Source organism: Geodermatophilus sp. SYSU D00710 (assembly GCF_054050195.1).
Genome location: NZ_JBJGYX010000005.1, coordinates 55,280 through 109,941, shown reverse-complemented (window position 1 = coordinate 109,941; position 54,662 = coordinate 55,280). Strand labels below are relative to the sequence as shown.

Here is a 54,662-nt window from a genome sequence, read left to right as displayed (position 1 = left end):
CCGCCACGGCGATGGTCGCGTTGCGGGCGCCATTGAGCAGGCTGAACAGCCGGTCGAGGAAGTCGCCCTCGTCGCGGACCTGGTCCACGCCGTTCTGCCCGTTGGGGAACTCCGCGGCGATGACCGCGTAGCGCTCGGGGTTGACCAGCTCCACCCGGAAGCTCTCCGGCAGCGCGTCCGGCGGCGTGTTCTCGACCAGCTCGGGCTGCTGGGAGAACTGCTGCCGGAAGCGCTCGTAGGCCTCCTCCTTGGACTCGTAGAGGAAGGTGGCCACCTCCGGCGAGTCGGCGAGCTGGGTCTCGATGGCGCTGCGCTGCTCGTCGGTGACGCCGTCGGCCAGGAAGATGGAGACCTGCACCTTGTCGTAGTAGATCTCCTTCATGTCGGAGATCATCCCGGCGATGAGCAGGCCGGTCCCCATGAGACCGAGCGAGATGGCCGTGGTCAGGATCATCGCGACCGTCATGGTCAGGTTGCGACGCAGCCCGGTGGCCACCTCGGAGAGGACGAAGTTGACGCGCATGGGTTCCCTGTCGTGAGGTGCAGGTCGTGGCGGGGGACGACCGTCAGCGGCCGACGCCGTAGACGCCGCGCGACTGGTCGCGGGTGATCTGGCCCCCGTTGAGCTCGATGACGCGGCGGCGCATGGAGTCGACGATGTGGTAGTCGTGCGTCGCCATGATCACGGTGGTGCCGGTGCGGTTGATCCGCTCCAGCAGCAGCATGATCCCCTCGCTGGTCTCCGGGTCCAGGTTGCCGGTGGGCTCGTCGGCGAGCAGCACCAGCGGCCGGTTGACGAACGCGCGGGCGATCGCGACCCGCTGCTGCTCACCACCGGAGAGCTCGTGCGGCAGCCGGTTGGCCTTCCCGTCGAGCCCGACCATCTCCAGCACCTCGGGGACGACCCGCTTGATCGTGCGGTGCGGCTTGTTGATGACCTCGAGGGCGAAGGCCACGTTCTCCGCGACGGTGCGGTTGCGGAGCAGGCGGAAGTCCTGGAAGACGCAGCCCATGGTGCGGCGGAGCTTGGGCACCTGCCACTTGCTCATGCCGTTGAGGGTCTTGCCGTTGACCGTGATCGTCCCGCGGGTGGGGTCGTCCTCCTTGAGCAGCAGCCGGAGGAACGTCGACTTGCCGGAGCCCGAGGAGCCGATGAGGAAGACGAACTCCCCCTTGTCGATCTCCGTCGTCACGTCATCGAGGGCCGGCCGGGGGCTGGCCGGGTAGAGCTTGGTGACGTGTTGCAATTCGATCACGAGGGGCCACGGTACCTGTCCGGAGCCGCACCCTGGTCGGTTCGCACCGAGACGCTCCGGGAGCGATTCCGCGACCTCCCCCGCTACCCAGCGGGATCGCCCCGCCAACCGCGCCGCGGTGTGACGGAGGCGATGCTCAGCTGGTCGGCACGCTCTCCTGCTGACGGCGCCAGCGGATGCCCGCCTCGATGAACGCGTCGATGTCGCCGTCGAGGACCGCCGTGGTGTTCCCGGTCTCCTGCTCGGTCCGCAGGTCCTTGACCATCTGGTACGGGTGCAGCACGTAGGAGCGCATCTGGTTGCCCCAGCTCGAGCCCTCGCCCTTGAGCGCGTCCATCGCGGCGCGCTGCTCCTCCTGCCGCTTGGCCAGCAGCCGCGCCTGCAGCACGCGCATCGCCGCGGCCCGGTTCTGGATCTGGCTCTTCTCGTTCTGGCAGGAGACGACGATGCCGGTGGGCAGGTGGGTGATCCGCACGGCGGAGTCGGTGGTGTTCACGCTCTGCCCGCCCGGCCCGCTCGACCGGAACACGTCGATGCGGATCTCGTTCTCCGGGATCTCGACGTGGTCGGTCTGCTCGACGACGGGCAGCACCTCGACGCCGGCGAACGACGTCTGCCGGCGGCCCTGGTTGTCGAAGGGCGAGATGCGCACCAGCCGGTGGGTGCCCTGCTCGACCGAGAGGGTGCCGTAGGCGTAGGGCTGCTTGACGGCGAAGGTCGCCGACTTGATGCCGGCCTCCTCCGCGTAGCTGGTGTCGTAGACCTCGACGGCGTACTTGTGCCGCTCGGCCCAGCGCAGGTACATCCGCATGAGCATCTCGGCGAAGTCGGCGGCGTCGACCCCGCCGGCCTCCGAGCGGATGGTCACCAGCGCCTCGCGGGAGTCGTACTCGCCGTTGAGCAGCGTGCGGACCTCGAGCTCGTCGATCGCCTTCCGCAGCGTCTCGAGCTCCCGCTCGGCCTCGGCGGTGGTGGCCTCGTCGTTCTCCTCCGCGGCCATCTCGTGCAGCAGGCCGACGTCGTCGAGCCGGCTGCGCAGCTCCTCCACCCGGCGCAGGTCGCCCTGCAGGTAGGACAGCCGCGAGGTCAGCGCCTGGGCGGCCTCGACGTCGTTCCAGAGGTCGGGCGCGGCCGCCTGCTGCTCGAGGTCGGCGACCTCCTGGCGGAGTCGGTCGACGTCGAGGACGGACTCGATGCTCCGGAGGGTCGTGTCGAGCTCGTCGAGGACGACGGCGAAGTCTGCGGCCACGTCGATCCAGGGTAGTGCGCCCGGGGGCGGCCGCTGCCGGGCGGCAGGGTCAGCCGATCGCCTCGGTCATCCACCCGGGGACGGCGTCGGGCGGGCGGGGGAAGTCGCGCAACTCGGCGACCAGCGCCTCCCGGGGCAGCGGCGGGCCGGCGGGCACGGCCTCGGCGTTGAACAGCGGCAGCAGCCGTCCGGTGGACCGGTCGAGGACCATCTCGGTCTGCAGCCAGGTGCCGCGCTCGGGTGTCCACATGACCCGCTTGAGCTCCTCGACCCGCGCCCGGACGGCGTCGGTCACCGGCACCGGCACCGGCGGCCCGTCGCCGGGCTCCGCGGAGAGCTGGTCGCGACGGACGTCGCCGACCACCGTGGCGCGGTAGCGCAGCCGCGTCGCGTCCGCCGGCGCGGCGGCCAGCAGGGCGGCGCCGAGGTCGCGGAGGACGGCGGTGGTGTCGCGGGCGGCCGGTGTCACGGCCGCCATCCTCGCAGCGGGCCGCCGGGTGGCCGGGGGCGGCGCCGGGTATCCCCCCGGCATGAGCGAGCCCCGGCGCCGGCGGACCCGCGAGGAGTACGCGCGCGGCCTGCCCGACCACCACGACCCGACGGCGGGCATCGGCGGCGCGGCGCCGGCGCAGTCGGCGCTCACCCTGCGGCTGGTCCTGGCCGCGTTCGGGCTGGTCACCTGCGTCGTGTTCGGGGTCCTGTGGCTGCGCACCGACCTGCCGTCCTGGCCCGCGGTGCTGCTGTTCGTCCTCGCCGCGGTGGCGCTGGTCGACCTGGTCGTGGTGGCCCGGCGGAAGGCGCGCGGCGAGCCCGGTTGACCGGCTCCGCGGAAGGTGCCGCCCGTCACGGCGGTTGCAGCCGCACGTCACCGCCGTCCGGGAGGAGCCCACCCATGCGCGCCGTCGTCTACACCGAGTACGGGGAGCCCGAGGTCGTGGGCGTCGGGGAGGTCGACGAGCCGCACGCCGGGCCGGGCCGGGTCCGCATCGCCGTCCGGGCGGCGAGCGTCAACCCGATCGACTGGAAGCAGGTCACCGGGCTGATGGCCCGCGGCGGCGCGCCGGCGGGGCCGACCGTGCCGGGCTTCGACGCGGCCGGGGTCGTCGACGAGGTCGGCGAGGGCGTGACCGGCGTCGCCGTCGGCGACGCGGTGTTCGGGCTGGGCCGCGCCACGGCCGCCGAGCTCGCCGTCCTCACCGCGTGGGCGCCGGCGCCGCCGGGCGTCGACCTCGCGGCCGCGGCCGGGCTCGGCGTCGCCGGGGAGACCGCCGTCCGCGTCCTCGACCTGCTGGGGCTGCCCGAGGGCTCCACCGTCGTCGTCGACGGCGCCAGCGGCGGGGTCGGCATCGCCACCGTGCAGGTCGCCCTCAGCCGGGGGCTGCGCGTCGTCGGCACCTCGTCGCAGGTCAACACCGAGTTCGTCCGCTCCCTCGGCGCCCTGGCCACCACCTACGGCGAGGGCCTGCCGGAGCGGGTGCGCGAGCTCGTGCCGGACGGGGTCGACGGCGCCGTCGACACCGCGGGGCGGGGGTCGGTACGGGACCTGGTCACCCTCACCGGCGACCCCGGGCGGGTGGTCACCACCGCCGACTTCGGCGCCGGCGACCTCGGCGTGCAGGTGACCACGAGCAGCGAGGGCGCCGCGCCCCGGCTGGCCGAGATCGCGCGGCTGGCGGCGGAGGGCCGGCTGCGGCTGCCGGTCGCGGGCACCTACCCCTTCGCGCGGACCGCCGACGCGCTGCGGCGCAGCCGCGAGGGGCACGTGCGCGGCAAGCTGCTGCTGACCCCCTAGGGTTCGCGGGTCTCGGCGAGCACCCAGCGCAGGTAGCCGGGATCGCCGTCGGCGACCGGCAGGGCGAGCACGCACGGGACGTCGTAGGGGTGCAGCTCGCGGGTGCGCGCGACCAGCGCCGGCACCAGGGAGCGGCGGGTGTGCAGCGTGACCCGGGCCTCGGGCTCGTCGTGCACCGCCCCCTCCCAGCGGTACACCGAGCGGATCGCCGCGAGCTGCTGCCCGCAGGCGGCCAGCCGCTCCTCGACCAGCGTCCGCGTGTAGCCGGCCAGCCAGTCGGCGTCCGGCCCGGTGACGACGACCTCGACCACCTCGGTGTCCACGCCCCCATCCTGCGGTGCGTGCGCCGGTGCCCGCGGGGTAGGGGCCGCCCATGAGCGACGACCTGACGATCGACGTCGACGGCGACCAGTACGTGCTGCGCCAGGGCCCCGAGGGCCTGCAGGTGGGCCGCCGCGTGGGCGGCGAGGTGACCTGGCTCGACGACGTCGACCCCGCACTGCTGCCCGAGGACGCCCGCGCCGCCCTGGCCGAGGGCGACACCGCCAACCCGGCGCTGCAGACCGCGATCGGCGGCATCGTGCAGGCCGAGGTCGAGCGCGGCGGCTGACCCCGGGGTCCGGACCCCGGGCGTCGGGATGAGGTCGTGGGGCCCTGCGTCGCGGGACCTCCGGCCCGGCTCACCGGGCGCGCGGACCGCCCAGGATCGGATCGGGAGTCCCGGGGTGGACCGTCAGGTGCCCTCCGGCAGGGACTTCCGACCCGTTCCGGCGCCCCGTGACCGCCCTAGCGTGATCACCGGACGCCGATCACCCGGCGCCCGAGGCGCCCACCCAGGGAGTCGCCATGACCACGCCCGTCGACCGCCCGCCCGCCGCGGACGAGGAGACCCAGCGGCCCTCCGACGAACCGGCCACCCCGCTCACCCCCGAGAAGCGCGGCATCGAGGAGCGCAGCTGGGTGCTGTTCGCCGTCGTGGTGGCGTTCATCCTGCTCGCCTTCACCGGGATGATCGTGCTCACCGCGCTCGGCGGCGGCACGGACTACGCGCCCTGGAGCGAGTGACGCACCGGCCGGGTCAGCCGGCCACCAGCTCCAGGGCCGCCTCCGGCCACCACTGACCCGCCGGCGGGCCGCCGCCGCAGGTGCCGTCGGAGTCGCCGGGCTGCTTGATCCACAGCAGCGCGTCCAAGCGGTCGACGTCGGTCGAGGTCGTCGGCGGCTCACCGAGCGTCCGCCCCGGCGGGTTGCACCAGCGGCCCTCGTCGCTGTCGGCGGTCTCCGGCGGACCGGAACCGTTGCGGCTGGTGTCGACGACGAAGTGCGCCGGCGGCGCTCCCTCGGGGGCGCCCTCCTCGAGCGCCTGCGAGAGCTCCGTCCCGTACTCCGTGCTGGCCGCGGTCGTCTCGTAGTTGGCGACGTTGAGCGAGAACCCGTCGGCCGAGTCGATCCCGCTGCTGCGCAGGGCGTCGGCGAGCACCGGCAGGTCCTGGATCCAGCTGGCGTTGCCGGCGTCGAGGTAGATCCGGGCGCCGGGCTGCCGGTCGAGGATCTCCACCGCCTGGGAGAGCACCTCGTAGCGGGCCGCGGCGTCGAGCCCCGGGCAGCCCACCACGGCCTGCGGGACGGCGTCGGGCTCCAGCACGACGACGGCGGGACGGTCGCCGAGCGCCGCGGCGAAGCTGCCGATCCAGGCGAGATAGGCGTCGGTGTCGGGGGCGCCGCCGCTGGAGTAGGAGCCGCAGTCGCGTCCCGGCACGTTGTAGGCCACCAGGACCGGCAGCTGCCCGGCCGCGTCGGCGGCCAGCGAGATCTCCTCGACCGCCGGATAGGGGTTGTCGTTCGTGGCGATCCAGGTGGCGGTCGGCTGCTCGGCCAGCTCGGCGAGCGCCTCGGCGTCCTCGGTCCGCCCCTCGGCCCGCGCCTGCTCCACCGCGACGGGTCCGTGGCCCTCGGGGTTGAGCCACAGCTCCTCGCCCGCCAGGGCGCTCCGGCCCTGGCTGTCCTGCTCGGGAGCGGCGGGCTCGGGGTCGGCCGTGCCGCCGCCGCAGGCGACCGCGGTGCCGGCCACGACGGCCAGCACCGCGGCGCGCAGCGACCGCCGGCGCAGGGGTGCTGCGGTCATCCCACGTGCACCCAGCGCGCCGGGGAGGGGACGCCCTCGTCGTCGACCACGACCAACATGTACCAGCCCGAGGGGGTCAGCCCCTCCTCCTCGGGGACGGTCAGCTCGACCGTCCCGCTGCCGCAGCAGCCGTCCGGGCAGGAGCCGCCGCCGTCGGCGGCCTGGTGACCGGCGCCGCCGTGGGCGGCGTGCGCACCGGAGGCGTCCTCGGGGCAGGACCCCGGCCCGACCTCGAGCGCGACGGACCGCTGCTCGGGGTCGGTCTGGTGGGTCACGGCGCTGGGCCGCATCAGCCGGGCCTCGGCGACGCCGCCCTCGGTCTCGACCCGGAAGCTGCTCCCCCGGCCGATCTCCTGCGGGGCCTCGGTGATGGCCGGCCGGTCCCCGGCGAACAGGTAGGGCGGGGAGTAGATCTCGATACGGGTGTCGAACCGGCCGGGGATGGTGTTCTCCTCGTCGGAGAACAGCGGGTCCGAGCCCATGGTCATGACCCGCCCGTCGGGCAGCAGCAGCGCGGTCGCGTGGTAGTTGCGACCCACCTCGTTGGGCGCCGCCTCGTGCAGGTGGCCGCTGTGCGGGTCGTACCGCGTGGTCAGGAACAGGTCGCTCTGCGAGTTGCCGCGGTAGCCGACCGAACCCCCGGTGAGCAGCGTGGTGTCGTCGGGCAGCGTCACCGCGTTGACGTAGCGGGCCGGGCTCGGGTAGTCGACGCCGGCGGGCTCGTAGCGCGGCTCGGGCTCGCTGAGGTCGACGACGTCGAAGCGGGCCGTGGACTCCTCGCTGTCGCCGACGCCGCCACCACCGACGATGCCGACCCGCTGGTCCTGCACCGGCGCGAGCATGAACGAGGTGCTGGTCTCGTTGAACTCCGGGTCGCGCAGGCCCTCGACGTCCTGCCAGCTGTTGTCCCGCAGGTCCCAGATGCCCGGCTGGCGGCCCTCCTCGGCCGGCCCGTAGCCGGTGTTGGAGCCGCTGTAGAACACCCGGTGGCCGTCGGCGAGGCGGAACAGCGCGGGGTAGGTCGGGAAGTAGCGCTCCAGGTCGGGGCGGTTCTCCCAGGTGCGGGTGGCCGGGTCGTAGACCTCGTTGTCGCCGTCGACGACCTGGCCGTACTCGTCGAGGCCGGAGACGGCGAGCACGCCGCCGTCCTCGAGGCCCACGAGCGTCGGGTACCAGCGCGACTCGGTCAGCCGCCCGGTCTCGACGTAGCGCTCACTGGCGACGTCGTACTCGTAGGAGGCGTCGAGGCCGGTGTAGTTCTGCTTGTCCAGGGTGATCGTGTCGCCCTGGCCGTAGAGCGTGGAGCGCTCCTCCGGGCTGAACTCCTCCACCTGGAACTGCTGGCCGCCCCGGACGACGGCCTGGTCGCCCTCCTCCTCGGCCTCGATCCACACCTCCATCTCGCCGGCCATGGAGCTGCCGTCGGGCATGAGGTGCGCGGGCGGCACCGTGACCTCCTCGGCGGTCACGTACGCGTTGCCCAGCGCGGTGAAACGGGTGCCGGCGGGCAGCGTCACCGGGCCGTCGAGGCGCTCGTTCTTGACGGTGAGGACGCCGGCGGCGTGCGTGACGTCGTCGGCGAGGACCTCGTAGTCGCGGGTGCCGCCGGCGACGAGCAGGTTGCCGTTGGGCAGGTAGGCGTGCCCGGAGCAGAACAGGTCCTCCGGCGTCGGGATCTCCTTGGCCTCTCCGCTGACCGGGTCCCAGAGGATGGTCCGGAAGGTGCCGGCCTCGAAGTCGCGGGCGTTGTTGCCCGACCCCGCGATGAGCAGCACGTCGCCGGTGTGGAGGAGGGCGGCGTGCACGGCCTGGCCGCGGTACTCCTCGGGCAGCTCGATGGTCTCCCACGCGCCGTACCGGGCCTGGTAGTCGGGTCGGCTGCGCTGGTAGTCGGTGTAGACCTCCTCGGCGACGGCCGTCACGACCGGACCGTTGGCGGCCACCAGTCCGGCCACGGCGGCGGCGACCAGGGCGGCGTTGCGCAGCCGCCGCGCGGGGCGCGGTCTGCGTCGGGTCATCGGGTGCTCTCCTGGGTCTGGGGGACGTCGACGAGCCGGTTGCCGACGAACCGGACGGCCGGCGCGGCGAGGGCCGGCGCCGGGACGACGTCGGGTGCGGACAGGGCCGGGGCCGACGTGCGCAGGCGTGCGCGCGCCCGCCCGGCGCTCCAGAGGGCGACCGGCAGCAGGGCCATGGCGAGGCTCAGCAGCGCCCAGACGCGGATGGCCGGATGGGTGTGGCCGAGCAGCTGCGAGGCCGCGAGCGCGACCACCAGCACGGCGGCCCAGCCCAGGTGCCGGCCGAAGACGCCGAGCCGGTCACCGCTGACCGCGCCCTTGCGGGTGACGTGGAACCCGGTGCTGCGGTTGCGCACCGCGGCGAGGAAGGCGCTGACGTAGATCGGCGCCGACATCACCGAGATGGCCATCCCGCTGATCCCCGAGGACCCCTCCTCCTCGTGCGGGCTGACGTTGTGCTTGCGGTTCCAGAAGTAGACGGCGACCTGCAGCACCGCGGCGTTGACGTAGAGCATCAGCCACAGCTGGGCGGGCACCATCAGGCCCGCGACGCCGGTGAGCAGGTAGGCGACCAGGTTGGTGATGCCGAGCACCCAGCTGATCGCAGCGGCCGGGTAGTACGACATCAGCAGCGCGTAGTGCGTCAGCCGGCGCAACGGCATCCGCGGGACCAGCCGCCAGAACCGGCGGAGGACGACCTCGTCGGTCCCGCGGGCCCAGCGGCCCTGCTGGGTGAAGTAGTCACGCCAGGTGCTCGGGCCCTCGCCGACCGCCAGGACGTCGGGGGTGTACACCGACTTCCACCGCGCCCCGCTCCGTGGGTTGCGGGCGGCGTGCCAGACGAGGCTGGTCGCGGCGTCCTCGGTGATGGAGTCCTGCAGCCCGCCGACGGCCCGCAGCGCCGAGATCCGCACCGCGTTGTTGGTGCCGACGAACATCGCGCTGGTCGACCGGTTCGCCGCCCGCTGCAGGACGCTGTGGAACAGGTACTGCTGGGACTCGGCGGCCCGGGTGACGAGGTTGTCGTAGTTGCCGTATACCTGCGGCCCCACGACGAAGGCGACGTCGGGGTCGTGGAAGTAGCCCATGAGCCGCTCGGCCATGTTCGGCATCGGCACGTGGTCGGTGTCCACCGACACCCAGAAGTCGTACTCGTCGCCGTGGGCCTCGAGCCAGGCGTTGTAGTTGCCGTGCTTGGTGCGTGCCTTGTGCCGGCCCGAGCTCTGGTTCCACCGCGGCACCCCGGCCCGGCTGAAGTGCCGGACGCCGAGCTCGGCGCACATGGCCCGCACGGCCGGGTCGTCGCCCTCGTCGAGCAGCCAGACGTCGAACGTGCCCTCGTACCGGACGGCGACGGCGGCCTCGAGGGTCCGCCGCACCATCTCGATGGGCTCCGAGCCCGGCACGATCGTGGTGATGAACGCCAGGCGCTGACCGGTCAGCGGGGTCATCGGGACCGGGTCGCGGGCGTTGAGCGTGGCCACGGCCAGGGTGCAGACGTTGAGCAGCCGCAGGCCCTCGATGACGGCGATGCTGCCGATGAGCGCCATGGCCAGGTACGCCTGCCAGCCGCCGGTGAACACCGGGTGGTTGGCCGGCCGCAGCAGGAAGGCGAGGAACAGGACCTCGAAGAGCAGGGCCGTCGACACCAGCAGCCAGGCCCGCACGCGCGCCCCGCCCCGGGTGACCGGGCGGAAGCGGACGCGGTGGTCCGCGGCCGGCTCCTGCAGCGGTCCGGCGAGCTCGCTGAAGTCGTCGTAGGGGTAGTCCGTCCGGGTGTCGAGGTCAGCCACGCCGGGACGTGACCGGGAGGCTGCCTCCTTCCCGGAGGGCGACCGACGACGACGGCACGCGGCACGACGGAGGAGCTGTGACAGGCAAGAGCGAACCCATTCGTCGGTGGAGCGGTCCGGGCGCGCGCACACGGCGCAGCGCCCGGCGGACAGGCAGGACCAGAGGACCCGCGGTACGGGGCCGGCCGGGGGCTGCCGTCCGTGGCAGGCTCCGGCGCCCGGTGCCGCACCCGCGCGCCGCTGCGCGGGGTCGGGGGGAGCCGATCGGTCCTCTCGCTGGCACCCGGTCGGGCGCCTGACGCACCGTAAGCGCGCTAGATCGTCAGATGCCGCACCGATCGGGGGAACCTGCGCGTGGACCCGCTCTGCGCGGGGTGTCGCGCACGAGTCAGCCGGTTGTCATCACCCTTCGTGACGGTTGTGGAGATCACGAGAGTGGCTCTCGTCACTCCCCGAACACGAAAGGGGGATGTCCGGGCTCCGGGCGGCGCGGGTCGCGACCCCGGCATCGGCCGGCCGGACCCGCCGTCGCGGCCCGTGGGGACGGCTCGGACGACCCTCGTGGCGGGTCACTGCTGGACGGCGAACCGGTCCTCGAGGAGGCGGTTGACACTGCGCTCCGCCTCGTCGACGGCGCGGCTGTTCTCCGCGCTCGGGCACCGGTCCCACGAGCTGCGGGCGACGCCGAGCGCGATGTAGGCGACCGAGATGTCGAGGTCGAGCTGGTCGATGCTGGTGATGGTCGGGCTCATGACGACCTCCTGGCCAACGGTGCCTGTGAGCTGCACGTTAGGACGCAGGTATGACGGTTCTGATACGCCGGGTTCATCGGCAGATGCCGATCCGTTCCGTCCGGCACTCCCTCCCCCTAGCGTCGGCACCGACCAGTCCGAGGACGGCGGAAGGGGACCCCATGACCGGCTCGACCACCCTCACCCGCGAGCGGGCCGACCTGATCGAGTCGCTGCGGCGGCACCGGGCGTTCCTGCGGTTCACCGTCCGCGACCTCACCGACGAGCAGGCGACGCGGCGGCCGACCGTCAGCGCGCTCAACCTGGCCGGGCTGATCAAGCACGTGGCGGCCACGGAGGCCGGCTGGGTGCGGTTCGCCGAGGGCGGCGCCGAGGCGATGCACCGCAACTGGGGTCCCGACGCCGCGACCCGGCACTGGCACCTCGCGCCCGGCGAGACGCTGGCCGGCGTGCTGGCCGACTACGAGGAGGTCGCCCGGCACACCGACGAGCTCGTCGCCACGCTCGACCTGGACGCCGAGCACGCGCTGCCGGAGGCCCCCTGGTTCGAGCCGGGGGCAAGCTGGTCGGTCCGGCGGGTGTTCCTCCACGTCATCGCGGAGACCGCCCAACACGCCGGCCACGCCGACATCCTGCGGGAGTCGATCGACGGCCAGAAGACGATGGGCTGACCCCGACGTGGCGGAGGTCCGGGCACATCTTGAGGGCAGCGCCGGCGCGAGGTTCTGTGCTTCGTCCTCGGCCGTCGTCCGTCCGAGTCTCTGAGCCCTTGGGCCCGCCGGCTCACCGCCCGGTGACAGGCGACCTCGGGCGGACCGCCTTCGGGGGTGGAACCGGCGGGCGCGGGCCCTTCGGCGGCGGCACCGGCGGACGCGACCCGGCCGGCGGGTCCGGCGGTCGCTCGACCGGCACGGACGGCCCCATCGGGACGGCGACCGGCGGCCGGAGGCTCAGCCGGAGCGGGACGCTCAGCTTGCGCTCGACCAGCGGCTGCTCCCAACCGTCCAGGGTGAAGGAGATGGTCAGCGCGGCGACGTCGCAGTCCACCGCCGTCATGGCGCCGTCCTCGACGGCCACACTCGTCTCGCCGAGCTCGACCGAGACGGACAGGGCGAACGTCACCCGCCCCACGGACTGGTCGTCCACCAGCACCTCGACGTACGGGTGCTGCTCGGTGGAGATCGAGTAGGGGCCAGCCAGGTCCACCACCACCTCGTTCCCCGGCTTCCCCGCGGTGTCCTCGGCCGCCTTGACCAGCGCCCGGGACCTGCCCAGGCCGGACAGCACCAGCCCCCCGACGTCCTTGTCCAGGAACTCCACCGCCAAGGCCAGGATCCGGGAGTTGAGCAGCCGGTAGGCCGCCTTCGGCAGCCGGCGATGGCGGCTCAACTGCCGGGCGACCAGCCCCTCGGGAGGCAGCTGGGCGGCGAGGGTGACCGCAATCTCGGTGTCGCTGTGCTCATCGAAGAGCAGTTCCCGGATCGTCGTCGGCCGGGTGATCTCGACGGTCGGCATGCTTGGCCTCCTCGGGTGTCGTCCACTCCGGCCGCTCGGCGCGGAGGCGGACGCTGTGGGCGCGCACCCTCTGCTCGGGTGCGGGACCGGACACCAGGGCCTCCCCGGACGTCGACCTCGTGGCGACGTGCTCGGTCACCCACCGCTTCCCGCGCCTGTCCCGCAGACCCTTGCCCGCCGTCGTGGCCAGGGCCACGGCCGCGAGGATGCCGAGGACCGGCAGGACGAACGTCGAGGAATCTCGTTCCTCCGGGTCCTCCGGTTGCGGGGCCGGCGGAACCGGGCCCGGTTCCGGCTGGCTCGTTGGGGTGGGAGGCGCGGGTGGCACGGGAGCGGGTACCGGCTCGTCCGACGTCGGCGTGGTGGTCCGTGGTGTCGTAGTGGGTGGCGTGGATGATGTGGTTCTAGGTGGCGTGATGGGCGGTGTCGTCGGTGACCCGGTCGTCGCGGGCAGCACGGTGAAGGTCGCCTCGCCGCCGCAGTCCGTGCGGACGATGTGGGAGCCGGGCTCCGTGCCGGCGCGCACGGCGAAGCTGACGGGCTCCATCCGGCCGTCCTCGTCGGTGCTCGTCCGGGCGACCACCTCGCCGGCGAACGACACGGCCACGTCGTCCAGCGCGGAGTCCGCCGGGCAGGTGCCGGACGCCGCCACGTCGACCGGAGCCCTCGCCTCCGTCGGCCGGACGTTCAGCGTCGCCGGCCGCCCCGGCTCCTCCACCGTGAGCGTCGCGCTGCCGCAGAGCCCGATGATCCCGGCCGCCACCGTCGTGACGGTGTAGGTGCCCGGCTCGGTCTCCTCGGGCACGGTGAACGAGACGGGTCCGAAGTCCCCCGTCGACAGGGTCACCGAGGTGCTGGCGACCACCTCGTCCTCGATCGACAGATCGACCGCCGACCCCTCGTCGGCGAGGACGCCGCTGACCTCGGCGTCGACGGGGCAGGTGCCGCGAGCCGTCACCGCGGCGCGTGGCGTCACCTCCGCCGGCGTGAGCTGCAGGTCCGGTTCCGGCACGATTTCCGGTGAGGCGTCGGCTACGGCGAGTGGCTGACTGGCGACGAGGACAGCCCCCAGCAAGACCGTCACCGTCAGTGGTATACGTCGCATCTCTCCGTCCCCCGAACCGAGTCTGTAACGGCTCGACGACAGTTGGGAACGGACCTTGGTCACCCGCACGTTGCGCGCCGTAGCCGGTCCCGGGTGTCATCTCGCCCACCGTGCGGACCCGGACGGAACGCGGTGGGCCCGACCCTTAACGTCCGGGATCGACCCGTCTCGCCTGCCTGTAGCTGCCACGAGGTCTCCCCTTCGACGATCACCCGCGCGGTCGGGGAGGTCTGCCCCCTACTGGCCGAGCGCGGCTGCACCGTCGGGGACGGCATCCGGCTGCGCACCCCGGCCGACGTCATCGCTCACCTGGGCGCCAGCAGGCAGCTCGGCCTGCTCGATGCCACCGAGGTCCGGGGGCGCCGCCGGGCCGCCGGTCGGGCCGGTTGGCGCCGGTTCGTCTCGGGCGAGTCCCGCGCCAACTCGTCAAGGCGCTGGTAATCACCGACGCCGAGGGACGGCTGCTGTTCTGCGGACAGACCCGCCCGGGTTCCACCCATGACCCGACCCAGGTCCGTCAGGTCGGGCTGGTCGAGCTGTTGGCCTCATCCCGGGCGTCACCCTGTCGAGGCTGTGGCGGGTGATGAAGGAGCTCGTGCCGGCGGCCGCGGCCATCCCCGCCGCCGCCCGCTGAGTTGCACGCACGCCTGGGGCAACGACATCCCGCGAGTCCGCCGCTATCTGGGCCGCCGCCGGATCACTGCGGGGATCGCCGCCTCGGCCGGGACTCCAGCGCCCGTCTCGGCCGTCACCGTTGGGTCGTCGAACGCTCCCTCGGCTGGCTGCTGTCCTACGAACGCCTCGCCCTGCACTACGACCGCAGCGCCGTGACCATCACCGCGCTGGCCCGCCTGGCCGTCAACCTGACCGGTTCCTGACAGCTAGGGACGAACTAGTGCAAGGTCTTCTAGTCCTCGAGGTCGGACGGCTGTGCGCCCCTTAGAGGAGTCCCAAGAAGAGCAGCAGAGCGGTGCCGACTACGCCTGCACTCACTGCGATCCCGGCCGTGCCCAGGTGCGCTCCATCAAGGGGTCCGACCGGCAGCAGCAGCGACGCACACATGACCAACGCGGCCACTGCCCAGGACTCGACGACTGGTGTGTGCATCCAGGCGGATTCGAGGAACAGCACGAGCGCAACGCCGGCGAGCGTCAGCGGCGCAGCTAGATGCAGGCGCGTCTCGCTTCGAGCGGTGTCGGCTTCCGCTGCGGTACCGACGGCATCCTCGTCCCTAGCGGCCTGTCCTCCTCTAGTGTCCTCCGCACTGTTGTCGCGATCGACGGCCCCCTTGGTGGCATCGACGACCGGAAGCGCAGCCCACGGATACCCCACGGCACCTGCAGCGATGCCCACCACGATGCCGGGACCCCACGATCGTTGCCTCGGCGCCTCCCCGGCGGGCGTGCCCGCCATCACCCGTGCACACATGGCGGTGATGACGAGGACCAGCAGGCCGAGGGGGTACAGCGCCGTCGCCGTCGCAGCGCTGCCGTGGTGCAGGTCCGCGAGGAGAAAGGTCAGAAGGGTCGCACTGATCGCCCACACAGGCGCGTCGGCTCGGCTGACCACCGGCAGGGCCTCGAGCCGTCGGGTCACAGGCTCCAGCCACTGGTCCGCGTTCTCCGACGCGCCCCGGTTCGCCGCCCGGGCCAGGCCGAGACCCAGCCCCGCCAAGGCGAGCAGGCCGACCGCCGCCGCAGGCGCAGGGCGCTGAAGGTCGGCGAAGGTCCAGGCCGCAGGCAGCGGCTTCGACAGGTCCAACGCCGTTCGATAAACCTGCGCGTCGATGGTCAGCTCCAGCCGTCGGTCCCGAAGGTCCGGATCCAACCGGTATGCCGTGGCCAGCGCGTGTTGAGAGGCGAGCAGGCGGGCGGGTCCCGACGACGCCTCCAGGACGCCGAGGTTGAACCAGCCGAGGGCGTAGTCCGGGCGGGCGCCGACGGCCTGCCGGAAAGCACTGCGCGCCTCGGTCGGACGATCCAGGCGGGCCACCTGCACACCCAGGTCGTTCGCCGCGGGGTAGAGACCCGGGTCATTGTCCAGTGCCAGCTCGTTGAGCCGTAACGCCTCGGGGATGTCCCCCCTGCGGTCGGCGATGAAGCCGGCGGTCATCAGGGTGACGGGGCTCTGCGGATCCAGTTGCAGCGCCTGCTCCACCAGTTGGGACGCCCGTGCGGTGTTGCCCAACCCGAGGTGGGCGAGCGCCGCGTTGTTGTACAGCACTTCGGGAGCGGGGACGCTCAGCCACCGCTCCAGCCACGAGAGCGCCGTCTCGTAGTCCTCCACCGCCGCACGGAGCCGCTCCGTTTGGCGCTCCCCATCGGCCAACAGAGCGCTCGCGTGATACGACACGAGGGCGAAGCCCGCAGTTGCGCCGACACCCTCCTCGCTGGCCTGGTAGGCGTAGCCCGCGACGCCCACGTCGATCAGCCGCCGCAGCGTCGCCTCGGCCTCCGAAGATCGCCCCCCGGCGACCAGCGACGCCGCGCGGTCGAGCTGAGCCCAAGCCACCGCCAGGTCGTCGTCGTAGCGCAGCAGTCGGGTCTGCCGCGCGGCCACGGCGAACTGGGCCGCGGCTTCGTCATAGCGGTGTTGAAGGAACTCGATCTCGCCGAGCCGGAACGCGGGGAGCTCACTGCCGTCCCCGCGAGCTTCCGCCCATCGGACGACGAACCGCCGTGCCGCGGGCAGATCACCCGCCCAGCGCAGCAGGTTCTGCCAGTCGTCGGCCGCGGCGTCGCCATCGACGTCCTGCAGGACCTCATCACCTGCGGTGAGAAGGTCGGCCACCGCGCGCAATCGGGTGGGGTCGACGTCCGATGGATCACAGCCGAAGCCGTCGGGTCGGGCGCTGGTGTTGCTCGTGGACCAGTCCGCCAGCGCAGTGGCCGCGTGCCCCGCCAGCACGGCGTTGCGCCGCCAAGCCCATGAAGCGCATGCGGCGTGAGTGCCGGTGAGGCCCGCAACGTCCCGGTACTGCGGGATGAACGACAGGTCCTGCGCAGAACCACCGGCTCCGCCCTCCGGCCACAGCTGAGAACGCAACGGCTGCAGCCGGTTGGTCCCCAACGACAGGGCCGGGGTCACGTCCTCTAGGGTGTTCTCCCACGAGCGCTGCGGGTCTGGGATCAGCGCAGGACCCCGGGGGTAGGCCGCGGCGCCCAGGTCCGCCAGCCGACGGGCGGTGCGCTCGGCGTCGGCGAAACGACCAGCCTTCTCCTGGGCCGCGATCAGCGCCTCCAGCACCGGCCCGGGAGTGGGATCCGAGCCGGCGAGCGGGGTGAACAGCTCGATCGCCCGCTCCGGCTCACCCAGACCGATCAGTGCACGCCCCAGGCCAGCGGCGGCGTCCCGGTGCCCGCCGTGGTCGACCGCTCGGTTGTAGGCAGCCACCGCCTGCCGGAAATAGCGCCGGGCGGTGAACGGGGGGCCGCCGTCAAGGGACATCGCCGCAGCCAAGTACGCGTCGCCGAGCCCGGTAAGCGCCGCGACATCCGTGGGATGGCGGTCGACGAGCCGTTGCATCGTGGCCACGGCATCGGCCGTGGGCATCTCTGGGTCCTCTGGATACGGCCCTTCTGAGACGAGCCGCAGCTGCGCCTGACCGACCAGCCACCCGGAGGTCACATCACCCGGGCAAGCCTCCTCCGCCCGGCGCTGCTCTGTCGCCAGCGCGGTCGCCAACGCGGAGGAGTCACCCGGGGTCGCGTTCGCAACGATGGAAGCCTCGCCAACCACGAGCAGCAACAGGTTGAGTTGCGCTGCACAGCTCCCGTGTGTGCGTGCCCGGTGAAGCACGGCGAAGGCCGCCGGACCGGCGTTGTCCTCGGCATCCACCTGTTCGTCGTACAGCGTGGCCTGGGCGGCGAGCACGGCCAGTGCCGCCCCCAGGGCGGTCCAGGCGGAGGCACCTTCCCGCTCCGGAGGGTCACCGAGGAGGGGCTCCAGAGCGGGATACCGGTACGGGTAGTCGGGGTAGCCCCCGGACTTCTCGGCGAGTTGGCTGGAAAGCAACTCCCCTGACTTGAGGACTGCGAGCAGGGCCTGGGCGCGGTCAGGGCCCAGCGCCCGGTCCGCGTAGGGCCGCACATCCTCCACCGTCCGGATCTCCGCGTCGGCAGGCAGCCCAACCGGCACGTCGTGGCGGCTCGACCGTGCTGCCGGCGCGCCCGCGCCAGCAGTGACCTCCACCGACAGCCCAGCCGGGCGATCCGGCCGATCGCCCCCCAGGATGCTGAGCGGCGCGAGCCCCAGCACCAGCAGCATGCCGACGACGGCGGCGGTGAGCAAGGCGACCGACTGAGAGGCCCGGTTACCGACGGTCCGCACAGCGGATGAGAGCGTCCCGGACTCATCCGGCGGCGACCGGTCTTCGACGAGCTCTGGCTTCCCGGGCTGATCGGCGGGCTCACCAGCCGGCGGGCTGGGGGCGCCAGTACCCGACATCGGGTCACTGGGTGGCAAGGAACCCTCTCTCACGCAAGCCTCCTGACCACGCGGCGAGATGGCCGAGTCAGACGGCCGAGGACATCAAGCCACCCAGGCGCGCCATGACGCGGCGCCCGATCGGGTCGGTGTCGGGGCCGAGATCCCGGGTACGGCCGCTGACGTCTCGAGGAGCGTCGGCCAGGGCGGCCTCCAGTCAGATCGCGCGGAAAGTGCGTTCAGTCCGGTCAGTGTGGGTGCTGGGCGTCACGGCGTCGTCACGGTCGCGTCAATCGGAATCGCCGCGAACGCGGCGTTCTAGCCCCCATTCCGGCCAACCGCGCCCGCTCGGCTAGCGCGAACGTTGCAGCCCGCCCACCCGATCTCGCGGGTGAGGTCCTCGCGTGGCGCCCAGGCGTAGCGCGGCGAATGCGCGGAGGGGCGCACCCGCTGGGTGATGCCCCGGTGGGTGGTGGAAGTGGGCCCCACGGTGTTGGTCAGCGGTGAGTGACTCTGGCGCGACCAGAGCTGACTCTGCCACCTCCTCGACGGGCTTGGGTCGGATGGGCATGGCCATAGAGCTTCAAGAGAGGTAGCGGCGGTCGAAGACCCGCTCATTCATCGGGGGCCTCGATCAGAACCGCGCTGGCCAGCCGCAGCAGCGCTTTGGGGTCGGGAGAGTCCCCCGCGAGCGGGAGGTGCCCCCAACGGCCCGAAGAGACCGAGACATTCATCGACAACTTCCTCAACCGCCTAATGCGACGCTCATGAGCGTGTCCGCCTTAGGCCGGCAGCGTCATCAGCTGGTGCCACAATTAATCACGAGCTAGTCCGGCCGCGTCGGGCCGCGACTCAAGGCCAGACCAGCATCAGCGCCAGCGGCGCACTTGAGGTCCGCGGCCCAACGGATCACCCCATCAGTACCGGGGCTGACCTCCTATGGAGCCAGCATGCATGACCCTGACCAACGGCACCGGCCGGTCCCCGAGCAGGACGAAAGCTTGCCCAGTCAGTTTGTCGCGGCCAGCAGCGTGGCGCTCGACCTGCTGTGGTTGCGGGTTCCGCCGCCTACCGCCTCTTCCGATTGGCGGCCTGCTGTCACTCACCGCCCCGACTTTCGCATGGGTGGCCGAGGGGGCGGAGATCCCCACCGTGCCGACCCGCGCACCTCAAGGCGGCGGCCGGATCCCGCCCGGCAGAGATCCGTACGTGGGGGGTGGAACCGATCCTGATCATGGTTGTTCGCGCACCGGATCCACGGCGGCTCCGGGGTGCCGGACGCGAGTGTTGGCATCGTGGTGATCAAGATGTCATCGATAGTTCATACGCACTCGCGCTGGACAATGTCGTCCCACACGGACATGCCGACCTGTTGCTGACGATCTCAGGCATTGAGGAGGAATCAGCGCTCATCGAACGCATAGAGCCCGTCATCTTCAAGTCCGAGGAGACTGTCCCACTCTGGTCCTTGGATGGGCCTAGGCCAGGATGCGGTGGCTTCAATGAGCGGATAGCAACTTTGTCGTTGATGGGCGACGACAGTTTCCTTACCGACAAGGGAGGACGAACGGAGCTCACGGCCGCGCCCAATCAGTTCGGGAGCTACTTCACGGTATCGGCCAGTGACCAGACGGGGATCTCGATCATCGTTGGAGTCTGTGATTCTCAGTATTACGACTTGGGACTCGACATCACCTTCACCTTACGAGTGGCCGAGTATCACCATCTAGTCGGCTCGGCGGAGGATCCATACAAGATTGTCGGTGGAGGTGCCTCTGAATACTTCTTCACGATACAGTCCCCTGGGCCAGAGCAAGTGACTCAAGTCGAGAAGCCAGAGGAACCGCCGATCACACTAGGCATGTGCTGACGGCCACCCAAACATCATGAGCATGTAGAGATCTAGGCGTCGAGCCGATGCGCCGCAACTGGCCTTGAGCTGAGCGCCCGGCTCTTTCATGAGACCGGATGGAAGGAGGGTGCACTGACTGAGCGGCGCGGGGTCAGCTCCCGGGGGTGGCTGACATTCGGACCCCCCTCCTCCCGAAGCGGGTGCGGGTCGGCAAACTGACGACCGACGAGAGTCTCCCCTCACCCTCGGTCGGACGCTGACGAGCAGCTAGTGAGTTTGACCCTCCCACGATGCGACTTGGCGGGTTAGGCGGCCTCGAGGACGACTGTTGTTTCAATGCTGAGGACCGTTGGTCCATAGGTGTCGATGCCGTCATGGGCGTGCCGCACGAATGTGAAGGTGGCTGGGCCGGGGGCGAAGGGGGTGTCGGTGTCGCTCGTCAACGTGATGGTTGCAGTCTCTTTCTTGCCTGTGCACTGGATATCCGCAGTGGGTCCGCCGTATCTCGTAGCCGAGCCTTGGAGGAGCTGTGTGTCTTGCTCATCGGCCGACACGGCCACCGTGTACGGCTCCTCGAGGAAGCAGCGGTAGCGGATGGTGATATAGGCAGTCCCGGAACTGTCCACGACTGCATCGGTGACGCGGCCAGACCCCGCCGGAGCGGCAGCCACGGCAGGCATGAACCCGAGCAGGGTGAGGCCAACCAGTAGCGCCAGGATGCTCAGGTGTCGGGAGCGCACCAACGCTTGCCGGCTCGTGGCGCCGGCGGATGGCTGCATCGCAGTCATGTCCCGTCTCCTTCGTTGCTTCAGCCTCGAGATGGCTAGTCCGGCTTCAGACGCCATCAACGCTCCTCGTCTGTCGTGACGTGGAACAGGGACACTGGGCCCGAATCACCCCTATCCCGCGCCTCCGCTTCGGCTGAACCAGTATCCAACGACGGTGCCCGCGATGCCGGTGATTGGAGCAACATACGAGCCAAAATCTTGCGGGGTTACCCCGGAAAGTATTGCAATGACGGGCATCAGAACGACGGCGAAAACAAGGAGGTAGAGGGCAACGCTGCGTGCATTCCAGGCTGTTCTCTCAGCCTGACGTACTGCCATGTTGCCACCCTCGTTATAGGCGGCAGCAAGAGCGGAGTTGAGGGCTTCCCCAAACTCCACGCTCAACTGCTTCCTCCTTTCTATAGCATCGGCCCTTTCCTGAAGGAATTTCGCATCCTCCTCGGCCTCGCGTCGTTCACGCTCCTGCTTCTCCTCTAGAGTCTCCTTTTCGAGGGGTGGGGGATGGTAAGGCCCGCCTCCTTGTTCCGTCGCCCAGCGGAGTTCCGCCGCCTCGGCGCCGATGGCTATCAATGATTCCAATTCGAACTTAGAGAATGTTGGCGGGTCAGGAAGATCACCCCGGCGGTGCTTGATCCGACCGCTGTTCGCAGGCACGGCGGCCGGGGGGTGAGCAGTAGTCGTAGTCATGCAGATACTGTCCGACCAGATGCTTAGACCCGGTAGGGGTTCGGCTCTCGTCCGCATTGAACGCAGGCGGAGCCGGGACACCCCTGCCGTCGTTGAGGGTCTCAGCGCCAACGTCGCGAATCGTGCCCAGTGGCGTCTTCGCGCTACTGCGCCAGCGACCGGTCGACCGCCGCGTGCAGGCGCTGGTCCCACGGCGTTCCAACCCCGGATGGCGCATCTCTGATCTCGGTCGTCAGTCCGCACTGAGTCCGCAGGAGACTCGTCAGCGGCCAACAACAGCCAACAACGGCAAGTAGGTGTAGGCGCAGGTCAGTCGCGTAGTCGAGGGCCTAGCCGCAGGTCGGTGGCTCACGCTCAGATGATGTCGGGGATGACCACGTGCAGCCGGGAGCCGTCGGGCAGCATCGCGTCGACGAAGGGCTGGCTCATGTCGATCCGCCGTCCCGAGGTGCGCAGCATCCGCTCCACCAGGTCGGCCAGCTCCCCGGCGCCCAGGATGGTGGTGGTCAGCTCGCTGCGGCCACGGCGGGCCACGAACACCCGGCCCGGCTCGTTGACCCACACCTCCTCGACCTCGGGGTCGTCCAGCCAGCGCTGCAGCGGCCCGAACCCGGCCACCCGATCGAGCACGTCGCGCACCACCGCGTCGGGGTCACCGACCGGCGGCAGCGCCGAGGTCAGCGACCGCTCGGAGTAGTCGGCGACCACGTCGCGCACCAGCACCCGCACCGGCCCGGGGCCGGTGAACGGGTCCAGCCCGCGCCGGCGGATCAGCTCGCGGACCTCGCCGTCGACCACGTCGAGCGCACTCGTCGCGGGTCGGCACCACGCCCCGGTCTTCGCTGCTCGGCCTTGTTCAGACCGAGGAGAAACGACGAAGGAGATGCGGCGCTTGGAGCGCTAGAATGCATGCATGGCGACGATCCAGGTCCGGGATGTCCCTGAGGACGTCCACCGCACCTACCGGCGGCGTGCTGCGGAAGCCGGCATGAGCCTGCAGGAGTACCTGCTCGGCGAGTTGGTCGAGGGGGCGCGCGCCCAGACTCCGGCCGAGATCGTGGCGGAGGTCGAGCGACACCTGGAGCGGAGTGCCGGTGCAGGCTTCAGCACGTCGTCCTCGGCCGATCTGGTCCGCGCCGACCGCGACGACCGGTGAGGGTGCTCGACGCCTCTGTCGTCATCGATGCCATGGCCGTCACCGGACCCGCCGGTGATCGCGCCCGCTGGCTCGTCGCCGAGGAGTCGTGGCTGCACCTGCCTTCCGTGGCGGGCGCGGAGATCACCTCAGCGCTGCGCAGCATGGTCCTCCGCGGCCGGCTGAGCGCCGGTGACGCCCGCATCGCCGCAGTGCGCGCGTCACGGCTGCGCGCGCGGCGGTATCCGTTCGAGCCCTTCCTCGAGCGGGTGTGGGACCTGCGCGAGAACGTCACCGTCTACGACGCCTGGTACGTCGCGCTGGCCGAGGCCCTGGACGCACCTCTTGTGACCGCGGACGAGCGACTACGCCGCGCCGACGGTCCGCGCTGCCAGGTCCTCAGCCCCGAGGAGGCCCTCGCCGGCGCGTGAGCGTGCCGGTCTAGCGGTCGACGTAGCGGTCGGTCTCGACGACGAACTGGCCGGTGGCGGTGTTGGCGTCGACGAACTCCGGCAGCAGCGGGATCCGGACGGTCACCGTGGCGCACACCGAGAACTCCTCCCCCGGCGCCAGCGTCGGCTGGTACCCGCCGGCCGCCCCGCACGCGGCCCCGGCCGGCACGTAGGCCAGCCGCACGTCGGTCGCCTCCACCGACTGGTCGGCCACCGCCAGCTGCGCGGCGCGCTCGGCCCGCGCCAGCCCGGAGACGGCGTCCGGCGCGGTGGCCAGCGCGCGGCCGGCCTCCCGCGCGGCCGCGGTCGCGGCGAACACCCCGCGCTGCACCGCGGAGAACCCGGCCACCACGTAGACCAGTGGCACGAACACCACCAGCGCCACGAACACGAACTCGACCAGCGCCGAGCCCCGCTCCCCGGCGACCTGCCCGAGCCGGGCGCGCAACCACCTCACGGCGCCTCCTCCACCGCCCGGCCGGTGACCTCCAGCGGCAGCACGTCGCCCAGCCCGGCCAGCAGCGTCGGCACCGCGCCGGTGCAGCGCACCGTCACCAACACCAGCCCGGTCGGGTCGACCTCCTCGGCCGCGGTGCACACCAGCCCCTCGGCGGTGCCGGTCGACGTCGCCTGCGCCACCGTCGCCAGCGCCCGGCCGGTCGCCGCCGACGTCGGCACGTCCGCGTTGGCCGCGTACCGGGCACCCTCCTGCGCGCTGGCGGTCACCACGTTGCGCACGTGCACGTAGACGGCCACCTGCAGCACGGCCAGCAGCAGCACCACGACCAGCACCGACACGAGCACGAAGTCGACGACGGCACTGCCGCGCTCGCTGGTGAGGCGATGGAACGGCCTCACTGCAGGGGCCCGCCGCGAGCCTGCGAGCGGTGGGGAGCAGTGAGGTCCTTCATCCACCGGCCGTGACGGAGGCCAGCGCGTTCTGCACCGCCGACACGATCGCCTCGCGGAACGGCACCAGGATCGCCAGCACCAGCGCCGCGGTCATCACGGTGATCATCACCCAGCCGGGCACGTCGCCCCGCTCGGGATCGTCCTCACGAAGCCGCGCGGCCAGTGCCGCCGTGAGCGTGAGAAGCCAGGCCAGGGCCCGCATCCGTCGTCCTCCTCGGTCGTGCCGGCGCTCAGCGCGCCAGCGAGACGATGCTGATCAGCCCCGGGAACAGGGCGAACAGGACGGTGACCGGCAGCACCAAGAAGACGACCGGCACCATCATGGCGATCTCCTTGCGGCCGCCGGCCTCCAGCAGCCGGCGCTTGCCGGCCTCCCGGACATCGGCGGCCTGGGCGCGCAGCACCTCGGCCAGCGGGGTGCCGCGTTCGATGGCGACGAGCAGGCCGTCGACGAAGCGGGCCAGCGCGTCGACCGACGTCCGGTCGGCCACCTCCTGCAGCGCCTGCACCAGCGGGACGCCGGCGCGGGCCCGGCCGAGGGCACCGCCGAGCTCGCGGGCCAGCTCGCCGCCGGACAGCCGCGAGACCCGGGCGATGGCCGCGGTCGGGCTCTCCCCCGCGGTGACTGCCAGCGCCAGCAGCTCGGCGACCACCGGGAACTCCGCGAGCAGCAGCTCCTCGCGGCGGCGTACCTGCTGGGTCAGCCACCAGTCCCGCCCCAGGACGCCGCCGAGCAGCCCGCCCAGGCACAGCAGCGCGACCGACAGCACGTTGACGCTGCCGGCCAGCAGCGACGAGACGCCGGCCAGCAGCGCCGCGCCGAGCAACCCGAGCCCGCCCCAGACCACCTGCTCGACGCGCAGGTCCTCCACGGTCTGCTCCGCACCCAGGGCGTCGAGCCGGCGCCGGACCGCGGACCGGCCGCCGAGCACCCGGTCGACCAGCCGCGCCCCGTCGGCGACCAGCGGGCCGAACACCCGGCGGACGGCGACCAGCAGACCCGGCTCGGTCGCCGTCCCGAGCAGCCGCGACGGTGGTGGGGTGTCGTGGACGTACGGCGCCAGCCGGTCGACCAGCCGCACCGACCGGAACGGCGGCGCGAAGCCGACCACCAGCAGCAGGCCCGAGGCGGCCGCCAACCCGAGCAGCATGCCCGTCGAGGACGCGCTCATCGGAGCACCCGCACGTCCTGCGGTAGCCGCCCGATCCGCATCATCAGCCGGTAGGCCACCAGGCAGACCACGCCGCCGCCGAGCAGCAGCGCCGTGCCCAGCGGCGAGTCGTAGGCCGCCAGCGTCGTCGACTGGGTGGCCAGCAGCAGCAGGACCGCCCAGGGCGCGCCGACGGCCAGCCGGGCGGCCTGCACGACCCAGCCCTGCCGGGTCTCCAGCTCGGCGCGGGCGCGGGCGTCCTCGCGCAGGAAGGTCGCCAGGGTCCGCAGCACCCGGCCGAGGTCGGAGCCGCCCACCTCGCGCGCCACGCGCAGCGTCTCGACGATACGGTCGCCGACCGGGTCGGCGAGGTCGGCCTTGAGCCGGTCGAGGCTCTCGCCGAACCGGCCGCTGGACCGGTGGTCCACGGCGAAGCGGGCGAACGGCGGGCGCAGCACCTCGGGCCCGCGGACCGCCAGGGCCGACAGCGCCTCGGGCAGCGACAGCCCGGCCCGCACGGCCGACGCCAGGTTGTCCACGACCTCCGGCCACACCTCCCGCAGGTCGGCGCGGCGGCGGGCGGCCAGCCGGCGCACCTGCACGTGCGGCAGCACGAACCCGAACACGCCGAAGGCGAGGCTCACGCTGACCGTGCCCGTGGTGAGGAGGACGACGACGGTGGCCAGCAGCCCGAGCCCGGCCTGCAGCGCCACGAGCTGGGCGGGGTTGATGCCGGTCAGGCCGGCCTCGGCGAGCAGCCGGGCCCGGCGGCCGGGCGGGCGGGGGCCGGAGCGACGCTGCGGCGCCCGCGGCCCGCTGCGCCAGACCAGCAGCAGGCCGACACCCAGCAGCAGCCCCAGGAGGGCTCCGGTCACCGGCCCGCCTCCAGCAGCGCGGGCAGGTCGAACCCGGCCGCGGCGAAGCGCTCGGCGTGCGGCGGGAACCCCTCGGCCCGGACCAGCCGGCCCCCGCGGGTGGTGAAGACGTCGGCCAGCTCCACCACGCCACCTTCGGCGCGGCCGGGCACCGCCACGATCTCGCGGACCCGTCGCTGCCCCGAGGCCTCGGTCGCCACGTGCACGACCAGGTCGACGCTCGCGGCCACGGTCGGGACGACGAAGGCGTGGCCGATGTTGTCGCCGGCCAGCAGCGGGAGCGTGCACATCTTGACCACGGCCTCGCGGGCGCTGTTGGCGTGCAGCGTGCACATGCCGGGCAGACCGCTGTTGAGCGCGATGAGCAGATCGAGGCACTCCTCCTGCCGCACCTCGCCGACGACGATCCGCGAGGGCCGCATCCGCAGCGCCTCCTTGACCAGCCGGCGCAGCGGGATCTCGCCGGCTCCCTCGAGGTTGGGCTGGCGGGTCTGCATCGCGACGACGTCGGGGAGCGGAACGCGGAGCTCGAAGACCTCCTCGCAGGTGATCACCCGCTCCCGTGCCGGGATCGCCGCGCAGAGGGTGTTGAGCAGCGTGGTCTTGCCGGCCTGCGTGCCGCCGGAGACCAGCACGTTGAGCCCGGCGGCGACCGCGGCCTCCAGGAACCGGGCGGCCTGCACGGTCAGCGTCCCGGTGGCCACCAGCTCGTCGAGCGAGTGCGCCTGCAGCACGAACTTGCGGATGTTGACCGCCATGTGCCGGCGGGTGATGTCGGGGATGACCACGTGCAGCCGGGAGCCGTCGGGCAGCATCGCGTCGACGAAGGGCTGGCTCATGTCGATCCGCCGTCCCGAGGTGCGCAGCATCCGCTCCACCAGGTCGGCCAGCTCCCCGGCGCCCAGGATGGTGGTGGTCAGCTCGCTGCGGCCACGGCGGGCCACGAACACCCGGCCCGGCTCGTTGACCCACACCTCCTCGACCTCGGGGTCGTCCAGCCAGCGCTGCAGCGGCCCGAACCCGGCCACCCGATCGAGCACGTCGCGCACCACCGCGTCGGGGTCACCGACCGGCGGCAGCGCCGAGGTCAGCGACCGCTCGGAGTAGTCGGCGACCACGTCGCGCACCAGCACCCGCACCGGCCCGGGGTCGGTGAACGGGTCCAGCCCGCGCCGGCGGATCAGCTCGCGGACCTCGCCGTCGACCACGTCGAGCGCACTCGTCGGCACTGGACCCCCGTCACACCCCGTTTCAGAACGGGAGCGACCGTAGGTCGACTCCGGGCGTGGACGGGAGCCCGGTCAACCGATCTGTGGACAGCCCGCACCGGCGCCATCCGGTCGGGTGACCCGCCCCCGGGTGGCCCGAGTGTGTGCGCCGACGCCGCACGCGGAGCCAGGGAACCCGGCGCCGGCGCACACGCTCGGCCCGAGGCTCAGGCGCGCCGGACGGTCAGCTGCGGCCGGTGCGCCAGGCTCTGCGCCACCACGCAGTACCGCTCGGTCAGTTCCGCCAGCCGGGCCAGCGCGGCGTCGTCGGCGTCGGTGTCCAGCTCGGCGTCCACGGTGATCGGCCCGAGCCCGACCGGCACCGACCTGTCGACGCCCAGTGTGCCGCGCGGGTCGAGGTCGGCCGAGGCGGTCAGCCGGCCCGAGCGGACCTCGAGCCCCATCGCGGTGGCCACGCTGCGCATCGTCACCCCGGCGCAGGCCAGCAGCGCCTGCAGCAGCATGTCACCGGAGCAGGCGTCGCTGCCGTCACCGCCGGTGGAGGGGTGCAGCCCGGCGCGGGCGGGCCCGGCCCAGGTCTGCACGGTCGCGGTGATGCCGGGGGCGGAGAAGTCGGCCTCGGCGGACATCCGCGCGCAGGCCGATCCCGGGTCGTCGCGGTAGCGCTGCTTGAGCGGTGCCTGCAGTTCCCGCAGCTGGACGGCGTCCATCCGGATCCCCCTCGTGGTGTCGAGCCCCCATGCTCACGACCCGGCGACCGGCGCGCCAACGGAGTCCGCACTGAGGGGATGGACGTCCCCCGGCGCCGGGGTCATCATCGCGACGTGCCCACGAGGTCGGCCAAGGAGCGCGCCGGCACCGGGTCCGACCAGGTCACGGTGACGACGGACTCCGTGCGGCCCGCGGAGGCGTTCTCCTTCTGGCAGGACCTGATCTGCGACACCTTCGTCCAGCTCTCCGCGTCCCCCACCACCGAGCTCCCCTTCCGCGGCCGGATCGCGCACGGCGTGGTCGGCGACGTCGAGCTCACCACGGTCCGGGCCAGCGGCCAGCACGTGCAGCGCACCCGCCGGCTGATCGCCCGCAGCAACGAGGAGTACGTGCTGGCCAGCATCCAGCTGGCCGGGCGGGGGATCGTCTCGCAGGACGACCGCGAGGCCCGGCTGGTGCCCGGGGCGATGGCCTTCTACGACAGCACCCGGCCCTACACGCTGCACTTCGACGGCGCCTTCGAGCAGCTCGTCGTCCAGGTGCCGCGGCGGGTGCTGCCCGCCGGCCCCCTGGCCGGGGCGACCGCGGTGACGCTGGGCGCCGACAGCAGCGCCCGGCTGGTGGCCGACTTCCTCCGCGGCCTGGCCCGGCAGCAGGCGACCGACCCGGCCGGGACGGCGGCGCTGGCCCCGCACGCGCTCGGGCTGCTCACCTCGGCCCTGGGACTGGCCGCCGGGACCGGGCCGCCCCCGGGCGCGGCCGCCCTGGACCGCGAGCGGGTGCTGGCCCACCTCGCCGCCCACCACACCGACCCCCGGCTCTGCGCCGACGGGGTGGCCGCGGCCTGCCACCTCTCCCGGCGCAGCCTGTTCCGGCTCTTCGAGTGCGAGCCGGAGGGGCTCGGCGACGTGCTGCGCCGGCTGCGGGTCACCGCCGCCCAGCGCCTGCTCCACACCGCGCCGGCACTGCCCCTGGCCACCGTCGCCGCCCGGTCCGGCTTCGGCGGGGAGGCCTCCTTCCACCGCGCCTTCCGCGCCGTCACCGGGACCACCCCGGCGGCCTACCGGCGGGCGGTCACCGGCCGGCCCTGAGGCGCGGCCGGACCTGGCACGCACCGACAGGGACCTGGCACGGACCGCGAGTCCGCCTGCGCGCGGTCGGCTCACCGTGGTCGCACGCCCGCAGCCGGCGGGCCCGTCGCAGGAGGACCGCATGAGCGTCCCCGACAGCTCCGCTCCCGTCCGCCCGGTGCGCGCGGCCGCCGTCCAGGCCGAGCCGCGGTGGCTCGACCTCGACGCCGGGGTGGACCAGGTCGTCGACCTGATCGGCGAGGCGGCCGGCAACGGCGCCGACCTGGTGGCCTTCGGGGAGACGTTCGTCCCCGGCTACCCGTGGTGGATCTGGCTGGACTCGCCGGCGTGGGGCATGCAGTTCGTCGCCCGCTACGCCGCGAACTCGATGACCCGCGACGGCGAGCACATGCGCCGGATCGCTGCCGCGGCCGGACGGCACGGCGTGCACGTCGTCCTGGGCTTCGCCGAGCGGGCCGGCGGCAGCCTCTACATGTCGCAGGCCTTCATCGACGACGCCGGCACCGTGGTCTCGGTGCGCCGCAAGCTCAAGCCGACCCACGTCGAGCGGAGCGTCTTCGGCGAGGGCGACGGCAGCGACATCCAGGTGCACGAGACCGCGCTCGGCCGGCTCGGGGCGCTCAACTGCTGGGAGCACTTCCAGCCGCTGACGAAGTACGCGATGTACAGCATGGGCGAGCAGATCCACGTCGCCTCCTGGCCCAGCTTCTCGATCTACCGCGGGGCGGCCACGGCGCTGGGCCCGGAGGTGAACACCGCGGCCAGCCGGGTGTACGCGGTGGAGGGGCAGACCTTCGTCCTCGCGCCGTGCTCGGTCATCGGGCAGGCCGCCCACGACCTGTTCGCCGACACCGAGGCCAAGCGGCAGCTGCTGCTGCAGGGCGGCGGGTTCACCCGGATCTACGGCCCCGAGGGCACCGAGCTCGCCGAGCCGCTGCCCGAGGACGCCGAGGGCATCCTCTACGCCGACCTCGACCCCGCGCTCATCGCGATCGCCAAGTCCGCCGCCGACCCGGTCGGGCACTACTCGCGCCCCGACGTCTTCCGACTGTTGTTCAACGGCGCGCCCAACCGGGTGGTGGTGACCCCGGAGCAGGCCCCGGGGCGCCCGCCCGTGGAGCTGCCCGAGCCCAGCGACCTGGTGCCCGCCGACGCCTCGGCCCTCGAGCAGGTGGGCCGGCCGTGAGCCTCGAGCCGCCGGTCCCGTCGCACCGCGGCGTCTGGCACCCCCGGGATCCCGACCCGGCGGTGGCCGCCGCGGACGCCGAGGTCGCGGCGCTGCTCCGCCGCCTGGCGGGGGCCATCGACGGCACGGGCCGGCTCACCGCCGTGGTGTTCACCTCCCGGGCCGAGCCGGGACGTCGGGTCGCGGGGACCCGGCTCCTCGTCCGGGGGCCAGGGAGAGCCGGCCGGCGCGTCGTCCGGTGAGGAACCGCCCGGCCGCGGCGTGCCCCCACCGCTGCGGCCGGGCCCGACACGCCGGGGCACCGGGAACAGATCCGGCGCGGCGCGTGCTCCAGCCCACAGTCCCCGACGCCGCCCGTGAGGAGACCGCCCGAGCATGCCGACGACCCTCCTGCACCGGGACCCCGACACCTCCTCCTCCCACCGCCCGGTGCGCCGGCGCTCCCGGGCTCCCCGCCGGCTGGTCGCGCTCGGCGTCGCCGCCGGGGTCGCCGTCCCGGTCGGGCTGGTCGTGGCCGACCGGGTCGCGGACTGGACGGCGCCGTTCGAGCAGGAGGTCGCCGACCGCAGCACTCCCCCGCTGTTGCTGGCGCTGGAGGACCTCGCCGAGTACCGCGCCGCCACCGGGACCTTCCAGGTCGTGATCGACCAGGAGCGCGACACCGCCTGGGTGCCCTCGGTGATCAGCGGCGAGCGCGTGCAGTTCCTGGCCACCGGCAGCGTCGACGCCTCGGTCGACTTCTCCGGCATCGGCGAGGGGGACGTCGAGCTCTCCGCCGACGGCGAGTCGGCCACCATCACCCTCCCCGCCCCGGAGCTGGGCCAGGCGCGGGTGGACCCCGAGCAGAGCCGGGTGCTCGACCGCGACCGCGGCCTGGTCGAGCGGCTCGGCGACGCGCTCGCCGACGACCCGACCGACGAGAGCGCGCTGTTCGCGCTCGCCGAGGACCGGCTGGAGTCGGCCGCCGCCGAGAGCGACCTGGGCGAGCGCGCCGAGGCCAACACCCGCGACATGCTCACCACGCTGGCGGGCTCCCTCGGCGTGGACAGCGTCACGGTCACCTTCGAGCCCGCGCCCGGCGCCACCGGCTGACCCGCGGCGGCCCCGCCGGGCTGCCCCACCACCGGCGTTCCCAGGGACGTCGCATGCATCCACCCTGCTCAGCGCCCTCCCCGAGTGTGACGCAGAGCACAGTCGATCACACAGAACGCGCTCCCTCGGCCTCCGGTCCCGGTGCTAGCTTCCGCCGGCTTCCGAGACCGAGGAGAACCGCGTGAGGCGACGTACACCCCTCGCGGCCGTGCTGTGCACCGCCGCGTCCTCGCTGGTGCTGGCGGCCGGCCCGGCCGCCGCCGCACCCAGCGCCGGCCCCGGGGAGCTCTGCCAGGACGGCAACTGGTTCGTCATCCAGTACGAGGCGACCTACGACGGCGCCACCGGCGCGGCTGACGGCGCCTACGAGCGCGCCGTCCCCACCACCGGCGGCTGCGCCAGCAGTTGGGCGCACGGCGACGGCCGGCTGTCGCCCGCGGCGATCGCGGCCCAGTGCCGGACCGGGATCGAGGCCCGCTTCGGGCCCTACCCGATCACGGTCCGCTTCGCCCAGACGTACGTGCTCCAGAACCGCGCCGACTGCATCGAGGTCATGAGCGGTGTGGCGCACGGCGAGATCGACCCGGGACGCGCGCCGCTGTTCCCGGGTGGCACCCGATGATCCCCGTCCTGAGGAGGACCTCCCCGATGAAGACCCTCGCCCGCACCGGCCTCGTGGCGGCCGCCGCCCTCGCCGCCGTCGTCACCGGCGCCACCTCCGCGTCGGCGGCCCCGTCCAGCGGCTCGGGTACCGCCCCCGTCGCCAACCCGGCACAGGCCTGCGCGACCATCCAGAACACCGTGGCCGAGTACGGCGGCACCCTCGACGACTTCCGCTACAGCTCGTGCGTCAAGACCCTGGCCGGGCGGGTGCCCACCGTCGAAGGCGCCGGGGACCCGTACGGGCAGTGCGAGGTCTACGAGCAGGAGGGGTTGATCTCCTACCCCTACACGTTCTACGCCGAAGGCGGGCCCTTCCCGTCGCTGCGGGCCAACAGCCGGGAGCAGTGCGCCCGCGCGCTGTACGCGTACCACACGATCGCCTCGGCCTTCCCCGAGCAGCCCTGACCCGGGCGACGACCCACCCGAGCCCCGCCGGTGCCCGCACCGGCGGGGCTCGGTGCGTCCCGGTCAGCCTCGGCGGCTCAGCTGCCGGCGCGTGCGCGGCCGGGGCACGGCCGCCGACGGCGACGGACGGCCCGCGGCCCGCTCGAGCAGCAGCGCCTCGGCGTCGGTGCGCTCCAGCGGCCGGGCGAAGAGGAAACCCTGGGCGGTGTCGCAGGACCCCTCGGCCAGCAGCCGCGCCTGGTGCTCGTGCTCCACGCCCTCGGCCAGCACCTCCAACCCCAGCGTGCGGCCCAGCTCGATGGTGCCGCGCACGATCGCCGGCAGCGGCTCGCCCTCGGCGATCCCGTGGACGAACGAGCGGTCGATCTTGAGCACGTCCACGGTGAACTGCTGGAGGTGCGCCAGCGACGAGTAGCCGGTGCCGAAGTCGTCGAGCGCCAGCCGGACACCCAGCGCCCGCAGCGCCGCCAGGGACGCGGCCGCCCGCTCCGGGTCGTCCACCAGCGCGGTCTCGGTCACCTCGAGCACCAGCGCGGAGGCCGGCAGGCCGCTGTCGGCCAGCGCGGCCGCGACGGCACCCACCAGGTCCGGCGAGGTCAGCTGGGTGGCCGACACGTTGACCGCCATCGTCAGGTCACCGGCGCCGCGGTGGGCCTGCCGCCACGCGGCCCCGGTGGCGCAGACCTCGCGCAGCACCCACGCGCCGATCGGGCCCATGAGGCCCGCGGCCTCGGCCACCGGCACGAACCGGTCGGGCCCCACCGGGCCCAGGCGCGGGGAGTCCCAGCGCAGCAGTCCCTCGAAGCCGGTCACCCGCCGGTCGGCCAGGGCGACCACGGGCTGGTAGACCAGCCGGAACTCCCCACCGGCCAGCGCGCCGCCCAGCTCCCGCTCCAGCTCGCGGGCCGCCTGCACCGCGGCGCGCATGCCGGGCTCGAACACCCGCACGCAGTTGCCGCCGTCGAGCTCGGCGGTGTACATCGCGAGGTCGGCGTCGCCGATCAGCGACCCGGCGCCCACCTCGCCCCGGCCGACGGCGACGCCCACGCTCACCGACAGCGTCACCGGCCCGGCGTCGAGCTGCACCGGCCGGCGCAGCACCTCGACCACGCGCGCGGACGTGGCCAGCGCCTCGTCGTCCCCTCCGCCGGCCTGCTCGACCAGCACGGCGAACTCGTCACCGCCCCGCCGGGCCACGGTGTCGTCGGCCCGCACCGCCGCGCGCAGCCGGGCGGCCACCTCGCGCAGCAGCGCGTCCCCGGCGGCGTGGCCGAGGGTGTCGTTGACCGTCTTGAAGCCGTCGATGTCCAGGCAGACGACCGCGGCCGAGCCGCCGCCGCGCACCGTGCGCAGCAGCGCCTGCTGGACGCGGTCGGCGAACAGCTCCCGGTTGGCCAGGCCGGTCAGGCCGTCGTGCAGGGCGGAGTGCGCCAGGGCCTCCTCGGCGCGGCGGCGGCCGGTCACGTCGGTGACGTGCACGACGACGCCGCCGACGTCGGGGTCGTCACCCAGGTCGACCAGCCGGACGCCGAGCCAGCGGTCCTCGCCGCGCCAGCGGGCGGGCACCTCGGCGTCGACCACCGTGCCGGCCGCCTCGAGCGCCCGGTCGAAGACCCGCTGGGCCTGCTCGAGGTCGAGGCCGGCCAGCCGCACCGCCTCCCCCGCGCTGTGCCCGCGCAGCGGGGCCGTCCCGAGCACCGCCGCCATCGGCGCGGGGTCGCTGAGCAGCCGGCCGTCGCGGGAGACCACCAGCACCGCGTCGGAGGAGTGGGCGGCGAGCTTGGCCGCGTGGCGCTCCCGCGAGCGCAGCAGCGCCCGGGCCGCCGCCTCGCGGCGCACCAGCAGCGCGGCGCGGAGGAACACCAGCGCGGTGAGCACCACCATGCCGGCGAGGATCGCCACCGGGTCGCCCGCGCCGCCGCCCGCGTGGACGGCGAGGTCGGTCGTGGGCGGCACCAGCAGCGCGCCGAGGCACACGGCCAGCCGCGCCAGACCCGACCGCCGGGACGGCGCGGGCGCGGTCCCGGACGCCGCCAGGGAGCCCGGCAGCCAGGTGGCGACCGCCAGCAGCACGCTGCCGAGCACCCAGCCGGCGTCGAGCAGGGAGCCGAAGCTGTCGGCGTCGGCGTGCAGCAGGTAGGCGACGTCGGAGAACAGCCAGCACGCGCAGGCGGCCGCCACCACCAGCGACGTCCGCTCCCCCTGCCGCCGGGTGGCCAGCAGGCGCACGACCAGTCCGATCAGCGCCGCGTCGAGCGCGGGGTAGCAGGCGAGCGCGATGCGGGTGGGCAGGTCCAGCGACGCGTCCCCGACCGTCGCGGCGATCGACACCTCCCACACCACCAGGAGGACGGCGACGAAGACGACCAGCGCGTCGATCCAGCCGGCCACCTGCTCGTCGCGGTCGTCGGTGTGGCTGCGGGCGAGCAGGGCCAACCCGATCGCCAGCGCGACGTAACCGGCGAGGTAGACGGCGTCGGCCGGGCCGGCCCCCGTGCCCGACCCGGTGGAGGAGGCCTGCACCTGCCACAGCACGTCGCCGACGGCGGAGAGGGTCGCGCCGGCGGCGATGCACGATGCGGCCGGGCGACGGCTCCCCCGCGCGGCCCCGCCCCAGGCGGCGACGACGGTGAGCCCGACGACGCCGAAGTAGAGCGCGGTGCCCGCGGTGCTGCCCGACCAGGCGGCCAGTGCCCACAGCACCAGCGCGACCGGGACGACGGCCGCGCCGAGGACCGCCCGGCGCAGGACCGCAGGGGGGACGGCGACGCTGCCGACGCGGACGCTGGTCGATGACACGGTCTGCGCATCGGCGTGGAACGGAACGGTCTGGAACCCTTCCGGTCGCCGGTCCCCCGCGGGGGTGACCCCGGGTCAGCTCCCCGGGCGCAGCACCGCCACCACCACGTGCGGCCCCGGCTCGCGCAGCGCCGTCCCGAGCTGGTCGGCGAGGTCCTCGGCGGTCTCGGCGCGGGTCGCCGGCACGCCCATGCCGGTGGCCAGCGCGACGAAGTCCAGGGCCGGTCCGCCGAGGTCGAGCAGCTGCCCGGCCCGCTCGCCGCCGCCGGTGGCGCCCACCCGGGACAACTCGCCCTGCAGGATCGCGTAGGAGGCGTTGTCGTAGAGGACGACGGTGACGTCGAGCTGCTCGCGGGCCATCGTCCACAGCGCCTGGACGGTGTACATGGCGCTGCCGTCGGCCTGCAGGGCGACCACGGGCCGGTCGGGGCAGGCCACCGCCGCGCCGACCGCCATCGGCAGCCCGTCGCCGATCGCGCCGCCGGTGAGCGCCAGCCAGTCGTGCCGCGGCGCGCCGGAGGTCAGCTCGGCCAGCCCGATCCCGGAGGTGATGGCCTCGTCGACCACGACCGCCCGCTCGGGCAGCAGGGCGCCGACCACCGCCGACACCGTCCGTGGCGCGAGGCGCCCGGTCGGGAGCTCCGGGCGGGATGCCTCCAGCAGCTCCGGCTCGGCACCGGCGGCGACCTCCCCGGCCAGCTCCTGCAGCGCCGCGACGCCGTCCTCACCCGGTGCGGAGAGGACGTGCACCGTGCAGTCCTCGGGCACCGGCGTGCCCGGCGTGCCCGGGTAGCCGAAGAAGTGCACCGGCGAGGTGGCCCCGGCCAGCACCAGGTGCCGCGTGCCGGCGAGCGCCTTGATCGCCACCTCCGGCGGGTAGGGCAGCTTGTCCACGGCGGGCAGCCCCGCGCCGCGCACCGTGCGCGCGGGGAAGGTCTCGGACAGGAGCCGCGCGCCGGTGCCCGCGGCCACCCGGGCCGCGGCCAGCAGGCCGGCCTCGGACGCCACGACGTCGTCGCCGACGAAGAGCACGGTGGACTCCCCCGACCGCAGCACCGACGCCGCCGCGGACACCGCGGCGGCGGGCACCCGCGGGCGGGGGCGCGCCGCCGGGGGGTCGGCCACGGCCGCGCCGTCGGACCACGACACGTCGGCCGGGAGCACCAGCGTGGCGATCTCGCCGCGGGCGGCCGCGGCGACGGCGTCCACGGCGTCGGCGGCGACGTCCTCGGGGGCCAGCGAGCGGCGCACCCAGCGCGACACGGTGCCGGCCAGCGCGTCGATGTCGGACTCCAGCGGCGCGTCCAGGCGCTTGTGCGAGCGGGCGTGGTCGCCGACGACGTTCACCATCGGCGTCCGGCCGCGGCGGGCGTTGTGCAGGTTGGCCAGCCCGTTGCCCAGGCCCGGGCCGAGGTGCAGCAGCGTGGCGGCGGGCCGGCCGGTCATGCGGGCCCAGCCGTCGGCGGCGCCGGTGGCCACGCCCTCGAAGAGGGTGAGCACGCCGCGCATCTCCGGGACGTCGTCGAGCGCAGCGACGAAGTGCATCTCCGACGTGCCGGGGTTGGCGAAGCAGACGTCGACGCCGGCGTCGACGAGGGTGCGGATGAGAGCCTGGGCGCCGTTCACCGGGAGACGTGCACCTCGGTCACCTCGTAGTGGGTCATCGTGGCGCCACCGGTGGCGAAGGAGGCGATGTCCTTGGCCCCGGCCTTGCCCTCCTCGGAGGCGAACGCCGCGCCCATCGCCTCCTCGGAGTCGAAGTCGAGCTCCGCGACGAGGTAGGGCGCGGGGTGCGAGGGGTCCAGGGAGTGCGGCCGGCCGGTGGTGAAGCGCACCAGGCCCGGCATCTGCACGGTCAGCGGGACGTGCGTGTCCCGGTAGTGGGCGTCGAACGCCGCCGGGTCCTCGGGCTGCCCGTAGCTGACGACGAGCCTGTGCACCATCTGCGCCACTCCTGGGGGTCGGGCCGGGCGCCGCGCCCGGTCGGCCCCACCCTGTCAGGCGCGGCCCCGTCCCCGCGACCTCAGAAGGTGATCACCAGCCGCCCGCGTACGCCGCCGACGGCGAGCACCCGGTGGGCCTCGGGCGCCTCCTCGGGCGTGAACGTGCGGGCCACCCGCAGGGTCAGGGCGCCGGACTCCACCTGCTCGCGCAGCCGGTCGAGGGCCGTCGCGTTCTCCGCGTAGTGGCGCACCCGCGTGGGGAAGGCCTCGACCCGGCCCGAGCCGTCGCCGCGGTAGCCGCGCACCGTGGCCAGCCGGCCGCCGTCGCGGATCGCCGGCAGCACGTGGGCGTCCTGCACCGAGCCGTCGGCCAGCCCGTCGACGCCGTCGGGGAACTCGGCGCGGATCCGGTCGGCCACGTCGTCGCCGCGCCGGACGACGACGTCGGCGCCGAGGTCGCGCACCAGCTGCTCGTCGGCCTCGGAGGCGTCGGCGACGACGGTCAGCCCGTCTGCCTTCGCCAGTTGTACGACGTAGCCGCCGTAGGCACCGGCCGCGCCGGTCACCGCGATCACCGACCCCGGCGGCAGGGCCAGGTGGTCGAGCGAGAGCCGGGCGGTGAGGGCGTTCATCGGCAGCGTCGAGGCGGCGACGGCGTCGGCGCCCGCCGGCACCCGGGCCACCGAGGCCGCCGGCAGCACGAGGTCCTCGCGGTAGCCGCCGTGCGCGCCGGTGGGCACGACGATGCCCATGACCGCGTCGCCCACCGCGACCCGGTCGACGTCCTCGCCGACCTCGACCACCTCACCGGCGGCGTCCATGCCCGGGACCCACGGCGGGGTCTTCACCGGGTCGCGCCCGGCGTAGGCACCCTCGCGCAGGTGGGTGTCGGTCGGGCTGACCGCCGCGGCCCGCACTCGCACCCGCACCTGGCCGGGCCCGAGGGGCTCCTCCGGGACGTCGACGACGGAGAGGGCCTCGGGCCCGCCGAACTCGGTCACTCCCACGGCTCGCACGCCCCGACCTTAGGGGCCTGCCGCGTCGTGACGTCACGGGACTTGCGGGTGACGTCACGGTGGTGTCATGATGACGCCATGGACCTCACGCCGTACGTCGAGCAGCTCCGCCGGGAGCTGGCGCTGGCCGCCGCGCCGGGCGGTGAGGAGGCGCAGGCCCTCGCCGAGCAGCTCACCGCCCCGCTGGAGTCCTCGGTGCGGCTGGCCCTGCTCAGCGCACTGTCCGCGGCGGCGGAGGAGATCACCGGCCAGCTCGCCCCCGGCTCGGTCGACGTGCGGCTGCGGGGCAGCGACATCGGCTTCGTCGTCACCCCTCCCCCGGCCGAGGAGCACCCGCCCGCGCCGACTCCCGAGGGGGTCGTCCCCGACGCCGACGACGGCAGCACCATCCGCATCACCCTGCGGCTGCCCGAGACGCTCAAGGTCCGCGTCGAGGAGGCCGCCGCCCGCCTCGGCTCGTCGGTGAACACCTGGCTGGTCCGGGTCGTGGCCGACGCCGTCGCCCGGGCCGACCGTCCCCCGGCCGCCGAGCCGCGCCGTTCGCGCTGGTCGGCGGGCCAGTCCTACACCGGCTGGGTCCGCTAGCCCGCACACCGCACACCGCACACGCACGCCCGCACCCCCGGCCGACCGGCCGGGGGCCGATCCGGCACGCCCGGGAGGCGCCGCCATGCCCACCTTCGACACCCCCGACCCGATCACCGCCCGCATCGACGTCGCCGCCGGCAGCGTCCGCGTCCGGGCCACCGACGAGCCCGTCACGGTGGTCGACGTCCGGCCGCACGACGACCGCAGCAGCGCCGACGTCCAGGCCGCCGAGCAGGCCACCGTCACCTGCGCCGACGGGCACCTGCTGGTCCGCACCACCGGCCGGCCGCGGCTGCTGTTCCTCGGCTCCGGCGGCGAGGTCGACGTCGACGTGGCGCTGCCCGAGGGCTCGTCGGTCGAGGTGCGGACGACGGCCGGCGGGATCTCCTGCTCCGGCCGGCTGGGCCGCGCCGCCCTCGAGAGCCGCCACGGCGACCTCCGGCTCGACTCGGCCGCCGGGCTGCGGGCCCGCACCAGCAGCGGCGGCATCACCGTCGGCGCCGTCTCCGGTGACGCGGTCGCGCAGACCGACTACGGCGACGTGCGGATCGGCCGCACCGACGGCGACACCCGGCTGCGGACCAACTGCGGTGACGTCACCGTCGACCACACCGCCGGCTCGCTGCTCGGGAGCACCAGCTACGGGAAGGTGCGCGTGGGCGAGGCGGTGCGGGGGTCGCTGGTGCTCGAGACCGCCTACGGCGAGGTCGAGGCGGGCATCGCCGCGGGCACCGCGGCCTGGCTGGACCTGCAGTCGGCCTCGGGCAGCATCCGCAACGAGCTCACCGCCGCCGACGGCCCCGAGGACGCCACCGGCACCGTGCAGCTCAAGGCGCGCACCGCCTACGGCGACATCCTCGTCCGCCGGGCCTGAGGAGGACCGGGATGACCGCCGCCACCGCCGCCATAGCCGTCACCGGCCTGCGCAAGGCCTTCGGCCCGACGACCGTCCTCGACGGGCTGGACCTGACCGTGCCCGAGGGCACCGTCTACGCCCTGCTCGGCCCCAACGGGGCCGGCAAGACCACCACCGTCGACGTCCTCTCGACGCTCCTCCCGGCCGACGAGGGCGAGGTCCGCGTCGCCGGGCACGACCTGCACCGGGAGCCGGACGCGGTGCGCGCCGCGATCGCGCTGACCGGCCAGTTCTCCGCCGTCGACACCCTGCTCACCGGCGCCGAGAACCTGAGGCTCATGGCCGACCTGCACCACCTCGGCCGGGAGGAGGGCCGCCGCCGCGCCGCCGAGCTGCTCGCCCGGTTCGACCTGACCGACGCGGCGGGGAGGCCGCCGGCCACCTACTCCGGTGGCATGCGCCGCCGGCTGGACCTGGCGATGGGCCTCATGGCCCGCCCACGGGTGGTCTTCCTCGACGAGCCGACGACCGGGCTCGACCCGCGCAGCCGGCGGGCGATGTGGGACGCCGTCCGCGATCTGGTGGCCGGCGGCGTCACGGTCCTGCTCACCACGCAGTACCTCGAGGAGGCCGACCAGCTCGCCGACCGCATCGGCGTCCTGGACGGCGGCCGGCTGGTGGCCGAGGGCACCGCCGACGAGCTCAAGCGGCTGGTCCCCGGCGCGTCGGTACGGCTGCGCTTCCCCGACGCCGCGGCGCTCGGGCGGGCCGCCCGCGCCCTGCCGACCGGCACCGCCGACCCCGCGGCGCTGGTCCTCGAGGTCCCCGGCGACGGCAGCGTGCCCGCGCTGCGGGCGCTGCTCGACCGGCTCGACGACGCCGGCGTCGAGGCCGCCGACCTGACTGTGCACACCCCCGACCTGGACGACGTCTTCCTGGCCCTGACCGGCCGGCCGGCTCCCGAGGAGGTGGCCTCGTGACCACCCTGGCCCTCACGCTGAGCGACTCCGCCACCATGCTGCGACGCAATCTGAGGCGCGCCGTGCGCTACCCCGGGCTGACGGTGATCGTGGCCGCGCTGCCGATCGTCTTCCTGCTGCTGTTCGTCTACGTCTTCGGCGGGACGCTCGGCGCCGGGCTGGGCGCTCCGTCCGGCGGCCGGGCGGAGTACGTCACCTACGTCGTCCCCGGCATCCTCGTGCTGGCCATCACCGGCGGCGCGCAGGGCACGGCGATCGGGATCGCCATGGACATGACCGAGGGCATCATCGCCCGGTTCCGCACCATGTCGATCGCCCGGGCGTCGGTGCTCACCGGGCACGTCGTCGGCGCCGTGCTCCAGACGCTGGTCGGGCTGGCGCTCGTCCTCGCCGTCGCGCTGCTGGTCGGCTTCCGGCCGGACGCGACCGCCCGGGAGTGGCTGGCGACGGTCGGCGTCCTGGCGATGACCTCCTTCGCGCTGTCCTGGCTGTCGGTGGCCATGGGGCTGTGGACGAGGACGGTCGAGGCGGCCAGCAACCTGCCGATGCCGCTGATGCTCCTGCCGTTCTTCAGCAGCGGCTTCGTGCCGGTCGAGTCGATGCCCGGCTGGCTGCGCTGGTTCGCCGAGCACCAGCCGTTCACGCCGATCGTCGAGACGCTGCGCGGCCTGCTCACCGGGACGGCGATCGGCTCCTCCGCCCTGCTCGCGGTGGCCTGGTGCGCCGGCATCGCGCTGGTCGGCCACCTGTGGGCCCGGGCGGGCTACGAGCGCCGCCCACCGCGCTGAGCCGGCGGGCGGCCCGGGACCGGACCGGTCCCGGGCCGCCGCTGCTCAGCGGCGCAGGCCGTACTCCCGGAGCAGGCCGCGGCTGATGATCGTCTTCTGGATCTCGCTGGTGCCCTCGCCGATGAGCAGGAACGGCGCCTCGCGCATGAGCCGCTCGATCTCGTACTCCTTGGAGTAGCCGTACCCGCCGTGGATGCGGAACGACTGGGTGGTCACCTCGGCGCAGTACTCGCTGGCCAGCAGCTTCGCCATGCCGGCCTCGACGTCGTTGCGCCGGCCGGCGTCCTTGAGGCGGGCGGCGTTGACCATCATCAGGTGGGCGGCCTCGACCTTGGTGGCCATCTCGGCGAGCTGGAACGCGATCGCCTGGTGCTGCACGATCGGCTTGCCGAAGGTCTCCCGCTGCTGCGCGTACTCGACGGCGAGCTCGAAGGCGCGGATGGAGATGCCGCAGGCGCGGGCGGCGACGTTCACCCGGCCCACCTCGACGCCGTCCATCATCTGCGCGAAGCCACGGCCGGGCTCCCCGCCGAGGACCATGTCCGCGCCGATGCGGTAGCCGTCGAACACCAGCTCGGTGGTGTCGACGCCCTTGTAGCCCATCTTGTCGATCTTGCCGGGGATGGTCAGGCCCGGAGCGACGGTGCCGAAGCCGGCGGGCTTCTCCACCAGGAAGGTGGTCAGGTTCTGGTGCGGCTTGTCCGCGCCCAGGTCGGTGCGCACCAGCGCCGCGACCAGCGTGGAGGAGCCGCCGTTGGTCAGCCACATCTTCTGGCCGTCGATGACGTAGTCGTCGCCGTCCCGCACGGCCTTGGTCCGGATGCCCGCGACGTCGGACCCCAGGCCCGGCTCGGACATCGAGAACGCGCCGCGCACCTCGCCGGTGGCCATCCGCGGGAGGAAGTGCTCCTTCTGCTCCTGCGTGCCGTGCTGGCGGATCATGTAGGCGACGATGAAGTGGGTGTTGATGACGCCCGAGACGCTCATCCAGCCGCGGGCGATCTCCTCGACCACCAGCGCGTAGGTGAGCAGCGACTCGCCGAGACCGCCGTACTCCTCGGGGATCATCAGCCCGAAGATGCCCAGCTCCTTGAGCCCGTCGACGATCTCCTGCGGGTAGACGTCGCCGTGCTCGAGCTCCTGGGCGTGCGGGATGATCTCCTTGTCCACGAAGCTGCGGACCGTCGACAGGATCTCCTGCTGGATGTCGGTCAGGTCGGCGGTCTGCGCCAGTCGGGCCACGTCTGCTCCTCCGGGACTCCGGTGTCCGTGTTACCGGCGAGTATGGGCCACCCCCCGGGCACCGTCGCCGTGTCCCGGGTCACCACCGGGACGCGGCGACGGGCCTCGCAGGGTGCCTCCGTCAGCCCTCCGGCGGGGTGAACGACGACGTGCGCGACATGCCCGCGGCGCGGCCCTTGCCCGCGACGACCAGCGCCATCTTGCGGCTGGCCTCGTCGATCATCTCGTCGCCGAGCATCGCCGAGCCCTTCTTCCCGCCGGCCTCCGACGTGTACCAGTCGTAGGCGTCGAGGATGAGCTCGGCGTGGTCGTAGTCCTCCTGCGACGGCGCGTAGATCTCGTTGGCGGCGTCGATCTGCCCCGGGTGCAGCACCCACTTGCCGTCGAACCCGAGGACGGCGGAGCGCTTGGCCACCTCGCGGAAGGCGTCGACGTCGCGGACCTGCAGGAAGGGCCCGTCGATCGCCTGCACGCCGCGGGCACGGGCGGCCATGAGGATGGTCATGAGGATGTGGTGGAACGGGTCGCCCGGGTAGTCGGGGTGCAGCGCACCGACCACCAGCGAGCGCATGCCGATGCTGGCCATGAAGTCGGCCGGGCCGAAGATGATCGTCTCGATCCGGGGGCTGGCGAAGGCGATGTCATCGACGTTGATGAGCCCCTGCGCGGTCTCGATCTGCGCCTCGATGCCGATCCGCCCGACCTCCAGGCCGTTGGTCTTCTCGATCTGGGTGAGCAGCAGGTCCAGCGCCCGCACCTGGGCCGCGTCGGCGACCTTGGGCAGCATGATGCAGTCGAGCTCGGCGCCGGCGCCCTCGACCACCTCGACGACGTCGCGGTAGGTCCACTCCGTCGTCCAGTCGTTGACCCGGACCGTGCGGATCCGCTCACCCCAGCCGCCCTCGTTGAGCGCCGCGACGATGTTCTTGCGCGCGCCCGGCTTGGCCAGCGGCGCGACGGCGTCCTCGAGGTCGAGGAACACCTGGTCGGCCGGCAGGCCCTTGGCCTTCTCCAGGAAGCGCGGGTTGCTGCCCGGGACGGCCAGGTTGGAACGGCGGGATCGGAGCTCGGCCACGGTGCCTCCAGTGGTGATCGTTGATCGGAGGGTAGTGACGGCCCGTCGGCCCCCTCGCAGGGTCCCGCCACGAGCGGCGGTCGGCCTCCCTGTGGGGGCCCGCCGCGAGCTTGCGAGCGGTGGGGGGCAGGGAGGTCCTTGCAGGGGGGCGAGGGGGTCCTTCGTCAGGTGACCGGCTCCACCGGCGTCACCGGCCGGCCCGCGCGGACCACCAGCGCCACCCCGGCGACGACGGCGACCATGCCCGGCAGCGCGAGCAGCGGCGGGGTCTGCTGCAGCAGCACCAGCGCGACCAGCAGCGCCCCGGGCACCTCGAGCAGCACCGCCAGCCCGACCACCGTGGGCCCGACCGTGGACAGCACCAGGTTGAGCAGGGTGTGCCCGAGGATCTGGGCGCACACGGTGATCGCGGCGATCAGCCACCAGTCGCGGGCGCTGAACCCGGCGAGCGGGGTGGTGGTCACCAGCGCGGCCAGGGCCAGCACGACCGCACAGGTGGAGTAGCAGACGACCGAGTAGGCCGACGTCGCCAGCCGGGTGCGCGCCCGGGCGCCGGCCAGCATGTACCCGCCGGCGCAGATCGCGCCGAGCAGCGCCAGCCCGTCACCGGCCAGCGCCTCCAGGCTCACCGCGACGTCGACCCCGGCGATCAGCGCCGCGCCGACGACGGCCAGCGCCAGCCCGACCCACACCTGCGCGGGCAGCCGCACGCCGGAGACCCGCGCGGCCAGCGCCGTCCAGACCGGCGTCGTGGTGACCAGCGCGGTCGACGCGGCGACGGTGGTCATCGACAGGCTGGGCAGCCACGCGGCGAAGTGCGCGGCGAGAAACAGCCCGGCCACGACCGACGTCGTCAGGTCCCGCGGCCGCAGGCCGGTCAGGGTGGCCCGCTCGCGGCCCAGCAGCACCGGCACGAGCAGCGCCGCGCCGGCGGCGTTGCGCCAGAAGGCGATCGCGAGGAACGAGGCGGTCACCATCGCGGTCAGCGGCCCGGAGAACGAGATCCCGACGACGGCGACCGCCATGAGCCCGACGTCGCGGGCGCCCGGGCGGTGCACCGCCCACGGGTCGACCGCGCCTGCCCCTCGGCCCTGCTGCAGGGTCCCGCCGCGAGCCTGCGAGTGGTGGGGGGCAGCAGGGTCCTTCATGGCACGCGGATGCGACCGGCTGCCACCGGCACCACCGCGCCGGCCACCGTGGCCGTGGACGCCCGGCCGCCCTCGGCGGTGACGGTGCAGCGCAGGACCGACGGCCGGCCCATCGCCTCGCCCTGGCGCACGGTGTAGGACGACGTGCCCTCCGGCGCCAGCAGCCCGGAGGCGACCAGCCACACGCCGGCGCCCAGCGCGGCCGACCCGGTCGCCGGGTCCTCGTTCCAGCGGAGGTCGTCGGCGAAGACCCGGGCGTAGGCGGTCGAGGTCGCGGCGTCCCAGGAGAGCACCGAGACGCCCTCCCCCACGCCGAGCGTGGCCAGCGCCGCCGGCTGCGGGGCGGCGTGGTCGACGACGCCGGGGTGCACGGCCAGGAAGGTCCACGGCAGGCCGCACCCGGCCACCCCCGCCGGCACGCCGACGACGTCGGCCGCGGCCAGCCCCAGGGCCTCCGCGAGCACCGCCGGGTCGGGGCCGTCCTCGGAGGTCGGCCGGCCGCCGGTGAGGGTGGCGCCGTCCTCGGTGACCTCGATGGGCAGCACCCCGGCCCCGCACTCCTGGTGCAGCGTGCCCGCGGGCAGCCGGCCCGTGCGCACCAGCGTGTGCGCCGCGCCGACGCTCGGGTGCCCGGCGAAGGGCAGCTCGGCGTGGGGAGTGAAGATGCGGACCCGGTACGACGCGCCGGGCTCGGTCGGCGCGCAGAGGAACGACGTCTCCGACAGCGCGAACTCGTCGGCCAGCGCCTGGCACTGCTCCGTGGTCAGGTCGTCGGCGTCGAACACCACCGCCAGCGGGTTGCCCGCGAACGCCCGCGGGGCGAAGACGTCGACGACCTCGTACTCCACGGAACCCGGGGTGGCCACGGCCCGACGGTAACCTCACGAACCGTGAGCACGGTGACCAGGGCGTACGTCGCGCGGCTCGCCGGGCTCCCCGTGTTCGACCCCAACGGCGACCGCGTCGGGCGGGTGCGCGACCTGGTCGTGGCGCTGCGGGTGGGCACCGCCAGCCCCCGGGTGCTGGGCCTGGTCGTGGAGGTGGTGGCCCGCCGCCGCATCTTCGTGCCGATGGGCCGGGTCACCACGGTCGACCCCGGGGCGATCGTGCTGTCGTCGGGCACGCTCAACCTCAAGCGGTTCGAGCAGCGGCGCGGGGAGACGCTGGTGCTCGGCGAGCTGCTCGACCGCACGGTCACCATCCGCGAGACCGGCCGGCCCGCCACCGTCGTCGACGCGGGGATGGAGCAGACCCGCACCGGCGAGTGGGAGATCACCCGGCTCGCCGTGCAGGAGCCCGGCCGGCTGGGCCGCCGGGGGCAGCTGCACCAGCTGGCCTGGGACGAGGTGGTGGGCCTGGCGCTGCCCGAGAGCGGGCAGGGCGCCGAGACGCTCATCGCCACCTACCGCGAGCTCAACGCCGCCGACCTCGCCCACGCGCTGCAGGACCTGCCGATCAAGCGGCGGCACGAGGTGGCCGGGGCCCTCGACGACCAGCGGCTGGCCGACGTGCTCGGCGAGCTGCCCGAGACCGAGCAGATGGCGATCCTGCAGACCCTCGAGGAGGCCCGCGCCGCCGACGTCCTCGAGGAGATGGACCCCGACGACGCCGCCGACCTGCTCTCCGAGCTGTCCAACGTCGACCGCAACCGGCTGCTGGAGCTCATGGAGCCCGACGAGGCCGAGCCGGTGCGCCAGCTGCTGCAGTACTCCGAGGACACCGCCGGCGGGATCATGACCAGCGAGCCGGTGATCCTCACGCCCGACGCGACCATCGCCGAGGCGCTGGCCCGGGTGCGCGAGCCCGAGCTCACCCCGTCGCTGGCCAGCCAGGTCTACGTCTGCCGCCCGCCCTCGGCCACCCCGACCGGGCGCTACCTCGGACTCGCGCACATCCAGCGGCTGCTCCGCGAGCCGCCGTCGGCGCTGGTCAGCGGCGTGCTCGACGACCTCGAGCCGCTGCGGCCCGAGGCGCCGCTGGCCGAGGTCACCCGGTACTTCGCCACCTACAACCTGGTCGCGGCACCCGTGGTCGACGACCGCGGCCGGCTGGTGGGCGCGGTCAGCGTCGACGACGTCCTCGACCACCTGCTCCCCGAGAACTGGCGCGAGCGGTCCCGCCGTGGCTGACGGCCGGCGGCTCGACGTCCCCCGCGGCTCGCCCCGCGGCCTGGGCAGCTACCTGCGGCTGGACCCCGACGCGGTCGGCCGGTTCGCCGAGGCCATCGCCCGGTTCCTCGGCACCGGCCGCTTCCTCGCCGTCCAGACGATCATCGTGGTGCTCTGGATCGCGCTCAACGTGTTCGCCGTGCGGCTGCGCTGGGACCCCTACCCGTTCATCCTGCTCAACCTGGCCTTCTCCACCCAGGCCGCGTACGCCGCGCCGCTGATCCTGCTGGCCCAGAACCGGCAGGCCGACCGCGACCGCGTGCAGGCCGAGGAGGACCGGGCCCGCGCCGCGCAGACCCGCGCCGACACCGAGTACGTCGCCCGCGAGCTGGCCGCCCTGCGCCTGGCGATCGGCGAGGTGGCCACCCGCGACTTCATCCGCGGCGAGCTCACCCGCCTCGTCGACAGCTTCCCGGCCGAGGAGCGGGAGAAGAAGGGGAAGAAGCGGCACAAGGACGTCGCCCAGCCGGCCCTGGCCGACCCCGCGACGTAGCGCACCGTTTCGTCGTCCCCCTGCGGCATCCTGCGGGGCGTGCGCGCACACACGGTGGTGCCCTCGCCGATGGGGCCGCTGACCGTCGTCACCGACGACGGCGTGCTCGTGCGCCTGTACCTCTCCCCGCCGGACCCCCGGGCCGAGATCGGCGCGCGGGACGACGCCGCCCTCGCCGGCGCCGCCGGCCAGCTCGGCGAGTACCTCGCCGGCGACCGGGAGGCCTTCGACCTGCCGCTGCGGCCGGTGGGCAGCGACTTCGAGCTGGCCGTCTGGCAGCAGCTCGCCGGCATCCCCTACGGCGAGACGCGCAGCTACGGCGCGGTCGCGGCGGCCGTCGGCGAGCCCGGCGGCGCGCAGGCCGTGGGCCTGGCCTGCGGGCGCAACCCGCTGGCCGTCGTCGTCCCCTGCCACCGGGTCGTCGGCGCCGACGGCAGTCTGGTCGGCTTCGGCGGCGGACTCGCCCGCAAGCGCTTCCTGCTCGACCTCGAGCAGCGCGACAGCCGGTTGTTCTGACCCGGCCGCCGGTCAGGTCCCGGCGGAGCCGGCCCCGGGCCCGTCGTCGGGCTCGGTCATCTCAGCTGCCCAGGACGTGCACGAGCGCCCCGGTGGCGCCGGCGGCCACCAGGACGACGACGAACGGGGCGCGCAGCGCGAGCGCGACCGCGGCGACGGCCAGCCCGGCCAGCCGGCCGTCGACGACCAGGTCGCGCCCCGCGGCGACCGCCTGCACCGCCACGAGCGCGGCCAGCAGCGCGGCCGGGACGAAGGTGACCATGCGGGTGACCCAGGGCCGCTCGACCCACGCCGCGGGCACCGACAGCCCGGCGAGCTTGAGCAGGTAGCAGCCCAGCGACCCGGCCAGCACCACCGCCCACAGCGTCCCGCTGCTCACGCCGCCGCCTCCTGCCGGGGCCGGCCGGCCAGCGCGACCGCGACGACGGCGGTCACCACCTGCACGCCCGGCGGCACGAAGGGGGTGAGCGCCAGCGCCACGGCCGCACCGCCGAGCGCGACCCGTCGGGCGACAGCGGGCTCCTCGGCGCCGGTGCGCAGCCGCGGCCAGAGCAGGGCGAGGAAGGCGGCGGGGACGACGGCGTCGAGCGCCGCCTGCGCGGTCTCCCCCAGCGCCGCGGCACCGAGCGCGCCGACCAGCGTGGTGGTGTTCCAGACCGTGAAGATCGTCGCGCCGCCGGCGAGGAACGCCAGCCGGGCCAGCGTGCGGTCGGGGGCGGCCACGGCCAGCGCCGTCGTCTCGTCGATGACCCAGTGCGCCGTGCCCAGCCGGCGCAGCAGGCCGCGCGGGGCGAGCAGCGGGGCCAGCCGGACGCCGTAGACGGTGTTGCGGGTGCCGAGCAGCAGCGCGCTGCCGACCGCCGCGGCCGCGCCACCGCCGGCGCCGAGCACGCCGACGAGGGCGAACTGGGAGGCGCCGGTGAACATCAGCAGCGACATCGCCAGCGCCTGCCAGGGGTCGAGACCCGCGGCGTCGGCGGCCGCGCCGAAGGCCACCCCGTAGAGGCCGACGGCGACACCGAGCCCGATCGCGTCACGCAGGACGGCGGCGCGGGCGGATCCGGACACGGGACCCGAGGCTAGTGACCGGCCGCGGAGGGGAAGCAGGGCGCCCGGCAGCGCGTTGACCTGCACGGGTGCGTCGCGCCGGACTGCGCAGTACGTCACCCCCGCGCCGGGCGGCACCCGGTGCCGACCGCCGTACAGTGGCAGGTGGCCCGCGGAGCTGGTCCCCGCCGTGTGCGGCAGGCCGCAGCCGGGTCCCCCCGTCGAAGGAGACACACACCCCCATGTCCGACACGCTGACCGGCTCGCCGGCGCTCGACGCCGTCAACGCCGCTCTGGCCACCGTCCAGGACCCGGAGATCAACCGCCCGCTGACCGAGCTCGGCATGGTCAAGGACGTGCAGATCGGCGTCGGCGGCGACCCGGGTGCCGTGCGGGTCGAGGTCTACCTGACCGTGGCCGGCTGCCCGATGCGCGAGACGATCACCAACCGCGTCACCACCGCGGTGTCCGCCGTCGCCGGCGTGACCTCGGTGCAGGTGGGCCTCGACGTGATGAGCGACGAGCAGCGCGCCGAGCTGCGCCGGACCGTGCGCGGCACCGACACCGCCGAGCCGGTCATCCCCTTCGCCCAGCCGGGCTCGCTGACCCGCGTCTACGCCGTCGCCTCCGGCAAGGGCGGCGTGGGCAAGTCCAGCGTCACGGTCAACCTGGCCGCCGCGCTGGCCAAGCGCGGCCTGTCGGTGGGCGTCGTGGACGCCGACATCTACGGCCACTCGGTGCCGCGCATGCTGGGCGTCGACGACAAGCCGACCCAGGTCGACAACATGATCATGCCGCCGCAGTCGATGGGCGTGAAGGTCATCTCGATCGGCATGTTCACCCCGGGCAACACCCCGGTCGTGTGGCGCGGGCCGATGCTGCACCGGGCGCTGCAGCAGTTCCTCGCCGACGTGTGGTGGGGCGACCTCGACGTCCTGCTGCTCGACCTGCCGCCCGGCACCGGCGACGTCGCGATCTCCATCGCCCAGCTGCTGCCCAACGCCGAGATCCTCGTGGTGACCACGCCGCAGCAGGCCGCCGCCGAGGTGGCCGAGCGGGCCGGCGCGATCGCCACGCAGACCCACCAGCAGGTGGTCGGCGTCATCGAGAACATGTCCTGGCTGGAGCTGCCCGACGGCTCGCGCATGGAGGTCTTCGGCTCCGGCGGCGGCCAGGCGGTCTCCGACGCGCTGACCCGCACGCTCGGCGCCCGGGTCCCGCTGCTGGGCCAGATCCCGCTCGACACCCGGCTGCGCGAGTCCGGCGACGCCGGCGCGCCGATCGTGCTCGCCGAGCCCGGGACGCCCGCCGCGCAGGCGCTGACGAGCATCGCCGACTCCCTCGCCGTCCGGCAGCGCGGCCTGTCGGGCATGTCGCTGGGGCTCACCCCCGTCCGCCGCTGACGCAGCGGCACGCAGAACGGCCCGGCTCCCGCGTGGGTGCCGGGCCGTTCTGCGTAGCGGGGCCGGCTACCTGGCGTCGACGTCCAACGGGGGCCGCACGGCGGGCTCGCGCCGCACCGCGGCCGGCGGCTTGACCAGGCTCGCCGCGGTCGCACCGGCGGGCACGCCCGCCCCGCCGGCGCTGCCGCGGCGCACCGGCGGGGCGTCGTCGTCCTCGAACAGCTGCTGCCGGATGAACGTCTTCGGGTGGTACTTGCGCAGGTCGAGGTCGCGCAGGCCGGCGAGCTCCTCACCCAGCGAGTCGTCGACCTGCGCGCGCACCCCGGTCAGCGCGGTGCGGACCTTCTTCAGGCCGGCCGCGGCGTCGCGGGCCAGGGTGGGCAGCCGCTCGGGACCGAAGATGAACAGCGCAGCGAGGGCGAGGACCACGATCTCGCCCCAGCCGATCGAGTCGAACACGTGCCGATCCCTCCTCCGTGGACCCAGCGTAGTTCGGCCCCGCTGCCGGGTCCCGCCGCGAGCCTGCGAGTGGCGGGGGGCAGCGGGGTCCTTCGTCAGGCCTGGTCGAGCGTCGCCTGCACCGTCGTGGAGGACCCGTTGCGGATCAGCTCGATGGTCACCGCGTCACCGGGCCGGTGCGCGTCGATGGCCACCACGAGCTCCTCGGAGCTGCCGACCGGCACGTCGTCGACGGCGATGACCACGTCCTGCTCCCGGATCCCCGCGGCGGCCGCGGCGCTCTCGGGCTCCACGTTGAGCACCAGGGCGCCGTCGCGGGTGCCGTCGGTGACCGACCGCGTGTTGACGCCGAGCGAGGCGTGCACCGCCACGCCGGTGGAGATCAGCTGCTCGGCGATGTCGCGGGCGGTGTCGATCGGGATGGCGAAGCCCAGGCCGACGCTGCCGCCGCCCAGCGAGGCGATCGCGGTGTTGATGCCGATGACCGCGCCGGTGGCGTCGACCAGCGCGCCGCCGGAGTTGCCCGGGTTGATCGGGGCGTCGGTCTGCACGGCGCTGATGACCGCGTTGGTGTCGCTGCCCTCCCCCGCCAGCCGCACCGGCCGGTCGAGGGCGCTGACGATCCCGCTGGTGACGGTGCCGGCCAGCCCCAGGGGGGAGCCGATGGCCACCACCGGGTCGCCGACGACGACGTCGTCGGAGCTGCCCAGCGAGGCGGTGACCAGGCCGGGCCGGTCGACCTTGAGGACGGCGAGGTCGCTGGCCGGGTCGCGGCCGACGATGCGCGCCTCGGACCCGGTGCCGTCGCTGAACACCGCGCGGATCCCGGCGCCCTCGACGCCGTCGGCGCCGGAGATGACGTGGTTGTTGGTGACGATGTAGCCGTTCTCACCGTCGACGACGACGCCCGAGCCCGTGGCGCCGGCCTCGCCGATGCGCACCTCGATCGACACCACCGCCGGCGTCACCCGCTCGGCGATGTCGGCCACCGACCCGGGCTCGCGGGTGACGGCGTCGTCGGTCTCCGAGAGGGTCGTGCCCGGCGCGAGCAGCGGGGTCTCCGCGGCCTCGCGGGTGAGCAGGTAGCCGACGCCGCCGCCGAGCGCCCCCGCCAGCAGCACGGCCAACAGCACGAGCGCGGCCACCCGCACCGACAGGTCGCGCAGCCGCAGCTTGCGGCGGCCCTTGCGGTCGACGACGACCGGGCCCTCCTGCTCGGCCTCCTCCTCGAACACCGCCGGACCGGTGAGGCCGGCCGGGGCGTGCGGGTCGCGCCAGGGGTCGCTGCGGGCGTCGGACTTCCACCACGGCCCGGCCGAGGTCCGCCGCCGGCCGGGGCGCCCGCCGGGCGGCTCCTGCAGGCCGCCCTGCCCGGCCGGGGCGCGGAAGGCCCGCAGCACGGCCTCCGGCGGCGGCGGGGCGACCGGCCGCGGCGGCGGGGTGGGCCGGTCCCCGGCGAAGCTGCCGGCGACGGCGGCCGGGCGCCCGAAGGCGGCCTGCTGCGCGGGGCTCGGCGGCGGGGCCGGCTGCACGGCGGGACGCCGGCGCTCGGGCGGGTCGAACGGACCGGCGGCGCCGGCGGGACGGGCGAAGACCGCGTCGTCGTCGGCCGGCCGGCCGGGGTCGGCGGCGCGCGGGGCGTCGACCGGGGGACGGACGACGGCCTCGACGGTGCGGTCGCCGTCGTCGGATCCGGGCTGCCGGGCGTCGGGGGGCGTCACGGGTACAGGATCCTCCCCCGGCCCGGCAGGCCGGTGCGGCGGGATCGGGTGTGGCGGCTCAGGGCGCGCCGCCGGCCGGGTCCTGCGGCGCGGACGAGATCACCGTCCGCACCACCGGCGGCACCACCTCGGTGCGCTCGTCGGGACCGGACCCGTCGGCCACCGACGCCGGCGTCGGGCCGGGCGGGACGGTGCCGACGTCGGGCAGGTTGAGCGCGAGCACGGCGACGCCCAGGCTCAGCGCGAGGAAGGTGCCGGCCACGCCGCGGCGCAGCCAGCGCGCCTGGTGCGGTGCGGCGCCGTGTGCGGGCGGGTCGTCGAGTGCGATGGTCCACCGCCCCGACGAGTCGGTGACGGTCAGCTGCCCGGGCCCCGCGGCGACCGTGCCCAGGCCGCCGGAGCCGGGGACGTCGGCGGTGAAGGGGATGGCGCACAGCCGGGAGAGCAGGTCGCCGGGGACGGCGACGTCGGCGGCGGTGTGCAGCGCCTCCTTGGCCTCCCGCTGGGCCTGCACCAGCATCCGGCACTCGGCGCAGCCGGCCAGGTGGCGGGCGGCGCGGGCGGCCGGGCCGCTGCCCAGCTCGCCGTCGACCAGGGCCGCGATCGCCTCCTGCGCGAGGTGGCTCTCCGGCAGGCTCATGCCGGGGCTCCCGGTGCCGCGACCCCCCGCGGGGCGAGGTGGGCCAGGGCCTGCCGCAGCTGCACGCGGCCGCGGTGGATCCGGCTGCGCACGGTGCCGAGCTTGATGCCGAGGGTGGCCGCGATCTCCTCGTACGTCAGGCCCTCGATGTCGCACAGGACGACGGCGACGCGGAACTCCGGCGGCAGCGCGTCCAGCGCCGCCTGCACCTGCGGGTCGAGGTGGGTGTCGGCGTAGACCTGCTCGGGGCTGGGCGCGGTGCCGGGCAGCCGCTCGGTGTCCTCGGGCAGCGCGTCGAACCGGATCCGCTGCCGGCGGCGGACCATGTCGAGGAACAGGTTCGTGGTGATCCGGTGCAGCCAACCCTCGAAGGTGCCCGGCGAGAAGTCCGCGAGCGAGCGGAACACCCGGACGAAGGTCTCCTGGGTGAGGTCCTCGGCGTCCTGGGCGTTGCCCGAGAGACGGTAGGCGAGCCGGTAGACCCGGGCGGAGTGGTCCCGGACGACCTGCTCCCAGGTGGGCGCGACCCACACCTCGCCGGCGCCGGACGCGTCCGGCCGGTCGGCGGTGGCGGGGACGGGGGCCTCGGGCACGTCGTCAGTATCGCGGACGCGCACGCTGCCGGCCTCCCCCGCAGGCTGGGAGGGGAGGGCGGCACGCTCGGGTGTCACGACGGGAGCAACGGACGGCGGATCACCGGGTGTTCCCGTTCACAGGCACCTCACAGGTCGGGGTCACACCTCCGGGTCCCGGGTCGCGGCACCGGCGGCCTCTACCCTCGGCCGGTGATGAGCGCCGAGGGACCCCCGTCGCACACGGGCGGCACCGGCGGCGCCGCGTGGGCCGACCGGTACGCCACCGAGGACCCCGTCCTCGCCGCCGCCCGCGCCCGGGCCGGCGCGCTGGGCGGACCGCCGCCGGTGGGGCCGGCGGTCGGGGCCACCCTGGCCGTGCTGGCGGCGGGGAGCAACGCCCGCACGGTGGTCTCCATCGGCAGCGGCGGCGGGGTGGCCGGCCTGTGGCTGCTGCGCGGCATGCGCCCCGACGGCGTCCTCACCGTGCTCGACACCGATCCCGAGCAGCTGCGGGCGGCCCGGCGGACCCTGGCCGAGGCCGGTGTCCCGCCCGGCCGGACCCGGCTGATCTTCGGCACGCCGGCCGAGGTGCTGCCCCGGCTGTCCCCCGGCGCCTACGACCTGGTGGTCTGCGCCGCTCCGCCCACCGAGTGGTCGGCGCACCTGGGCGCCGTCGTCGGGCTGGTCCGCGCCGGGGGCACGCTGGCCTGCCACGGGCTGCTCGCCGGGGACCGCATCGGCGACCGCTCGGCCCGCGACCCGCAGACGGTGGCCTGGCGCGAGCTGGCCCGCACCGTGCGCGAGGACGAGCAGCTGACCTCCGCCGTCCTGCCGGTCGGGGCGGGCCTGCTGCTGGCCACCCGCCGGCCGTAGCGGTCAGCTCCCGAACGGGTGCTCGGCCAGCGGCTCCCACGGGCCGCCGAGGTAGCGCCAGAGCCCGAGCCCG

The 54,662-nt window shown here is 74.1% G+C and carries 60 protein-coding genes and 1 pseudogene (2 of these 61 running past the window's edge); 24 read left to right on the top strand and 37 right to left on the bottom strand.

What is annotated here, in order from left to right; translation table 11 throughout:
- The 4 genes from ftsX to ACI78U_RS03890 form a co-directional block, all read right to left on the bottom strand.
- Window positions 1-523, bottom strand: the 5' portion of a protein-coding gene (gene ftsX / locus ACI78U_RS03905; protein WP_456873977.1) for a permease-like cell division protein FtsX. 362 nt of this gene lie to the left of the window's left edge; the window shows 523 of its 885 coding nt (coding positions 1-523); the start codon lies at window positions 521-523; its stop codon lies beyond the left edge, outside the window.
- Window positions 524-566: 43 nt separating this feature from the next.
- Window positions 567-1,256 (bottom strand): cell division ATP-binding protein FtsE, encoded by a 690-nt coding sequence (gene ftsE / locus ACI78U_RS03900; protein ID WP_089404684.1) that lies wholly within the window; start codon window positions 1,254-1,256, stop codon window positions 567-569.
- Window positions 1,257-1,392: 136 nt separating this feature from the next.
- Window positions 1,393-2,505, bottom strand: coding sequence for a peptide chain release factor 2 (gene prfB / locus ACI78U_RS03895; RefSeq protein WP_456873976.1), 1,113 nt, complete (start codon window positions 2,503-2,505; stop codon window positions 1,393-1,395).
- Between the two features lie 49 nt (window positions 2,506-2,554).
- Complete coding sequence (locus ACI78U_RS03890) at window positions 2,555-2,974, bottom strand: hypothetical protein (protein ID WP_456873975.1); 420 nt, start codon at window positions 2,972-2,974, stop codon at window positions 2,555-2,557.
- A gap of 61 nt (window positions 2,975-3,035) precedes the next feature.
- Between ACI78U_RS03890 and ACI78U_RS03885 the strand changes: the two genes are divergently transcribed.
- Window positions 3,036-3,323, top strand: a complete 288-nt coding sequence (locus ACI78U_RS03885; RefSeq protein ID WP_456873974.1) for a DUF6343 family protein — start codon at window positions 3,036-3,038, stop codon at window positions 3,321-3,323.
- Between the two features lie 74 nt (window positions 3,324-3,397).
- On the top strand, window positions 3,398-4,297 hold the full coding sequence (locus ACI78U_RS03880; RefSeq protein WP_456873973.1) for an NADP-dependent oxidoreductase: 900 nt from the start codon (window positions 3,398-3,400) through the stop codon (window positions 4,295-4,297).
- On the opposite strand, the gene cutA is transcribed toward ACI78U_RS03880, so the two are convergent.
- Window positions 4,294-4,620 carry a divalent-cation tolerance protein CutA gene (gene cutA, locus ACI78U_RS03875; RefSeq protein WP_456873972.1) on the bottom strand — a complete coding sequence of 109 codons (327 nt, stop codon included), beginning with the start codon at window positions 4,618-4,620 and terminating at the stop codon, window positions 4,294-4,296. The genes ACI78U_RS03880 and cutA overlap by 4 nt on opposite strands.
- Before the next feature lie 50 nt (window positions 4,621-4,670).
- Here cutA and ACI78U_RS03870 point away from each other — a divergent pair, with 50 nt between their 5' ends.
- Window positions 4,671-4,907, top strand: coding sequence for a hypothetical protein (locus tag ACI78U_RS03870; RefSeq protein WP_456873971.1), 237 nt, complete (start codon window positions 4,671-4,673; stop codon window positions 4,905-4,907).
- Window positions 4,908-5,143: 236 nt separating this feature from the next.
- Window positions 5,144-5,362, top strand: coding sequence for a hypothetical protein (locus ACI78U_RS03865; RefSeq protein ID WP_456873970.1), 219 nt, complete (start codon window positions 5,144-5,146; stop codon window positions 5,360-5,362).
- Window positions 5,363-5,375: 13 nt separating this feature from the next.
- Here ACI78U_RS03865 and ACI78U_RS03860 read toward each other — a convergent pair whose 3' ends face one another.
- From ACI78U_RS03860 to ACI78U_RS03845, 4 genes are all read right to left on the bottom strand, one after another.
- On the bottom strand, window positions 5,376-6,422 hold the full coding sequence (locus ACI78U_RS03860; RefSeq protein ID WP_456873969.1) for a glycoside hydrolase family 6 protein: 1,047 nt from the start codon (window positions 6,420-6,422) through the stop codon (window positions 5,376-5,378).
- Entirely contained in the window at window positions 6,419-8,440 is a 2,022-nt protein-coding gene (locus tag ACI78U_RS03855) for a galactose oxidase-like domain-containing protein (RefSeq protein WP_456873968.1), read from the bottom strand. The genes ACI78U_RS03860 and ACI78U_RS03855 overlap by 4 nt, the downstream gene beginning before the upstream one ends.
- The gene (locus ACI78U_RS03850; RefSeq protein ID WP_456873967.1) at window positions 8,437-10,233 is read right to left on the bottom strand and encodes a glycosyltransferase family 2 protein; all 1,797 of its coding nucleotides are present in this window, start codon (window positions 10,231-10,233) and stop codon (window positions 8,437-8,439) included. The genes ACI78U_RS03855 and ACI78U_RS03850 overlap by 4 nt, the downstream gene beginning before the upstream one ends.
- Before the next feature lie 569 nt (window positions 10,234-10,802).
- Entirely contained in the window at window positions 10,803-10,985 is a 183-nt protein-coding gene (locus tag ACI78U_RS03845; protein WP_456873966.1) for a hypothetical protein, read from the bottom strand.
- Between the two features lie 161 nt (window positions 10,986-11,146).
- Between ACI78U_RS03845 and ACI78U_RS03840 the strand changes: the two genes are divergently transcribed.
- Complete coding sequence (locus ACI78U_RS03840; RefSeq protein ID WP_456873965.1) at window positions 11,147-11,656, top strand: DinB family protein; 510 nt, start codon at window positions 11,147-11,149, stop codon at window positions 11,654-11,656.
- Between the two features lie 112 nt (window positions 11,657-11,768).
- Here ACI78U_RS03840 and ACI78U_RS03835 read toward each other — a convergent pair whose 3' ends face one another.
- Both ACI78U_RS03835 and ACI78U_RS03830 read right to left on the bottom strand, forming a co-directional pair.
- Window positions 11,769-12,500: a hypothetical protein gene (locus tag ACI78U_RS03835; protein WP_456873964.1), complete on the bottom strand. Its 732-nt coding sequence runs from the start codon at window positions 12,498-12,500 to the stop codon at window positions 11,769-11,771.
- Window positions 12,445-13,512, bottom strand: coding sequence for a hypothetical protein (locus ACI78U_RS03830; protein WP_456873963.1), 1,068 nt, complete (start codon window positions 13,510-13,512; stop codon window positions 12,445-12,447). The genes ACI78U_RS03835 and ACI78U_RS03830 overlap by 56 nt, the downstream gene beginning before the upstream one ends.
- 687 nt (window positions 13,513-14,199) lie before the next feature.
- Between ACI78U_RS03830 and ACI78U_RS03825 the strand changes: the two are divergent.
- Window positions 14,200-14,483: pseudogene (locus tag ACI78U_RS03825) on the top strand (IS5/IS1182 family transposase); the annotation flags it as partial.
- 61 nt (window positions 14,484-14,544) lie between these two features.
- Here the strand turns inward: ACI78U_RS03825 and ACI78U_RS03820 are convergent.
- Window positions 14,545-17,871, bottom strand: coding sequence for a tetratricopeptide repeat protein (locus ACI78U_RS03820; protein WP_456873962.1), 3,327 nt, complete (start codon window positions 17,869-17,871; stop codon window positions 14,545-14,547).
- Between the two features lie 1,375 nt (window positions 17,872-19,246).
- Between ACI78U_RS03820 and ACI78U_RS03815 the strand changes: the two genes are divergently transcribed.
- Complete coding sequence (locus tag ACI78U_RS03815; protein ID WP_456873961.1) at window positions 19,247-19,900, top strand: hypothetical protein; 654 nt, start codon at window positions 19,247-19,249, stop codon at window positions 19,898-19,900.
- 287 nt (window positions 19,901-20,187) lie between these two features.
- Here the strand turns inward: ACI78U_RS03815 and ACI78U_RS03810 are convergent, their stop codons facing one another.
- The 3 genes from ACI78U_RS03810 to ACI78U_RS03800 form a co-directional block, all read right to left on the bottom strand.
- Complete coding sequence (locus ACI78U_RS03810) at window positions 20,188-20,670, bottom strand: hypothetical protein (protein WP_456873960.1); 483 nt, start codon at window positions 20,668-20,670, stop codon at window positions 20,188-20,190.
- Window positions 20,671-20,781: 111 nt separating this feature from the next.
- The gene (locus ACI78U_RS03805) at window positions 20,782-21,324 is read right to left on the bottom strand and encodes a hypothetical protein (RefSeq protein ID WP_456873959.1); all 543 of its coding nucleotides are present in this window, start codon (window positions 21,322-21,324) and stop codon (window positions 20,782-20,784) included.
- A 387-nt stretch (window positions 21,325-21,711) separates the two neighbouring features.
- Window positions 21,712-22,155, bottom strand: coding sequence for a hypothetical protein (locus ACI78U_RS03800; protein WP_456873958.1), 444 nt, complete (start codon window positions 22,153-22,155; stop codon window positions 21,712-21,714).
- Between the two features lie 115 nt (window positions 22,156-22,270).
- Here ACI78U_RS03800 and ACI78U_RS03795 point away from each other — a divergent pair, with 115 nt between their 5' ends.
- Window positions 22,271-22,513, top strand: a complete 243-nt coding sequence (locus ACI78U_RS03795) for a FitA-like ribbon-helix-helix domain-containing protein (RefSeq protein WP_456873957.1) — start codon at window positions 22,271-22,273, stop codon at window positions 22,511-22,513.
- A gap of 2 nt (window positions 22,514-22,515) precedes the next feature.
- Window positions 22,516-22,923, top strand: a complete 408-nt coding sequence (locus tag ACI78U_RS03790) for a type II toxin-antitoxin system VapC family toxin (RefSeq protein ID WP_456873956.1) — start codon at window positions 22,516-22,518, stop codon at window positions 22,921-22,923.
- A gap of 10 nt (window positions 22,924-22,933) precedes the next feature.
- Here the strand turns inward: ACI78U_RS03790 and ACI78U_RS03785 are convergent, their stop codons facing one another.
- From ACI78U_RS03785 to ACI78U_RS03755, 7 genes are all read right to left on the bottom strand, one after another.
- The gene (locus ACI78U_RS03785; protein ID WP_456873955.1) at window positions 22,934-23,401 is read right to left on the bottom strand and encodes a hypothetical protein; all 468 of its coding nucleotides are present in this window, start codon (window positions 23,399-23,401) and stop codon (window positions 22,934-22,936) included.
- A complete protein-coding gene (locus tag ACI78U_RS03780) occupies window positions 23,398-23,802 on the bottom strand; it encodes a TadE/TadG family type IV pilus assembly protein (RefSeq protein WP_456873954.1) in 405 nt (134 codons plus the stop codon). The genes ACI78U_RS03785 and ACI78U_RS03780 overlap by 4 nt, the downstream gene beginning before the upstream one ends.
- 49 nt (window positions 23,803-23,851) lie before the next feature.
- Window positions 23,852-24,058, bottom strand: a complete 207-nt coding sequence (locus ACI78U_RS03775; RefSeq protein WP_456873953.1) for a hypothetical protein — start codon at window positions 24,056-24,058, stop codon at window positions 23,852-23,854.
- Window positions 24,059-24,086: 28 nt separating this feature from the next.
- Entirely contained in the window at window positions 24,087-25,028 is a 942-nt protein-coding gene (locus tag ACI78U_RS03770) for a type II secretion system F family protein (RefSeq protein WP_456873952.1), read from the bottom strand.
- Complete coding sequence (locus ACI78U_RS03765) at window positions 25,025-25,882, bottom strand: type II secretion system F family protein (protein ID WP_456873951.1); 858 nt, start codon at window positions 25,880-25,882, stop codon at window positions 25,025-25,027. Before ACI78U_RS03765 ends, ACI78U_RS03770 begins: the two co-directional genes overlap by 4 nt.
- The gene (locus tag ACI78U_RS03760; protein WP_456873950.1) at window positions 25,879-27,111 is read right to left on the bottom strand and encodes a CpaF family protein; all 1,233 of its coding nucleotides are present in this window, start codon (window positions 27,109-27,111) and stop codon (window positions 25,879-25,881) included. Before ACI78U_RS03760 ends, ACI78U_RS03765 begins: the two co-directional genes overlap by 4 nt.
- Before the next feature lie 206 nt (window positions 27,112-27,317).
- Window positions 27,318-27,821 (bottom strand): OsmC family protein, encoded by a 504-nt coding sequence (locus ACI78U_RS03755; RefSeq protein ID WP_456873949.1) that lies wholly within the window; start codon window positions 27,819-27,821, stop codon window positions 27,318-27,320.
- Between the two features lie 114 nt (window positions 27,822-27,935).
- Between ACI78U_RS03755 and ACI78U_RS03750 the strand changes: the two genes are divergently transcribed.
- The 6 genes from ACI78U_RS03750 to ACI78U_RS03725 all read left to right on the top strand — a co-directional run bounded on the left by ACI78U_RS03750 (window position 27,936) and on the right by ACI78U_RS03725 (window position 32,259).
- A complete protein-coding gene (locus ACI78U_RS03750; protein WP_456873948.1) occupies window positions 27,936-28,913 on the top strand; it encodes an AraC-like ligand-binding domain-containing protein in 978 nt (325 codons plus the stop codon).
- 121 nt (window positions 28,914-29,034) lie between these two features.
- Window positions 29,035-30,099 (top strand): carbon-nitrogen hydrolase family protein, encoded by a 1,065-nt coding sequence (locus tag ACI78U_RS03745; RefSeq protein WP_456873947.1) that lies wholly within the window; start codon window positions 29,035-29,037, stop codon window positions 30,097-30,099.
- Window positions 30,096-30,341 carry a hypothetical protein gene (locus tag ACI78U_RS03740; protein WP_456873946.1) on the top strand — a complete coding sequence of 82 codons (246 nt, stop codon included), beginning with the start codon at window positions 30,096-30,098 and terminating at the stop codon, window positions 30,339-30,341. The genes ACI78U_RS03745 and ACI78U_RS03740 overlap by 4 nt, the downstream gene beginning before the upstream one ends.
- A gap of 133 nt (window positions 30,342-30,474) precedes the next feature.
- Entirely contained in the window at window positions 30,475-31,191 is a 717-nt protein-coding gene (locus ACI78U_RS03735; RefSeq protein WP_456873944.1) for a DUF4230 domain-containing protein, read from the top strand.
- 181 nt (window positions 31,192-31,372) lie between these two features.
- Window positions 31,373-31,813 carry a hypothetical protein gene (locus tag ACI78U_RS03730; RefSeq protein ID WP_456873943.1) on the top strand — a complete coding sequence of 147 codons (441 nt, stop codon included), beginning with the start codon at window positions 31,373-31,375 and terminating at the stop codon, window positions 31,811-31,813.
- Window positions 31,814-31,839: 26 nt separating this feature from the next.
- Window positions 31,840-32,259: a hypothetical protein gene (locus ACI78U_RS03725; protein ID WP_456873942.1), complete on the top strand. Its 420-nt coding sequence runs from the start codon at window positions 31,840-31,842 to the stop codon at window positions 32,257-32,259.
- A 63-nt stretch (window positions 32,260-32,322) separates the two neighbouring features.
- Here ACI78U_RS03725 and ACI78U_RS03720 read toward each other — a convergent pair whose 3' ends face one another.
- The 4 genes from ACI78U_RS03720 to ACI78U_RS03705 all read right to left on the bottom strand — a co-directional run bounded on the left by ACI78U_RS03720 (window position 32,323) and on the right by ACI78U_RS03705 (window position 38,017).
- Entirely contained in the window at window positions 32,323-35,058 is a 2,736-nt protein-coding gene (locus ACI78U_RS03720) for a putative bifunctional diguanylate cyclase/phosphodiesterase (protein ID WP_456873941.1), read from the bottom strand.
- Window positions 35,059-35,133: 75 nt separating this feature from the next.
- Window positions 35,134-36,684, bottom strand: a complete 1,551-nt coding sequence (locus tag ACI78U_RS03715) for an acetolactate synthase large subunit (RefSeq protein WP_456873940.1) — start codon at window positions 36,682-36,684, stop codon at window positions 35,134-35,136.
- Window positions 36,681-37,001, bottom strand: coding sequence for an EthD family reductase (locus ACI78U_RS03710; RefSeq protein WP_456873939.1), 321 nt, complete (start codon window positions 36,999-37,001; stop codon window positions 36,681-36,683). Before ACI78U_RS03710 ends, ACI78U_RS03715 begins: the two co-directional genes overlap by 4 nt.
- 80 nt (window positions 37,002-37,081) lie before the next feature.
- On the bottom strand, window positions 37,082-38,017 hold the full coding sequence (locus ACI78U_RS03705; protein ID WP_456873938.1) for a quinone oxidoreductase family protein: 936 nt from the start codon (window positions 38,015-38,017) through the stop codon (window positions 37,082-37,084).
- A 78-nt stretch (window positions 38,018-38,095) separates the two neighbouring features.
- Here ACI78U_RS03705 and ACI78U_RS03700 point away from each other — a divergent pair, with 78 nt between their 5' ends.
- From ACI78U_RS03700 to ACI78U_RS03685, 4 genes are all read left to right on the top strand, one after another.
- Entirely contained in the window at window positions 38,096-38,602 is a 507-nt protein-coding gene (locus tag ACI78U_RS03700) for a hypothetical protein (protein WP_456873937.1), read from the top strand.
- 85 nt (window positions 38,603-38,687) lie between these two features.
- The gene (locus tag ACI78U_RS03695) at window positions 38,688-39,479 is read left to right on the top strand and encodes a DUF4097 family beta strand repeat-containing protein (RefSeq protein WP_456873936.1); all 792 of its coding nucleotides are present in this window, start codon (window positions 38,688-38,690) and stop codon (window positions 39,477-39,479) included.
- Window positions 39,480-39,490: 11 nt separating this feature from the next.
- A complete protein-coding gene (locus tag ACI78U_RS03690; RefSeq protein WP_456873935.1) occupies window positions 39,491-40,441 on the top strand; it encodes an ATP-binding cassette domain-containing protein in 951 nt (316 codons plus the stop codon).
- On the top strand, window positions 40,438-41,229 hold the full coding sequence (locus ACI78U_RS03685) for an ABC transporter permease (RefSeq protein WP_456873934.1): 792 nt from the start codon (window positions 40,438-40,440) through the stop codon (window positions 41,227-41,229). The genes ACI78U_RS03690 and ACI78U_RS03685 overlap by 4 nt, the downstream gene beginning before the upstream one ends.
- 45 nt (window positions 41,230-41,274) lie before the next feature.
- On the opposite strand, the gene ACI78U_RS03680 is transcribed toward ACI78U_RS03685, so the two are convergent.
- From ACI78U_RS03680 to ACI78U_RS03665, 4 genes are all read right to left on the bottom strand, one after another.
- The gene (locus ACI78U_RS03680; RefSeq protein ID WP_456873933.1) at window positions 41,275-42,471 is read right to left on the bottom strand and encodes an acyl-CoA dehydrogenase family protein; all 1,197 of its coding nucleotides are present in this window, start codon (window positions 42,469-42,471) and stop codon (window positions 41,275-41,277) included.
- A 121-nt stretch (window positions 42,472-42,592) separates the two neighbouring features.
- A complete protein-coding gene (locus tag ACI78U_RS03675) occupies window positions 42,593-43,546 on the bottom strand; it encodes an HpcH/HpaI aldolase/citrate lyase family protein (RefSeq protein WP_456873932.1) in 954 nt (317 codons plus the stop codon).
- A gap of 164 nt (window positions 43,547-43,710) precedes the next feature.
- The gene (locus ACI78U_RS03670) at window positions 43,711-44,694 is read right to left on the bottom strand and encodes a DMT family transporter (protein ID WP_456873931.1); all 984 of its coding nucleotides are present in this window, start codon (window positions 44,692-44,694) and stop codon (window positions 43,711-43,713) included.
- Window positions 44,691-45,560 carry a PhzF family phenazine biosynthesis protein gene (locus tag ACI78U_RS03665; protein WP_456873930.1) on the bottom strand — a complete coding sequence of 290 codons (870 nt, stop codon included), beginning with the start codon at window positions 45,558-45,560 and terminating at the stop codon, window positions 44,691-44,693. The genes ACI78U_RS03670 and ACI78U_RS03665 overlap by 4 nt, the downstream gene beginning before the upstream one ends.
- Before the next feature lie 24 nt (window positions 45,561-45,584).
- Between ACI78U_RS03665 and ACI78U_RS03660 the strand changes: the two genes are divergently transcribed.
- The 3 genes from ACI78U_RS03660 to ACI78U_RS03650 are packed head-to-tail and all read left to right on the top strand — an operon-like array spanning window position 45,585 to window position 47,871.
- Complete coding sequence (locus ACI78U_RS03660) at window positions 45,585-46,823, top strand: magnesium transporter MgtE N-terminal domain-containing protein (protein WP_456873929.1); 1,239 nt, start codon at window positions 45,585-45,587, stop codon at window positions 46,821-46,823.
- Window positions 46,816-47,355 (top strand): DUF1003 domain-containing protein, encoded by a 540-nt coding sequence (locus tag ACI78U_RS03655; protein ID WP_456873928.1) that lies wholly within the window; start codon window positions 46,816-46,818, stop codon window positions 47,353-47,355. The genes ACI78U_RS03660 and ACI78U_RS03655 overlap by 8 nt, the downstream gene beginning before the upstream one ends.
- 39 nt (window positions 47,356-47,394) lie before the next feature.
- Window positions 47,395-47,871 carry a methylated-DNA--[protein]-cysteine S-methyltransferase gene (locus ACI78U_RS03650; protein ID WP_456873927.1) on the top strand — a complete coding sequence of 159 codons (477 nt, stop codon included), beginning with the start codon at window positions 47,395-47,397 and terminating at the stop codon, window positions 47,869-47,871.
- A 61-nt stretch (window positions 47,872-47,932) separates the two neighbouring features.
- Here ACI78U_RS03650 and ACI78U_RS03645 read toward each other — a convergent pair whose 3' ends face one another.
- Both ACI78U_RS03645 and ACI78U_RS03640 read right to left on the bottom strand, forming a co-directional pair.
- On the bottom strand, window positions 47,933-48,250 hold the full coding sequence (locus ACI78U_RS03645; protein ID WP_456873926.1) for an AzlD domain-containing protein: 318 nt from the start codon (window positions 48,248-48,250) through the stop codon (window positions 47,933-47,935).
- Window positions 48,247-48,939 (bottom strand): AzlC family ABC transporter permease, encoded by a 693-nt coding sequence (locus ACI78U_RS03640; RefSeq protein WP_456873925.1) that lies wholly within the window; start codon window positions 48,937-48,939, stop codon window positions 48,247-48,249. The genes ACI78U_RS03645 and ACI78U_RS03640 overlap by 4 nt, the downstream gene beginning before the upstream one ends.
- Before the next feature lie 221 nt (window positions 48,940-49,160).
- On the opposite strand from ACI78U_RS03640, the gene ACI78U_RS03635 reads away from it, so the two are divergent.
- Window positions 49,161-50,321, top strand: coding sequence for an Mrp/NBP35 family ATP-binding protein (locus tag ACI78U_RS03635; RefSeq protein WP_456873924.1), 1,161 nt, complete (start codon window positions 49,161-49,163; stop codon window positions 50,319-50,321).
- 66 nt (window positions 50,322-50,387) lie between these two features.
- On the opposite strand, the gene ACI78U_RS03630 is transcribed toward ACI78U_RS03635, so the two are convergent.
- The 4 genes from ACI78U_RS03630 to sigE all read right to left on the bottom strand — a co-directional run bounded on the left by ACI78U_RS03630 (window position 50,388) and on the right by sigE (window position 53,734).
- The gene (locus ACI78U_RS03630; RefSeq protein ID WP_456873923.1) at window positions 50,388-50,780 is read right to left on the bottom strand and encodes a twin-arginine translocase TatA/TatE family subunit; all 393 of its coding nucleotides are present in this window, start codon (window positions 50,778-50,780) and stop codon (window positions 50,388-50,390) included.
- A gap of 95 nt (window positions 50,781-50,875) precedes the next feature.
- Entirely contained in the window at window positions 50,876-52,501 is a 1,626-nt protein-coding gene (locus tag ACI78U_RS03625; protein WP_456873922.1) for a S1C family serine protease, read from the bottom strand.
- A 58-nt stretch (window positions 52,502-52,559) separates the two neighbouring features.
- Entirely contained in the window at window positions 52,560-53,141 is a 582-nt protein-coding gene (locus tag ACI78U_RS03620) for an anti-sigma factor family protein (RefSeq protein ID WP_456873921.1), read from the bottom strand.
- Window positions 53,138-53,734: an RNA polymerase sigma factor SigE gene (sigE, locus tag ACI78U_RS03615; protein ID WP_456873920.1), complete on the bottom strand. Its 597-nt coding sequence runs from the start codon at window positions 53,732-53,734 to the stop codon at window positions 53,138-53,140. The genes ACI78U_RS03620 and sigE overlap by 4 nt, the downstream gene beginning before the upstream one ends.
- A gap of 195 nt (window positions 53,735-53,929) precedes the next feature.
- On the opposite strand from sigE, the gene ACI78U_RS03610 reads away from it, so the two are divergent.
- The gene (locus ACI78U_RS03610; RefSeq protein WP_456873919.1) at window positions 53,930-54,589 is read left to right on the top strand and encodes an O-methyltransferase; all 660 of its coding nucleotides are present in this window, start codon (window positions 53,930-53,932) and stop codon (window positions 54,587-54,589) included.
- Window positions 54,590-54,592: 3 nt separating this feature from the next.
- Here ACI78U_RS03610 and ACI78U_RS03605 read toward each other — a convergent pair whose 3' ends face one another.
- Window positions 54,593-54,662: the 3' portion of a 2'-5' RNA ligase family protein gene (locus tag ACI78U_RS03605; RefSeq protein WP_456873918.1), read on the bottom strand. 440 nt of this gene lie beyond the right edge of the window; 70 of the gene's 510 nt are visible here — the last part of the coding sequence; its start codon lies off the right edge, out of view; it ends in the stop codon at window positions 54,593-54,595.

What these genes read in the sequence shown, in the direction of transcription:
- ACI78U_RS03690 (WP_456873935.1), top strand. Translation starts at nt 39,491, where the DNA reads ATGACCGCCGCCACCGCCGCCATAGCCGTCACCGGCCTGCGCAAGGCC.
- ACI78U_RS03855 (WP_456873968.1), bottom strand. Translation starts at nt 8,440, where the DNA reads ATGACCCGACGCAGACCGCGCCCCGCGCGGCGGCTGCGCAACGCCGCC.
- ACI78U_RS03870 (WP_456873971.1), top strand. Translation starts at nt 4,671, where the DNA reads ATGAGCGACGACCTGACGATCGACGTCGACGGCGACCAGTACGTGCTG.
- ACI78U_RS03770 (WP_456873952.1), bottom strand. Translation starts at nt 25,028, where the DNA reads ATGAGCGCGTCCTCGACGGGCATGCTGCTCGGGTTGGCGGCCGCCTCG.
- ACI78U_RS03610 (WP_456873919.1), top strand. Translation starts at nt 53,930, where the DNA reads ATGAGCGCCGAGGGACCCCCGTCGCACACGGGCGGCACCGGCGGCGCC.
- ACI78U_RS03795 (WP_456873957.1), top strand. Translation starts at nt 22,271, where the DNA reads ATGGCGACGATCCAGGTCCGGGATGTCCCTGAGGACGTCCACCGCACC.
- ACI78U_RS03860 (WP_456873969.1), bottom strand. Translation starts at nt 6,422, where the DNA reads ATGACCGCAGCACCCCTGCGCCGGCGGTCGCTGCGCGCCGCGGTGCTG.
- ACI78U_RS03885 (WP_456873974.1), top strand. Translation starts at nt 3,036, where the DNA reads ATGAGCGAGCCCCGGCGCCGGCGGACCCGCGAGGAGTACGCGCGCGGC.
- ACI78U_RS03670 (WP_456873931.1), bottom strand. Translation starts at nt 44,694, where the DNA reads ATGAAGGACCCTGCTGCCCCCCACCACTCGCAGGCTCGCGGCGGGACC.
- ACI78U_RS03775 (WP_456873953.1), bottom strand. Translation starts at nt 24,058, where the DNA reads ATGCGGGCCCTGGCCTGGCTTCTCACGCTCACGGCGGCACTGGCCGCG.
- ACI78U_RS03840 (WP_456873965.1), top strand. Translation starts at nt 11,147, where the DNA reads ATGACCGGCTCGACCACCCTCACCCGCGAGCGGGCCGACCTGATCGAG.
- ACI78U_RS03835 (WP_456873964.1), bottom strand. Translation starts at nt 12,500, where the DNA reads ATGCCGACCGTCGAGATCACCCGGCCGACGACGATCCGGGAACTGCTC.
- ACI78U_RS03635 (WP_456873924.1), top strand. Translation starts at nt 49,161, where the DNA reads ATGTCCGACACGCTGACCGGCTCGCCGGCGCTCGACGCCGTCAACGCC.
- ACI78U_RS03865 (WP_456873970.1), top strand. Translation starts at nt 5,144, where the DNA reads ATGACCACGCCCGTCGACCGCCCGCCCGCCGCGGACGAGGAGACCCAG.
- ACI78U_RS03725 (WP_456873942.1), top strand. Translation starts at nt 31,840, where the DNA reads ATGAAGACCCTCGCCCGCACCGGCCTCGTGGCGGCCGCCGCCCTCGCC.
- ACI78U_RS03820 (WP_456873962.1), bottom strand. Translation starts at nt 17,871, where the DNA reads ATGCTGCTGGTGCTGGGGCTCGCGCCGCTCAGCATCCTGGGGGGCGAT.
- ACI78U_RS03755 (WP_456873949.1), bottom strand. Translation starts at nt 27,821, where the DNA reads ATGGACGCCGTCCAGCTGCGGGAACTGCAGGCACCGCTCAAGCAGCGC.
- ACI78U_RS03700 (WP_456873937.1), top strand. Translation starts at nt 38,096, where the DNA reads ATGGACCTCACGCCGTACGTCGAGCAGCTCCGCCGGGAGCTGGCGCTG.
- ACI78U_RS03845 (WP_456873966.1), bottom strand. Translation starts at nt 10,985, where the DNA reads ATGAGCCCGACCATCACCAGCATCGACCAGCTCGACCTCGACATCTCG.
- ACI78U_RS03745 (WP_456873947.1), top strand. Translation starts at nt 29,035, where the DNA reads ATGAGCGTCCCCGACAGCTCCGCTCCCGTCCGCCCGGTGCGCGCGGCC.
- ACI78U_RS03880 (WP_456873973.1), top strand. Translation starts at nt 3,398, where the DNA reads ATGCGCGCCGTCGTCTACACCGAGTACGGGGAGCCCGAGGTCGTGGGC.
- ACI78U_RS03735 (WP_456873944.1), top strand. Translation starts at nt 30,475, where the DNA reads ATGCCGACGACCCTCCTGCACCGGGACCCCGACACCTCCTCCTCCCAC.
- ACI78U_RS03620 (WP_456873921.1), bottom strand. Translation starts at nt 53,141, where the DNA reads ATGAGCCTGCCGGAGAGCCACCTCGCGCAGGAGGCGATCGCGGCCCTG.
- ACI78U_RS03710 (WP_456873939.1), bottom strand. Translation starts at nt 37,001, where the DNA reads ATGGTGCACAGGCTCGTCGTCAGCTACGGGCAGCCCGAGGACCCGGCG.
- ACI78U_RS03695 (WP_456873936.1), top strand. Translation starts at nt 38,688, where the DNA reads ATGCCCACCTTCGACACCCCCGACCCGATCACCGCCCGCATCGACGTC.
- ACI78U_RS03810 (WP_456873960.1), bottom strand. Translation starts at nt 20,670, where the DNA reads ATGACTGCGATGCAGCCATCCGCCGGCGCCACGAGCCGGCAAGCGTTG.